The sequence below is a fragment of the Enterobacter sp. WPR_3_1 genome (assembly GCF_003635055.1).
GTDB classification, from domain to species: Bacteria; Pseudomonadota; Gammaproteobacteria; order Enterobacterales; family Enterobacteriaceae; genus Enterobacter; species Enterobacter ludwigii.
This window is the reverse complement of sequence record NZ_RBXU01000013.1, coordinates 1-57671: the sequence shown is the minus strand read 5'-3', so window position 1 is coordinate 57671 and position 57671 is coordinate 1. Positions and strand designations below refer to the sequence as shown.

The window sequence follows — 57671 nt, the reverse complement described above, 5'->3', positions numbered from 1 at the left end:
TCGTTGTTGAAATCGAGAAGCGACTGACCCGCAGGTTCCGTAAGGCTGCATAACCTTTTGCCCTCACCTTAACCCTCTCCCGCCGGGAGAGGGGATGCTGACCTCCCTTTCATTGGGCAGAGGGCCGGGGTGAGGGAAACACATCAGAGGTACATCCCCATGAAATTCCCGCTCCTGTTCGTCCTCCTCGCCCTCTTTCAACCCGCGTTTGCTGCTGCCATTCCGGTTCGCGTGGCGGTTGTGGAGCAAACGACCCACGCAGCTGAACGGCACGTGCCTGGCCGCATTGAAGCCATTCATACCGTCGAGATAAGAGCGCGCACGGAAGGCGTGATTACCCAGGTTCATTTCCGTGACGGACAATACGTGAAAAAAGGTGACGTGCTGTTTGAGCTGGACGATGCCGAGCCACGCGCCGCCGTGCGTCTGGCACAGGCTGAGGTAAAGAGCGCGGAAGCCACGCTGCGTCAGGCGCAGCAGCAGCTTTCACGCTTTGAAAGCCTGGGCAACAGCAATGCCATCAGCCGTCACGACGTGGATAACGCGCGCATGCAGCGCGATGTCGCCAGCGCTGCGCTGGAGCAGGCGAAAGCTCGCCTCGAAACCCGTAACGTGACGCTGGCGTACACGCGCATCACATCGCCGATTGATGGCCGCGTGGGGCACAGCCAGTTCCATGCCGGCAGCCTGGTGAACCCGTCAAGCGGCGTGCTGGTGGATGTCGTGCAGCTTGATCCGATCCGTATCGCCTTTGCGCTGGAAGAGGGGGCGTTTGCCACCAAAGCCGGACAACATGCGGATATCAGCGCCCTGAAGCGCGCCTGGCAGGCGCGGATTGACAGCAATGGTCAGCGCCTGAGCGGTGAACTGACCTCCGTGGACAATCGTATCGACCCGCGTACCGCCAGCGTGATGCTGCGCGCTGAATTTGCCAACCCGCGCCATCAGCTGCTGCCGGGCGGCAATGTGAATGTCTACCTGCGTCCGGCAAGCGCGCAGCCGGTGCTGACAGTGCCCGCTGCGGCGGTACAGCAAAACGGCGAGGGATTCTTTGCCTGGGTGGTTAACGCAGAAGGCAAAGCCGAAAAACGCCCGCTGAAGATTGCCGGACAGATTGGCCAGCAGTTTGAGATTTCATCCGGCTTACATCCCGGTGAGCGAGCGATCACCGACGGTGCCCAGCGCGTACAGCCTGGCGCAGCCGTCCAGATACTGAATTAAGGAGCCATCATGCTGACGTTTTTCATCAAACGCCCGCGCTTCGCGATGGTGATTGCGCTGGTGATAACCCTGCTGGGTGCCATCGCGCTGAAGATTATCCCGGTGGAGCAGTACCCGCAGATCACCCCACCGGTGGTGAATGTCTCCGCCAGCTGGCCCGGTGCCAGTTCGGCTGACGTGGCGGAAGCCATTGCCACGCCGCTGGAGACTCAGCTTAACGGCGTGGATCACATGCTCTATATGGAATCCACCAGTTCGGATGAAGGTGCCTACAGCCTGAACATCACATTTGCGGCAGGGACCGATCCGGATCTGGCCGCCATCGACGTGCAAAACCGCGTGGCGCAGGCTGTGGCGCAATTGCCCACCGAGGCGCAGCAAAACGGCGTGCAGGTGCGTAAACGCGCCACCAATCTGATGATGGGGGTAAGCCTTTACTCACCGGACAATAGCCACACGCCGCTTTTCGTCAGTAACTACGCCAGCACGCAGGTGCGTGAAGCGCTGGCGCGTTTGCCGGGCGTCGGGCAGGTGCAGATGTTTGGCGCGCGCGACTACAGCATGCGTATCTGGCTGCGTCCGGATCGCATGAACGCCCTGAACGTGACCACCGATGACGTGGCTCAGGCGTTACGCGAGCAGAACGTCCAGGGGGCGGCAGGCCAGGTCGGAACGCCGCCGGTGTTTAACGGCCAGCAGCAAACCCTGACGATTAACGGCCTGGGGCGTTTAAATCAGGCTGAGGACTTTGCAGACATCATTATCCGTGCGGGGGAGATGGGCCAGCTGGTGCGCCTGAAAGATGTCGCCACGATTGAACTGGGGTCGCGCAGCTACAGCTCCGGCGCCCAGCTGAACGGGCATGACTCGGCCTATCTTGGCATCTACCCTACGCCGTCCGCCAACGCCCTGCGCGTAGCCGATGCGGTTCGCGCGGAGCTGGCGCGACTTTCTGCACGCTTCCCGGACGATCTGACCTATGAAGTAAAATTCGATACCACCACCTTTGTCGCCGCGACCATCAAGGAGATTGGTGTCTCGCTGGCGCTGACCCTGCTCGCCGTCGTGGTGGTGGTTTCCTTATTTCTGCAGAGCTGGCGTGCGACGCTGATTGTGGCGCTCGCTATTCCAGTGTCGCTGGTCGGCACCTTTGCGGTGCTCTATACCCTCGGTTATTCGGCCAACACGCTCAGCCTGTTCGCCATTATTCTGGCACTCACCATGGTGGTGGATGACGCCATTGTGGTGGTGGAGAGCGTTGAAACGCTAATGGCGGAAGGGCAAAGCCGCACGGCGGCTACCGCACAGGCGCTGCGCCAGATTGCCGGGCCGGTGATTGCCACCACCCTGGTGCTGCTGGCGGTGTTTGTGCCAGTGGCGCTGCTGCCGGGGATCGTGGGGGAGTTGTATCGCCAGTTCGCGGTCACGCTCTCCACCGCCGTCACGCTCTCAAGCCTGGTGGCGCTGACCCTGACGCCAGCGCTCTGTGCGCTGTTGCTGCGCCCGCGCCCGAAGAAGCCAGCCGCGGTTTACCGCGTTTTCAACCGCGGACTGGATACCACGCGCACCGTTTATACCCGCATCGTTAACTGCATTAACCTTCGTCCGTGGCTGGTGCTGCTGGCAACGGCCGGCGCGGCGGGCGTGGTGGTGTTCAGCTTTATGTCGATGCCAAAGGGCTTCCTGCCGCAGGAAGATCAGGGCTACTTCTTCGCCAGCGTGCAGTTGCCGGAAGCGGCGTCGCTGGAGCGTACCGAAGCGGTGATGACCACCGCGCGGGAGCTTATCGCCAGACACCCTGCGGTCGAGGATGTGATTCAGGTCTCCGGTTTTAACATTCTCAACGGTACCAGCGCGTCTAACGGCGGGTTTATCTCCATCATGCTGAAGACATGGGGGGAGCGTCCGCCGCTTGATGAGGTGATGGGAACGCTGCAGCGTCAGCTGCTGGCGCTGCCGGAAGCGACCATCATGACCTTCGCCCCGCCGACGTTGCCGGGGTTGGGTAACGCCTCCGGCTTCGACCTGCGTATTCAGGCCCAGGCGGGGCAAAGCCCGGCGGAGCTGGAACGCGTTACCCGCAACGTTCTGATAAAAGCTAACCAGCATCCGCAGCTTAACCGGGTGTTTACCACCTGGAGCAGCAACGTGCCGCAGCTGACGCTGACCGTTGATCGCGAGCGCGCTGCCCGCCTCGACGTGCCGGTCTCGCGCATCTTCAGCAGCCTGCAAACCGCCTTTGGCGGCACGCGTGCCGGGGATTTTAGCGTTAACAACCGCGTCTACCACGTGGTGGTACAGAACGAAATGCAGTGGCGCGAGCGTGCCGGGCAAATCAGCGAATTGTTCGTGCGCAGCAATAACGGTGAGCGGGTGCGTCTGAGTAATCTTGTCACGATTACCCCGACCGTTGGTGCACCGTTCCTGCAGCAGTACAACCAGTTCCCGTCGGTGTCAGTGAGCGGGTCGGCGGCAGACGGCGTGAGCAGCAGCACGGCGATGGCCGTGATGAGCGAGCTTCTGGCGGAAAACCTGCCTGCCGGGTACGACTATGCCTGGAGCGGGATGTCTTATCAGGAGCAGCAGACCGGAAATCAGGCCATCTGGATTGTCCTGGCCGCGGTGGTTATGGCGTGGCTGTTCCTTGTTGCGCAGTATGAGAGCTGGACGCTGCCTGCGAGCGTGATGCTCTCAGTCCTGTTCGCCATCGGGGGCGCGCTGGTGTGGCTGTGGATCGCGGGATACGCCAACGATGTGTATGTGCAGATTGGCCTGGTGCTGTTAATCGCGCTGGCGGCCAAGAACGCGATCCTGATCGTCGAGTTTGCCCGCGCACGGCGCCATGAGGGGATGGCGATTGTCGATGCGGCCCGTGAAGGCGCCTCACGCCGCTTCCGGGCGGTGATGATGACGGCGGTGTCATTTATTATCGGTGTGCTACCGATGATGCTGGCGTCCGGGGCAGGGGCGCAGAGCCGCCGCATCATTGGCACCACGGTGTTCAGCGGGATGCTGGTGGCCACCGTGGTCGGCATTCTGTTTATCCCGGCGCTGTTTGTGCTGTTCCAGCGCCTGCGTGAGTGGGGGCATCGCCTTACGGACTCGTCGCCCACAGCTCGCAATGTTTCTGAACCAGAGAAATAAGCGAACCGCCGTCTGCGATAAAATCGCGCATGCGCTGCGCCTCGCTCTTGCCCTGTTTTAACATCAGGGCTATTTCCTTAATCGCGCTCGTCGCGCCGAGCTTCTCGGCCGACGGCGCAACCTGCTCCAGCAGCCACGCAATATCTTCCGCCACGGTTTTGTGCTCGCCAGTCTGCACGTCCGTCAGAATGCCCTCTAACCCGTAACGACACGCCTGAAAACGGTTAAAGCGGTAAAGCAGAAAATCCTTTTCCTGATGCTTATAGGGCCGCGAGGTCAGCAGCCAGTGAGACGTCGCCTGAATCAACCCGGCGATGTTGATCGCGTGGCCGAGCGTCAGCGGTGTATCCATCACCCGCACCTCGACCGTGCCAAAATGCGGGCTGGGGCGAATATCCCAGTGCAAATCTTTAATGCTGTCGATCATGCTGGTGGCGCTCAGACGACGAAACAGCCCTTCGAACTCCTGCCAGTTGTTCACCCACGGCATCTGTCCATTATCCGGAAATCCCGAGAAGATATTGAGTCGCGACGAGGCGAACTTTGTGTCCGTACCCTGCATATAGGGTGAGGACGCCGCCAGAGCAATAAAGTGGGGGACAAAGCGCGACAAACCATGCAGCAGATAAATAGCGTCGTCGCCGGTCCGACACCCGACATGCACGTGCTGGCCGAATACCGTCGCCTGCAAAATCAGATAGCCAAACCGTTCGAGCGTGACGTTATAGCGCTCGTCATCACACACCTCCTGACGCTGCCACTTCTGAAAAGGGTGCGTCCCACCGCCGCAGATCTGAATATGCTGCTCCGCAGCGGCGCGCAGAATACTTTGCTGCATCACCGAGATTTGTGCTGCGGCCTGATCAATGTTCTGACACACGCCGGTGGCGATTTCGAGCATGCTCTCGGTGATATCGTGCTTCACTTCCCCACCTTTGATGTCGTCTTTGACGGCAGCGATAAGGGCGGAGGAGTCCTGGCTCAGATCGTACCCCGGCGGGTTAACCACCTGCAGTTCAAGTTCAATACCAAGGGTATAAGGTTCAGAGGAATGGAAATCGGGTAATGGCATGGTGCACTCCGTTGTCGTAGATGAAATGAGTATAGACAACGGGTATGGCTCCCACTTCAGGCGGTGGTATAAAGGGACGTGTGGCGGCTATGCTGAACGCCACGGCACACTGATTAGGGCTTTAGCGACCAGGGGAGTTAACAATGTCTGACTATCCAACCATTGCGCTGATTGGACCCGGTGCAATCGGAACCACTATCGCTGCGGTGCTGCATGAGGCTGGCCGCACGCCGCAACTGTGCGGACGTACCGCACATCCGCAATTACGTTTGCGGCACGATGAGGGTGAAATCGTGGTACCCGGGCCGGTATTAACCGATCCGACGGTCATCGATCGTCCGTACGATCTGGTTTTTATCGCAGTGAAAACGACCCAGAACGCCGACAGCGCGGGATGGCTGAACGCGCTGTGCGATGAAAACACGGTGGTTTGCGCGCTGCAAAACGGCGTCGAGCAAAAGGCGCAACTGGCACCGTGGGTCAATGGCGCGACGGTACTGCCGTCGGTGGTCTGGTTCCCGGCGCAGCGTGAGCCGGATGCGTCCGTCTGGCTGCGGGCCAGTCCGCGGTTGACGCTGCCGGATGTGCCGCAGGCAAAACGGGTGGCTGATGCGCTGAACGGCACGCGCTGCACGGTAGACTTGTCGGCAGATTTTCTTACCGTCGCATGGCGCAAGCTGCTGCAAAATGCGGTTGCAGGCCTGATGGTGCTTGCGAATCGTCGTGCGGGGATGTTCTCCCGTGAGGATATCAGCGAGCTGGCGCTGGCGTATCTGCGCGAGGGGCTTGCCGTGGCCCGAGCAGAAGGGGCGGTGCTGCATGATGACGTTGCGCAGGAGATCCTGGCGAATTTCCAGCGCGCACCTGCCGATTTGGGCACGTCTATCCTCGCCGATCGTCAGGCCAACCGTCCCATGGAGTGGGATATCCGCAACGGCGTGATCCAGCGCTATGGTCGTGCTCACGGTATTCCCGTTCCGATTAGCGATGTGCTGGTTCCCCTGCTTGCTGCAGGCAGCGAAGGGCCGGGTTAACGGCCGCTGATTTTTCGTTCGGCAAAATAGTGCGCGGGCGTGGTGCCCATGGCTTTCCTGAACATGGTGATAAACGCATTCACGGATTCATACCCAAGCGTTGTCGCCACGTTCTGGACCGGGACACCGCTTGCCAGCTCCTGCAGGGCAATAATCAACTGCAGCTGCTGACGCCAGCGGCCAAAGCTCAGCCCGGTCTCGCGTGCCATCAAACGCGCAAAGGAGCGCTCGCTCAGCGCCAGCCGTTTCGCCCACGCTTTCAGGGTGCTTCTGTCGTCAGGATGGCTGACCAGCGCGTCGGCCATGGCGCGTATTTTGGGATGGGCTGAAACGGGCAGGCTCAGCTTCTGCTGCGGCATGCTGGCGAGCTCATCAAGCGTCACTCTGGTCAGCCGCGCGGCATGGCTCTCTGGCGGATAATCAACGCGTTCATGCGTCAAACGGTCAACCAGCGCTTTGATTAACGGGGAAATGGCCAGCGTGCAGCATTTCTCCGGCAGCGCGGCGGCACCGGGTTCAATAAACAGATAGTTGAGATGAGCATTCCAGGTCGCTTTGGCGCTGTGTGCTATCCCGCCAGGGATCCAGACGGCACAGTCTGGCGGCACGATCCAGATATCATTTTCCGCATGACAAATCACCGCGCCATACAAAGCAATAATCAGCTGCCCCTTACGGTGGGTGTGCACCGGCACTTCCGCGGCGTACTCCACGAAATCCAGATGTCGGGCTACGGCCGGGCATGCGGTGGCGTCAGGGTCGAAGAGCGTATTGGCAAGTTGAGGTTTCACGTTTCTGGCAACATTTAGGTATTTTTTGACAGAATAGAGTATTTAAGCGGGTTCGCAAGCCAGTAATAATTCTGGCATGAACACATTAAACGCTTTTCATTTTTATTCGTGGCGCGCCATGCGTGAGCGCTTATCTCCCGTGCTGCGTAACGATGCCAGTGCGTTGCTCTATTCCACGAGAAGTTTTGCAGCGGCGACGCTCGCTTACTCCATTGCGCTGTCGATAGGCCTCGAACGTCCATCGTGGGCCATTATTACCGTCTATATCGTTTCGCAGACCTCGGTGGGGGCCTCGCTGAGCAGAAGTCTCTATCGTCTGGCCGGCACCGTTGTGGGGGCCTGTGCCACCGTTGCGATCGTGCCTGCCTTCATCAATATGCCGATCCTCTGCAGCGTGATGCTGTCGGGCTGGATCACGTTCTGCCTCTATTTATCTCTGCTGGAGCGCACCCCGCGGGCGTATGCCTTTGTGCTGGCCGGGTACACTGCGAGCCTGATTGGTTTTCCTGCGGTATCCGACCCCGGCGGGATTTTTAATATCGCCATTATCCGTGTGCAGGAGATTGTCATTGGGATCTTCTGCGCGGCGCTGATACATCGCTATGTGTTACCCGCGCGTATCTCCGGCCTGTTCAACAGTAAGTTATCGCAAACCCTGCACGCCGCGCGTGAGCGGGTGGCTGACACCCTCGCAGGCAAACCCGCCGCGGTTTCAGACCCGCTGCATCTGGCGCTGGCGCTGCAGTTTCTGCAGGGTATAAGCCACCATATTCCGTATGATTTTGCCCTGTCTGCTCCGGTGCGGCAGGGCAGAAAGGCTATCCATGACCGACTGGCGCGGCTGGTCATCGTCAACTGTGAATTACGCGATCGCTTACCGGCGACGGTGCCTGCCGGGTTGCAGGTATTGCTCGACGACGTTCAAGCCTGGCTGGGGGATAAAAATGCTGCACGCCACAACACGGCAGATGCGTTAATGGCACGCAGTGAACAGCTCGCAGAGCGCTACGCTGCACAGGCCCGGACGATGGACGACGCGCTGCAGGCCAGTTTTGTCCGTTATCTGACGCAGGCCATTGCGCTGTTGCAGCAGTGCGAACGTCTTTCTGATGCCATCCACCATGCGAAGCCCGCCCACGGACTGACGGCGGGCAGGGCAGTTAAAGGGTATGTTTTTCATCGCGATCCTCTTACTGCCGCCCGCACCGCGCTGGGCGCGTTCGCCATCATCCTGAGCGGCTGCCTGGTCTGGATCTTCTCCGCCTGGCCCGATGGCAGCACGGCGGTCTCTATCCTTGGGGTCTGCTGCACGCTGTTTGGCAGTTTCGACACCCCGGCTCCGCACATAGTGAAATACATTATTGGCTCGTTCTGGGGCGTATTGATTAGCCTGCTGTACAGCTTTGCGCTGCTTCCGCAGGTGAGCGATTTCCCCGTGCTGGTGGCCGTGCTGGCGCCGGTATATCTGCTGGCCGGGTCGCTTCAGGCACGTCCTCCCACCACGTTTATGGCGATGGGGATCACCCTGACGCTGCCGGTATTGTGCGAGCTGGGTGCCCACTACAGCGGAGACTTTGCCTCGGCGGCCAATACCGCCATTGCGCTGTTTGCCGCAACCGGCTTTGCTGTTATCAGCATGAGCCTGCTGCAAACCGTGCAGGCCGACGCGGCCATCGCGCGTCTGCACACGCTGTGCCAGCGCGATATTCGTCGCAGCGTGAAGGGCAAGCTTCTGCTGGATGAGACGCACTGGACCAATCTGATGATTGACCGCGCTGCCCTGTTACTGCCGCGCCTGCAGCGCAGCGGACGTGCCTCAGAGCAGGTGCTTAACCCGCTGCTGCGCGCGCTGCGCATCGGCCTTTCGGTGATGCATTTACGCCGCTGCGGTATGCCCGCGAGCAGAGAGATTAGCGCGCGCCTGTATCACCTGAACGACACCGACGCCTTGCGTGAACACATCGCCGACCACATCCGCCTCTGTTTGCCTGCCGCAGATGCACAAACGCGCCAGTTTGTCGGCCATCTGGTGGATTTACATTGCGCATTACGGAGGGCAGACGATGGTCAATGATCTGAATATCGGGGGCGTTTTTATCCCGGGACTGCTTGTCACCGCGCTCGCGGCGCTGGCCTGCACGCTGGCACTCATCGCGTTTTTATCGCTCAGCAGGCTCTACCGTCGTTTGCCTTTTCGCCCGCTGCTGGACGTTTCAACTTATCTGGTCACCTTTTTCCTGCTGATGCAGGGCCTGACCGCGCTGGGGTTATTTAGATGAAATCACTACTTTCTCTGGTCAGTCGCTATGCGCTGACGTTATGTGCCGTCGCGGCGGCCACGCTTCTGGCTTTTATGATGTGGAAACATTATGCGCAAACGCCCTGGACCCGCGACGGCCGGGTGCGGGCGGATGTGGTACAGATTGCGCCGGACGTATCCGGGCCGGTAATCCGCGTGGCCGTCCGGGATAACCAGTGGGTTAACCGGGGCGATGTGCTCTACGCTATCGACCCGCACTGGCTCACGCTGGCGGTGGCCAGCGCGCAGGCTGAGGTGGAATCCAGACGGCATGAGATGGTGATGCGACAGGATGCCGCCAGACGACGCGCGCAGATTAAAGCCGCGATATCCAGCGAGGATTTGCAGCAAACGGGCAGCGCCGCGAACGTCGCGGTGGCGAATTATCACGGTGCGCTGGCCGCGCTGGAGCTGGCCGAGCTTAATTTGTCCCACGCCACCGTACGGGCTCCCGTCTCGGGTTATATCACCCATCTGCGGCTTCGTCCGGGGGACTATGCCACCGCGGGGGAGACTAAGGTCGCCATCGTCGATGCGCACAGTTTCTGGGTGGTGGGGTATTTCGAGGAGACCAAACTTCGCCATATTCGCGTTGGGGACACGGCGCATATCGTGTTGATGGGTTATGAACCGGTGATTGCCGGACATGTCGAGAGCATCGGCCATGGGATCGGTGATAACAACGATGAGACGGGCGGGCTTGGGCTTCCCGACGTCGAGCCGACGTTTAGCTGGGTGCGGCTGGCGCAACGCGTCCCGGTGCGCATACATATTGATGCATTGCCGAAGGGGATTGAGCTGGTAGCCGGGTTGTCGGCGAGCGTGGAGGTGGTGCCGGAATGAGGGGCGTCAGCGTACCGAAGGGAAATTCGATCGTGAGCGCTCTTGAGCAAAAAAAACCTTACCGCCCGGCAGAGAGGCGGTAAGGACAGGCAAAGTGGCATAAAAGAGAGGAAAAATACCTGAAATGAGGGTGATGAAACTGTCTGTCAACGTGCCTTACAGGACGTAGCGCACGCCGAATACAAATTCATTGTTCACCAGGCGTCCACGCAGGTTTTCATCCTGCAGACTGCGGGCGTTGACAAAGGTGTTACGGCCGCTTTCGATATTGCCCATATCGACATAACGATAAGTGGCGTACAGGGTCAGATCGTCGATAACTTCATAAGACGCACCAGCACCCACGGAGTAGGTAAAGTTGGTTTGCGTGTTGCCAGCAAACTCGCGGGTGTCATTACCCTGCCAGCCACCCACTTTCACTTTCGCCACACCGGCACCCGCCGTTGCATACAGGGCGAATTTATCGGAGATCATAAAGTCACGATAAACGTTGAGCATTGCACGTTCAGAATCAACTTTCATGTGGTTGAAACTGGTTGCAAACGTGGAAGAGCCGCTGGTGAATTCTGTTTTTTCTTTAAACACATATTCCGCTTCGGTACGCCAGTTATTGCCGAACTGATAGCCAGCGGCCACGGAACCGTTCAGCTTGTGCTCTTTTTCGTCCCCGGCCACAAATGAACCGATCCCCGGGCGTTCGCTCAGGTTCATGCTCTTGGCCTTCTGATGGGTGTCAATCAGGTTCAGGGCACCGTAATAGCCTTCTTTAACGTTTTCGGCAGCCAGTACCGGGCCGGAAGCGCACAGTGAAATCACAGAGGCGAATAAAACACGTGGCGTTACTTTCATAATAAGTTCCTTTTTTATCTTTCCGATAAATGACAGATGGCTTTACTTATTTCAGCTTTTTAATAGCGTCGAGTGCACAGGCTTCATCAATATCACCGCTCGGCGCGCCGCCAATACCAATGGCACCGATGGTGGCGTTATTTTCTTTAACCGGTACGCCGCCAGCCAGTAATAAGAAACCAGGGATATCGCCGAGGTTTTTCGCCGCCGGATACTTATTTGAGTTTTCCAGAAGCTGGCTGGTCGCCGCTCCGCTGGACGCAGAGGTAAACGCTTTCTGATAGCTTGCTGTCAGGGTGTGTGGCCCGGCGTTATCCATACGCTGTACCGCACGGGTGAGGCCTGCAGCATCGACAACCGTCACGCTGACGTTATAGCCTTTAGCGCTGCACGATTTAACGGCTTCGCTGGCGAGTACAGATGCCTGTTCCAGAGACAGGGTGGACTGCGTCAATGATTTAGCGTGCGCAGTCATGGTTAATGCTGTGAGCACAGGCAGAATAAGAAATGTTTTTTTCACAAGGAATACCTTTTAATTAATGAGGCGTAAATAATAAAAATAAAACGCCCGTGAGGTTGATCAGCAAGAGCATCAGAATAAGAAAACGCAGTTCTGTTGTAGTGGTCTCAAATAAATTATTTAACATGGCAACCTTCTTTATTTCAAAAACGTTGCCATGGTGACAACGGGGTCACTATATAAATTCCAGGTCAGTGAGATACATGAGGGCAGGATGATAGGCGTGTAAGGGAAGGACTATAGGCGTGTAGTCCTTGTCGGTGAAAAACAGGACAGGCCAGGCGCAGGCGCCCGCTCGACAGCGTGTGAGGAAAAGTAAACCTGAGGTTAGCGTGGTGTGGTGAAGGCTGTAATCGCCTGATTCAGCGCCGCGACGTCCCTGAGCAGGGCCTGGAGGCGGGGCACAATGTCAGACTCGACGGGCAACGTTGTCCCTTCGCATGCCTTTTCAAGACTGCGACACTGCTGCGCTATCGCAGTTGCGCCAATGATATCGGCGGCACCGGCCAGGCGATGTATATGATACGCCAGCGCTGCCCAGTCGCCCTGACGGGCCAGCGTGAGACAGGGTTGCATGTCGCGTTGGTTTTCATCCCGCGTGGCATTCAGCAGGGGGAACAATAAGGTATTGTCATCGCCGGTTAACGACCGAAGATTGTCCTCATGGATAAACTGGCCGAGGCCTTCCGGGTCAGCAAGTTTTGTGGTCGCCTCTTTTGGGGATACCCGCTGTAGACCCGCCTCCAGTTGCTTCAGATTGAGCGGTTTGAAAAGGCAGTCGTCCATACCTGCGGCAATACAGCGGCTACGCTCTTCGGGCTGAGCATTCGCGGTGAGACCAAGGATAATTAACGGTTTTTGCTGCCGTTCCCGTAACAGCCGGGTGAGGGTTAGCCCGTCCATTACCGGCATATTACAATCGGTGATGACCATATCAACCTGCTGTTCGCTCCAGCGCACAAGGGCTTGTTCGCCGTTTTCTGCCTCGACAACCTCATACCCCAGGCGGATCAATTGCTGCCTGAGCAGGAGCCGGCTTGCCGGGTGATCGTCTACAGTCAGTATGCGTAGCGGGCGCGCCGCCGAAGGGGATTCCGTCACATTTTTCCCTTTAAGACCCGGTGTTGGCTCATTCTATTTTGTTGCGCAGGGCAAAATCATAAATGTCTTTCGGGCTTTTAAGATCGAGCTTTTTCATCAGGCGGCGTTTATAGGTGCTGACCGTTTTATCACTGATCATCATTTCCCCGGCGATATCGACGATCCGGCTTCCTTTTGCCAGAAAATGCAGAACCTGCAGTTCCTTGTCCGACAGACTGGCAATATTCCCTTTGTCATCCAGTGGAATATCCTCTGCGGCAATCTGGCGGGCGCGGTTAATCGGGAAAAAACCATAGCCACTTTTGATTGCACGGATAGCGTCATGAAGTTCCGTCAGATTATTGCGCTTGCTAATAAACCCATCGGCACCCGCACCGGCACAACGCTTAATATAATGATCGTCATCCTTACCCGTCAGAACCAGGATCCCGCCTTTAAAATCATTCGCACGGAGTCGCTGAACAACGTTAATCCCATTGATTGTAGGAATATCGATATCGACAATAACCAAATCCGGAAGTAACTGACGTGCCTGTTGTAATGCCTTAAGGCCATCATCAGTCTCGCCGATCACCGTCATCCCGTCTTTTTCCAGCAACATTCTCACCGCCAGACGGGCAACCGGGTGGTCATCAACGATTAATACGCTATTCATTTTATCATCCTGGTTCAAAGGGCTTTGCCTGATGAACACAGGCATGAATATTATGCATAACTATACCATATCTGCAACGATATTACCCGCCGGTCAATAAGCGGAAAATAGCGCTATTTCAATGACATGAAAATTAGAGTGGTGGGTTTTTCTGGCATATTTGCTCGGCAGGAACGACAGGGTAATCCTTTTTATATTGGCCCAAAAGTACCGTTTTTCGTTCTTCAGGTGACTCCTGTCTTTTACGTCAACACGAAATAATGCCTCCCGAACACAACACAGAGGGAGTTCTTGTTATGAAAACGATTTTCCGTACCGCACTGTTGGTGAGCATGATGAGCGCATTTTCCAGCCAGGCCACCGCACAGGAGACAAATCAGGTGAATACAAAAACAATTCGCGCGATGTCAGGCGCTGTTGCTACGACGTCTTTATCCGCATCTGAAACCGCGTTAATCGTGGTGGATATTCAGAATGAATATTACGCAGGTCAGGACTTCCGTGGCCGGATGGTTATCCCGGATGGCGCGGATGTGCTGTTGAAAAACAAAAAGCTGGTCGAGTATGCACACCAAAAAGGGATGCCGGTCTACTTTGTGCGCCACATAACAAAAAATAGCCCGCAGCAAAACGGTACTCCGCTGTTCGCTGAGAATTCCGTATTTGCCCAGTTCCATAAGGATCTGCAGCCGATTGCGCAGGACACCATTATTACCAAGGAGACCCCGAGCGCTTTCGTGGGCACCGATCTGGATGCCCGCTTAAAGAAACAGGGAATTAAAAAGGTCATCGTGGCGGGCCTGATGACGCATATGTGTATCTCATCGACTGCACGTGATGCTGTACCGCTGGGTTATAGCGTGATTATTCCGGAAGATGCGACAGCCACGCGCGATCTGGATGACGGGAAGGGGGGCGTGGTGGATCACGACACGCTGCAGCGTGCAGCGCTGGCAGGCGTCGCGGATGTCTTTGCTGAAATCATGACCACGGATCAGGTGATGGCGCTGGCGGTGGAAAAATAAGACCGAACTGAAACCCCTGTGGCCAGCCAGCCCTCTATACTGGCTGGCTTACGGAGGCGGTCATGACATTGAAAATTGGTATCGTAGTCTTTGAAGGCATTATTCCTTTTCACCTTTCGGTGCCTTATGCCGTGTTTGAGAAAGCACTGACGCCGCAGGGTGACGCCCTGTGTCAGCTCGTGGTTTGTGCCACTACACCCGGCGCGCTTAAAACCAATGCCGGTTTTTCCATCGTGGTCGACCGAGGTCTGGATGCGTTAGCCGGGATGGATATGGTGATTGTGCCGGGCTGGGATGTGCCCGAGCATGCACCGGAGCCTGAACTGTTAACGGCGTTACAAAACGCGCATGCAGCCGGGTCCCGCATTGTTGGGTTGTGTATGGGCACGTTCGTGGTGGCCGCCGCAGGCCTGCTGGAAAACCGTCCGGCAACGACACACTGGCGATGGGCGGCGGACTTTCAGCGTCTTTATCCTTCAGTGCAGATGGATAAAGATGTGCTTTACATTGATGATGGCGATGTTGTGACGTCAGCAGGAACGGCAGCCAGTATCGACTGCTGTTTGCACCTGGTCCGACAGGCGTGGGGCGCGGATGTCGCCAACCGCGTGGCGCGCTTGCTGGTGGTGCCGCCTCATCGTCAGGGCGGGCAGCGGCAGTTTGTGGAGCTGCCGGTGCAGAATACGCGTCGTGGAGATAACTTCACCGACGCGCTGGCCTGGGCAACAGAGAATTTACAGCTGGCCATCACGCTGGACTGCGTGGCAGAGAAAGCCTGCATGAGCCGCCGGAGCTTTACCCGCCGCTTTCAGCAAACGACGGGGGAATGTTTTTCAAACTGGCTTTTGAACCAGCGCATTCTCGTTGCCCAGCGCTTTCTTGAAAAAACCGATCGGCCAGTGGAAGATATTGCCGAACGCGTCGGCTTCCCTTCCACGACCTCTTTACGGCGCCACTTTCAAAAGCAGCTTAATACCTCACCTTCCCGCTATCGTCGCGAGTTTCGTGGTCGTTAGTCATTTTCCCGGCGTCATTTCTGTTCAATAGAGATAATTACGTTTTGCCAGATCCACCAGTTCAGTCAATTTGGATATTTTAAATTTCAGCATGATGCGCTTTTTATAAGCGCTGACGCGTTTATTATTTATATTCATTATGCCGGCAATGACCTGATTGCTGTAGCCGGCAGAAATGTAGCGCAAGATACAGATGTCAGTATGGGATAGCGATAACAACAACGAGGCGTCTCGCGGGTATTTTGTCCGGTGCAGCCTCAGTTCATTGCCATAACAGAACTGGCCGGATGCGACTTTATTGACAGTCCGGACGAGGTTGTCCAGCGTACTGCTTTTATTCAGATAGCCGGCAGCCCCCGCCTTCCTGCTAAGCTGAATGTGAAAATCACTGGATGATGAGGATAAAATCATTACCTGTGTATCAGGGATATTTTTTATTAACTGAGCCAGAGAAGAAAACACGTCTGGCTGTTGTTGCAGATGCTCTATTATTATCAAGTCGGCGTTGAACAACGAATGTTTGTCCAGCAATTCTTCCATTGTGCCAAACTGCGCAACAATCTGATGACCATGTTCTGATAATAAGCCCTGGAGTCCAGCGCGAAGCAGTGGGCTGGCGTCCATGACAATGACTTTTTTGCCTGACATTCCTGGTTGTCCTGAATCGGGAAAGGAAAAATTTATTCTCTATCCCGTCAATGCAAATTTGGCTAAGACTTGTCTTTAACTGAGACTTTATTTTCCCCCTCAGCGCTGTCCTGCCTGGCCTGCCAGATAACGGACCAGTCCTTTTATTACATCTCCTTGCAACCTTAACCTGGTCGTTTGCGACAGGTCTTATTAAGACTCCGTCGCTCTGACAGGAAGATAGCGTCAGCCAGGGAAAGAATCCCGTATGGAAGTGCGTCTGGCGCGTTGCGCAGACACAGATCGATTATTTACACGAGAATTTAGCGAATGAATCTCAAGCCAGTAAATATTGCAGTCGTTGATAAAAATACGATTGTCAAAGCCGACGTTCTGCGCAGTGAAAAAATAGGCAGTGCCGTCAAAATTAAAGCCATCCCGAATGCAAAATACATTCTTGCTGAAGGGGAAAACGGCGTTGCGCCAGAAAACATTACCCTGAAACGTGTCGGTAAAGACCTGTTCATCATGCTGGAAGGCACTGATGAAGATCAGCCGCAGCTGATTATCGAAGACTACTTTGATAATCCGGGTGAACTGGTCGGTAAAGGGGAAGATGGTCAGTGGCATGAATACATCGCCACCGACGGTGATGATGACCACGAAGCTGCTTTCCTGCTGGACGGTGAATCCTCTGCGCAAGCGCTGGGCGCAGGCGCGATTGCCAGCCTTGACGGTCTGGCGGTTGCGGGTACCGCGTTTTCCCCTGCCTTGCTGGCACTGGGTGCATTAGCGGCGATTGGTGCGGCGATTGGCATCGGCTCCATTATTCGCCATAACCGTGGCGGTAACGACGGCGGTGATAACGGCGACGTTATTTCCCCTCCACCGACAGGTCCTGGCAAACCAACGATCGGCGAAGTTGAGGATGACGTTGGCCCGATCACTGGCCCTATCCACAACGGCGATGCCACTGACGACGCCCAGCCTGTTTTCCGTGGCGGTGGTGCGAATCCTGGCGATACCGTTGAGCTGATTGTCGACGATGAAGTCGTGGGCACCGCGATCGTGGGTGAAGACGGCAACTGGGAAGTGACGCCAGAAAAACCGCTGCCGGAAGGCGAACATGAAGCGGTGGTGGTCATCACCGATCCTGAGGGTAACGCCAGCGAACCGTCCGCTCCTATTGATTTCGTGGTCGATCTCACCCCGCCGGAAAAACCGGTGATTGGTGAGGTGGAAGATGACGTCGGTCCGGTGGTGGGCCCAATCAATGACGGTGACACCACTGATGACGCCCTGCCTGTATTCCGCGGTGAAAACGGCACGCCGGGCGACACCGTTGAGTTGATCATCGACGATAAAGTCGTGGGTACCGCGGTAGTGGGGGCAGACGGTAAATGGGCAGTGACGCCGGAAAACCCACTGGCTGAAGGCCAGCACGAGGCGGTGGTGGTGATCACCGATCCGGCAGGCAACGCCAGCGAGCCGTCCGATCCGATTGGCTTTATCGTTGACCTGACTGCGCCAGCGAAACCGGTGATTGGTGAGGTGGAAGATGACGTCGGTCCGATCACTGGCCCGATTAACAATGGCGATATTACCGATGATACCCAGCCGGTATTCAGCGGCGGCGGTGCCGTACCTGGCGAAACCGTTGAGCTGATTATCGACGATGAAGTCGTGGGCACTGCGATCGTGGGTGAAGACGGCAACTGGGAAGTGACGCCAGAAAAACCGCTGCCGGAAGGCGAACATGAAGCGGTGGTGGTCATTACCGATCCGGCAGGCAACGCCAGCGAACCGTCCGATCCTATTGATTTTGTCGTCGATCTCACCCCGCCGGAAAAACCGGTGATTGGTGAGGTGGAAGATGACGTCGGTCCGGTGGTTGGCCCAATCAATGACGGTGACACCACTGACGACACGCTGCCTGTATTCCGCGGTGAAAACGGCACGCCGGGCGACACCGTTGAGCTGATCATCGACGATAAAGTCGTGGGTACCGCGGTGGTGGGTGCAGACGGTAAATGGGCAGTGACGCCGGAAAATCCACTGGCTGAAGGCCAGCACAACGCGGTGGTGGTGATCACCGATCCGGCAGGCAACGCCAGCGAGCCGTCCGATCCGATCGGCTTTATCGTCGACCTGACTGCGCCGGAAAAACCGGTGATCGGTGACGTGGAAGACGACGTCGGTCCGGTGGTTGGCCCAATCAATGACGGTGACACCACTGACGACACGCTGCCGGTATTCCGTGGTGAAAACGGCACGCCGGGCGACACCGTTGAGCTGATCATCGACGATAAAGTCGTGGGTACCGCGGTGGTGGGGGCAGACGGTAAATGGGCAGTGACGCCGGAAAACCCACTGGCTGAAGGCCAGCACAACGCGGTGGTGGTGATCACCGATCCGGCAGGCAACGCCAGCGAGCCGTCCGATCCGATCGGCTTTATCGTCGACCTGACTGCGCCGGAAAAACCGGTGATCGGTGACGTGGAAGATGACGTCGGCCCAATCACTGGCCCGATTAACGATGGCGATGTCACCGATGATACCCAGCCGGTATTCAGCGGCGGCGGTGCCGTGCCTGGCGAAACCGTTGAGCTGATTATCGACGATGAAGTGGTGGGCACTGCGATTGTGGGTGAAGACGGCAACTGGGAAGTGACGCCAGAAATCCCGCTGCCGGATGGCGAACATGAAGCGGTGGTGGTCATTACCGATCCGGCAGGCAATGCCAGCGAACCGTCGGATCCAATCGGCTTTATCGTTGACACCACGCCACCGGCACAACCGACCATCGATACCGTTTTCGATAACGTTGGCGACAGAACCGGCAACCTGGCGGCAGGTGAAACCACCGATGACAACACGCCAACCTTCAGCGGTACGGCTGAAGAAAATAGCCTCGTTTACATCATCGTCAACGAGAAAGTGGTGGATTCCGTGCGCGCCACTGAAACCGGCTCCTGGACCTGGGAACCGTCTCCGGGGTTGGCTAACGGTCCGTATAACGTCCGCGTTGTTGCGGAGGATCAGGCTGGCCTGCGCTCTGAGTCGTCTGAGGACTTTAACTTTAACGTGCAGGTTGGCGGTGTCCCTACAGCGCCGGCAATTACCGATGTGATTGACGATGTTGAGTCTCACACCGGCACCGTACAGCAAAACGGTACCACCAACGACGACCGCCCAACTCTCGTGGGGACCGGTCAGGACGGTACCACCGTTTACCTGTACGACGGCGCGAACCCGGACCCGATCGGCAGTGCAGTGGTAACGGGTGGACAGTGGAAAATTGAATTTAGTACGCCGCTGGCGCAGGGCGAGCACCGCTTCCGTGCGGTAGCGGAAGATGCCACCGGCAACCGTAGCCCGGAAACGGGCGAGTGGGTCATCAACATTGATTCCGTCGCACCGGGCGAGGCGACAGACGTTGAACTGTGGGACGACTTCGGCACGCCGGGGATTATTGCCGACAACGGTACGACCGATGACAACACCCCGACCTACCGGGGTAAAGGTGAAGCGGGCGGTACGGCGATTATCGACCTGGGCGATGGCACCACCGTGCGTGTACCGGTTGATGGCAGCGGCAACTGGAGCTACACCCCGGCACCTGCACTGGCTGACGGCGACTACACCTGGCAAGTCTCAATTGAAGACAAGGCCGGCAACGTCGGACCTGCATCCGACCCTATCCACTTCATCGTGGATACCAGCGGAAACGGGATTTCGATTAGCCACGTTGTGGATGATGAAGGTGGCATTCAGGGCAACCTGGCCAGCGGCAGCCACACTGATGACACGACGCCAACCGTTGTGGGCCGCGCTACGCCTGGTGCCATTGTGAAAGTCTACGTTGACGGAAACCTGGTTGACAGCGTGGTGGCCGATCCGACAACGGGTCAATGGCAGTACACCATCAGCCCGGCGCTGTCGGCGGATCGCACATATCAGATCACTGCCAGTGAAAATACCGGCACCGGTGACGGTCCACAAACCGCACCGTTTGAACTGACGCTCGATACCCGCATTCCGACCGGCACCCTGGACGGTATAGCGGATGATGTCGGCCTGGTTCAGGGCGACCTGGCGAACCCGTCTGTAACCGACGATACCACCCCGACCCTGCGCGGTACCGGTGTGGCGGGCGACGTCGTGTTTATTTACGACGGCACGACTCTGATTGACTCCGTCACCGTTGGCCCTGACGGCAGCTGGAACTACACGTTACCGCCGCAGAATAACGGTACAGAGCTGGATATGAACGTGGTGTTCCAGAGCCCAACGGGCGTAAGAAGCGCGCCGAGCGATTCGTGGAAAATCACCATTGATACCGAAGCGCCAACGGCCAGTGCGGTGGCTGACGGCCTGAGCAAAGACTCCGGCGTGAGCGATGCGGACTTCATCACCAATAACAGCGGCCCTGGCAGCCTGGTCACCGGCCATCTCTCGGCTGCGCTGGACGCGGGCGACAAAGTCCTTGTCTCCGTTGATGGCGGTGCGACCTGGCAGGAAGCGCTGGTCGACGGTGATAAGTGGGCCTATGTGGACACGCAGGGCCACAGCGCTGACTGGACCATTTTGACCCGTGTTGTTGATGCGGCAGGTAACTACACCGAGTCGTCACAGAACGTGGTGGTGGATCAGGTTGCACCGGACGCCCCGACCGACGTGGTGCGGAGCGGTAACGATGTCACCGTCACGCTGCCGGGCAGCAACGTGACGGCGGGTGATTCGGTTCTGGTGAAGGTCGGAGATGTCTCTGTCACGCATACGCTGACGGCGGCGGATATCGCGAACGGTAATGTGACGCTGAGCCTGCCACCGGGCGGTTATACCGATATTCCGGTCGGGGCAGCCATTGTGGACGCGGCGGGTAACAGCTCGGACTACCGTACCAGCGACTTCACCAGCACCAACAACTTTGAATCTGCTGATGAGTTTACGGCGATCAATGCGGGCCAGTGGGTGCACGGAATGCGTTTCTCACACACGACGGATACCAGTACGGCTGACTACGAATTCGACAGACAGCCCATCGGGGTGGGAAGCACAAACAGCCTGTATCTGTTCAGTTCATCAGCAGATGGCGGGATGGAAGCCAGCATGTTTGTCGACTTCCAGTATGGCGCCAAAACCGTCGATTTCGATTTCAACCCGAGATTTGCGGGTCCGTCTACGGTGGTGACGTTCTATGACATCAACGGCAATGTGATTGGTTCTCAGCCTGTGAACGCGCCGATCAGCAACCGTAACGTCCATGTGTCGTTCACAGGCCAGGAGGATACGCCGGTTTACCGGATGGAAATTCACCATCAGGAGCAGCCGGGCAGCACCGGGTTTGGTTTCAGTATCGATAACCTGGTGGTGAGCGGCACGGCGAAAACCGTCACGCCGGGTGAATTCCTGGCGGATAACCAGGGCGATGTCTGGTATGGCGACGCGGCGGACAACCTCTATCAGGTGAGTGACGTGGCCAGCCTGACCGACGCGGTGATCCAGGGGGGAGAAGGGACGGACACGCTGAAGCTGTTGGGTGCGGATCAGCATCTCGATATGAGCGCGCTGACCAACAAAATCCAGTCAATGGAAGTGTTCGATATTACGGGAACAGGTAACAACACCCTGACGCTGAGCGCGGGCGATGTGCTGGAGAACGCCACACAGAACCTGTTCCACGATAACGACTTCAACCAGTTGATGGTGAAGGGCGATACAGGCGATCGGGTCAATCTCAGCGACCTGTTGCCAAACGATATAGACCCGGGCAACTGGACAGACGGTGGCACGGTTAACGTTGGCGGAGTGGAGTATCAGTCCTTCCAGATGGAAAGCCTGAATACCGAAATCCTCGTTCAGATGGGAGTGACGGTCACGCTGCAAAACCACTAATTGATATCAGGAAACGGAGGCGCCTTTAAGGCGCCTCCGGAAAGTAAAAACGTTTAGCCGTTTTTTTAATCCAGGGATTTTCCCGAACATAAACAGAATATAGTTGGAAATAGAGTATGAAAAAGACCATCGCTTCTAACAACAATACTGAGCCAAACATCGCTGCTGTAGCGACACTGCCGCCGCTGCCGACCAACGTTTTACTGTGGAACGATTACCAGTTCCCGCGTGAAATTAACAATAACGATATCAGCGAAGATAACACCCCGACCATTAGCGGTAAGGGTGAGCCGGGCATGACGGCTGTGATCGACCTCGGTGACGGGCAGAGCGTTCGCGTACCCGTCAATGCAGAAGGTAACTGGAGCTGGACGCCTGCCCCTGCGCTGGCGGACGGAACCTATAGCTGGTCTGTGGCGCTGGAAGATGCTGCGGGTAACCGTGGTGAAGCCACCGCGCCAGTGACCTTTATCGTCGACACCGTGGGTAATGCGGTATCCATCAGCCACGCGGAAGATAATACCGGCACGTTGACCAACCCGCTGGCCAGCGGCAGCAGCACGGATGACCTTAAACCGGTTATCGTGGGGACGGCAACGCCTGGCTCTCTGGTGACGCTGTATGTTGACGGGGAAGCGGTGGGTACGATGACTGCCGACCCAACGACCGGTGCGTGGGCCATTGAGATCAACCCTGCGCTGGAGTCGGGTAAAACCTATGAAATTACCGCAGGTGAATTCAGCGGTCCTGGTGAAATTCCACCTCCGACACGTCCATTCCTGCTGACCATCGATACCGTTGTTCCGACCGGGACGTTCGATCGCGTATCGGATGACGTTGGTCGCTATCAGGGTGACCTGCCGAATCCGGCGGTGACGGATGACACCACGCCAACCCTGCACGGTACGGGCCGTCCAGGTGACATTGTTTTCGTACGTAATGGCAGCGACATTATTAGCTCTGTAACCGTGGGCGCTGATGGCCGCTGGGAATATACCCTGCCTGAACAAACGAACGGTGCCGCACTGGATGTGAGTGTGGTATTCCGTGGCCCAACGGGCGTTGAAAGCGCGCCAACCGATCCCTGGAAGCTGGTGATTGACACCGAAGCGCCAGTGAAACCGATCATTGGTGATGTTGAAGACGATCAGGGTCCGGTTATCGGCCCAATTAATAACGGCGATGTGACCGATGATACCCAGCCGGTATTCAGCGGCGAAGGCGCTGTGCCAGGTGAAACCGTAGAACTGATCATCGACGATGAAGTGGTGGGTACCGCGATCGTGGGTGAAGACGGTAAATGGGAAGTCACACCAGAAAACCCACTGGCAGAAGGCGAGCATGAAGCCGTGGTGGTCATCACCGATCCCGCGGGTAACACCAGCGAACCGTCCGATCCGATCGGCTTTATCGTTGACACCACGCCGCCGACCAAACCGACCATCGACACCGTCTTTGACGACGCGGGTCAGCAAACAGGTTATCTGCAAAACGGCGATATCACTGACGACAGCACCCCGACCTTTGCGGGTTCTGCCGAAGAGAACAGCCTGGTGTACATCATCGTCAATGGCCGTGAAGTTGCTTCCGTTCGCGCCACCGATGAAGGTACCTGGACCTGGACACCGCCGCTGGGGCTGGCGAACGGTCATTATGACGTGAAAGTGGTCGCCGAAGACAAAGCGGGTCTGCGTTCGGATCCTTCTGATGCGTTCTCCTTTGACCTGCTGGCGGGCGGTATTCCAACGGCACCGGCAATCACCGATGTGATTGACGATGTCGAATCACACGTCGGCACGGTACAGAACGGTGGCATCACGAATGACGATCGTCCGGTTATTACCGGTACCGCGCAGGATGGCACCACCGTCTATCTGTACGACGGCGCGAACCCGAACCCAATCGGCAGCGCGGTGGTCACCGGTGGACGCTGGACCATTGAGTTTAATTCGGCGCTGGCGCAGGGCGAGCACCGCTTCCGCGCGGTCGCAGAAGATGTGACCGGCAACCGCAGCCCGGAAACCGGTGAGTGGGTCATTATTGTGGACTCCGTCGCACCAGGCGAAGCGGCTGACGTGGAACTGTGGGACGACTTCGGTACGCCAGGTCTGATTGGTAACAACGACACCACCGATGACAACACCCCGACCTACCGTGGTAAAGGTGAAGCGGGCGGTACCGCTATTATCGATCTCGGTAATGGCACTACCGTGCGCGTTCCTGTCGATGGCAGCGGTAACTGGAGCTACACCCCGGCACCTGCGCTTGCGGACGGCGACTACACCTGGAGAGTCTCGATTGAAGACAAAGCGGGTAACGTCGGCCCTGCGTCCGACCCGATCCACTTCATCGTGGACACCAGCGGTAACGGCGTATCCATCAGCCACGTCGTGGATGATGAAGGTGCCATTACCGGCAATCTGGGCAGCGGCAGCCACACCGATGACACGACCCCAACGGTTGTGGGCCGCGCGACGCCGGGCGCACTGGTGAAGGTGTACGTTGACGGCAATTATATCGATAGCGTGCGTGCGGATGCGGTAACCGGTAGCTGGCAGCTGACCATCACCCCTGCGCTGAGCGCGGATGGGACATATCAGATCACCGCGACGGAAGATCCGGGGACGGGTGACAGTGCGCCTACCGCACCGTTTGAGCTGACGCTGGACACCAGCATTCCGACAGGGACGCTGGATCGCATCGCTGACGATGTAGGTCTGGTGCAGGGCGACCTGGCGAACCCGGCGGTGACCGATGACACCACGCCAACGCTGCACGGTACTGGCCGTGCGGGCGACACCGTGTTCATTTACGACGGCACCACGCTTGTTAATTCTGTGACCGTAGGCAATGACGGCACCTGGAACTACACGCTGCCACCGCAGAACAATGGCACCGAGCTGTCTCTGAGCGCGGTCTTCCAGAGCCCGACCGGTGTGAAAAGCGCACCAACCGCGCCGTGGGATCTGACGATTGATACCGATGCGCCAACGGCACCGACCATTACCGGCATGTATGACGATACGGGTACGCTGATTGCGGATGGTGGCCGTTCACGCGACACCACGCCAGAACTGCGCGGTACGGCTGAGAAAAACAGCCTGGTGAAAATCTATGGCCCGGACAGCAAAACGCCAATCGCTTCGGTGTATGCCGATGCGGACGGTAACTGGACGTGGACATCGCCTGCGCTGGCAGATGCGAAACATGACTTCTACGTGACGTCACAGGATGCGGCGGGCAACGTCTCTGGCGAATCCAACCACTACGGTCTGGAAGTGGATACCCGCGCTGCAGCTCCGATCATTCTGGGGGCGTACGATGACGTGGAAGGCGGCATCTATAACGGCCTGGTGCCAGACGGTGGGCTGAGCAACGACGGCAATATGCAGCTGCGCGGAACCGCGGAGCCAAACAGCGTCGTGTATATCTACAACGCGTATAACAACGCGGTGCTGGATACGGTGAAAACTGATGCGAAAGGTAACTGGACCTGGGATCGTGCGGTTGCTGACACGGCTGCCGGTCGTCCGCATATGTTCTACACCATTGCGAAAGACGATCTGGGTAACGTGTCGGGTAAATCTGAGACCTATTCGATCAACGTGGATACCGTTAATGCGACACCAGTTATTACAGGTGCTTATGACAACGTAGAAGGTGGTATTTATAACGGTCTGGTGGGCAACGGTGGCGTGACGAACGACCGCACGCCTGAGTTACGCGGTACGGCGGAGGCAGGTAGCGTTGTGTATTTCGTCAACATGGCGAATGGTGCGACAGTGGCTTCCACAACGGCGGGAGCTGATGGTAAATGGTCTTATCAGGCGACAACTAACTATAACCAGACATATTCCTGGCAGGTTTACTCAATCGATAATGCTGGGAACCGTTCAGCGAACTCATCAACCTTCTCACTCACGGTTGATACGGTGAATAACGCACCTGTTATCACCGGCTCTTACGATGATGTTCAGGGGGGCGTGTATAACGGTCTGGTGGGCAACGGTGGCGTAACCAACGACCGTGGCCTGGATTTACGCGGGACAGCGGAAGCGGGCAGCGTGGTGTATATCATCGACCCGGCAACCGGTGGGACTTATGGCTCGGCGGTTGCGGCTGCGAATGGCGCATGGGCATACCCAGTGACGACCAACTACAACAAGCTGTATGAATTCCAGGCTTATTCAATCGACAGGGCCGGAAACCGTTCGGCTACCTCGTCGAAATTTGGGATCACTGTGGATACGGTGAATAACGCGCCCGTTATCACCGGCTCTTACGATGATGTTCAGGGTGGTGTGTATAACGGTCTGGTAGGCAACGGTGGCGTAACCAACGACCGTGGCCTGGATTTACGCGGGACAGCGGAAGCGGGCAGCGTGGTGTATATCATCGACCCGGCAACCGGTGGAACTTATGGCTCAGCGGTTGCGGCTGCGAATGGCGCATGGTCATACCCAGTGACGACCAACTACAACAAGCTGTATGAATTCCAGGCTTATTCAATCGACAGGGCCGGAAACCGTTCGGCTACCTCGTCGAAATTTGGGATCACTGTAGATACCGTCAACGCCGCGCCGGTGATTACCAGCGTAACGGATAACGTCGGTCCGGTAACGGGCAACGTGGCCAACGCGGGTTCAACGGATGACAACACGCCGACGCTGAACGGTACCGCTGAAGCAGGTAGCACAGTGTACATCGCGGTGAACGGTTCTACGTACAGTGTCACCGCCGCCGCTAACGGCAGCTGGAGCTTAACGCCGTCTGCACTGCCGTTGGGGAACCACACGTTTAGCGTGTTCTCTATCGATAAAGCAGGGAACCAGAGTGCGGGTGTTTCACGCAGCCTGACAGTGGTTTCTCCGAAATCGAGCGGGTTCGAAGATTTTAACACTGTACCGTTCCAGAACTTTGGAAAGGGTCTGGTCACACTGCCAAGTGGTCTGAAATTTACGTTAAACGATAAATATTACCCTGGTTATGGTGCGGCGATTTATCAGTGGGGCGTTTCATCCAGCAGTCGTGTATTAGCAATGACCGGCGACATCACCATGCATTTTGACGGGGTAAATGCTGTCAGCATGAAACTTTCTGGTGCGAACGATTCCGTCCAGTCTAGCGTTGTGAAGTCAACATACACCGTTTACGACACGGCAGGGAAAGTGATCTCTTCAGGATATCTGCCAGTTGGTGAGTCAACCTTCTCTGTTAATGCCCCGTCGGGACGTGAGATTGGAAATATCGTGTTCAGTATGGGGCGTGGTGCAAGCAGTGGTTTGTCGGGTGGCGGTAACACCATCAATACCGATCAGTACTGGATTGATGATGTCCGCTGGACAGTGAACACACCGCGCTCAGCATCCAGAAGCATGATGATGAACGCCGAAGAGCAGCATGACGATAACGCCAGTGTTGTCAGCACCCTGAACGATCGTGAGATTAACCTGGATAATCTCCAGCACAAGACGATTGATATTACCAACAGCAAGCAGGACAAGCTGAATATCAGTCTGCACGACGTGCTGACCCACGCTGAAAAAGACCTGTTTATCACCGATGGCAATAAACAGCTGATGGTGCAGGGTAATAAAGGCGACGTGGTAAACCTGAGCGATCTGCTGCCTGACAACAGCGACCCGGGCAACTGGACCAACGCCGGTAATGTGAAGGTATCGGGCGTCGAGTACCAGGTGTACCACATGGAAAGCCAGGATGTAGAACTGCTGGTACAAGCTGGCGTAACCGTCAACGTGAATAATCACTAACTTAAACTTTTCCAGGCCTCCTTTCGGGGAGGCCTCTGGAGGATTTATGACTTTTTTCAAGACCTCTTTATTTGCGGCGCTGTTTACCTCCTCCGCATTTTTCATGCATTCCGCGACTGCTGCGGAGAATTTTGGCAAGGTGTATCAGCCTGTTGCACCCGTCGCTCAGACTCAGGCGCAAATTGTTTACTACCGTGACGCCAGTAACAGCACCGGCGGGGCGGCACATATTTATGTGGATAATGAATTCCACGATGCACTGCTGCCTGGCGGTTATACCGTGTTCTGTCTGGCGCCGGGTAAGCATAATCTCGGCGCATACCAGAACGATGCGCCGCAGTATCGTGGTAAAGAACAGGGTTATAACGTCGAAATGAACGGCGGGCAAACCTATTTCGTGCGCGTCAGCCACACGATGAATGCCGTGCCGGAAGCCCGTACGCGCGAGCAGGCGGAGAAGGATTTATCGGGGCTGCGCGAGCAGACCCATGTGCTTTCTCGCGCATCCAGCGTGGAAGCCTGTAAGACTCTGGCCGCGCCTCAGTACAAAGATTACACCCTGTCCGGCGATATTATGTTCCGCTTTGGACAGTCCGGTGAAAAGGGCGTTTCCGCTCAGGGCCGCCAGGCGGTGAAAGACCTGGTGGCGACAATAAAACGTGAAAACGTCGAGCTGAAACAAATCCAGGTGATTGGCCATACGGATGCTATCGGCAGCGATCGTAGCAACTACGCGCTGGGGCTGAAGCGTGCGCAGACGGTACGTACGATGCTGGCAGAAAATGGCCTTCCGGCGCGTTTGATGGTGGCGTCCAGCGTCGGCAGTAACGAGCCGGTTGTTAATGACTGTGCCGCGTCCGGCAAGCGTGAGTTGGTTTCTTGCTATGCGCCAAACCGCCGCGTTGTTGTGCGTGTAAGCGGCGATCAGAACGTGACTGCACCTGAGCAAAAATAATCTTGCGTCCTGCCTTCCCGCAATGGGAGGGCATTCTCTTTTCCCTCGTGTATCCCTCATCAAACCTGTTTCGTGACAAAAAATAACCCGTTCCATTGAGACAGGTCTCATTAATTTAAGACTGTTCCGCGTGACAGAATATTCTTAATTTAAACCAATAAATCAATTTAATTCATTGATTTAAATATAAATAATCAATCAGGAAAAACGCGAAATATGGAATCCTCAACTGCAAATTTTCAGGAGGAACAGCTGCTTGCCGCCGCTCGCGATAACCGACAAAGTGATGATTCCCTGCTCAGAAGTATTGCCTGGGTGTGTGAGCATTATGGTCTCGGTAAAAGCGATGATGTTTTGCTGGCGGGTCTGCCTGTCGAACAACTCCTCACTCCCTCTTTAGCGCTTGATGCGCTCAAAAATGCCGGTGTGACCGGAGGGCTCATCAAGCGTAATAGCGCAGAACTGCCGGAGCAGATCTTCCCGATGATTTTGCTGCGTAAGGGTGCTGGCGGGATGGTGCTGCTGGGACGCGAGCGTCGTAAAAATGCCGAAGACAAATGGGATCTGTTCTATTCCCTGGTCATGCCGGATGTCTCTGACGAGCCGGTTGAACTGAATCATGAAGCGCTTAACGAGCTGTATGTTGGCTACGCGATCGCGGCTAAACCGACTGCGCGTATTGACAGTCGGGTTAGCGATATCGCGCCGCCGCAGCCGAAAGGCCACTGGCTGTTCAGTACGCTGTGGCGCTACCGTCGTTACTATCGTAGCGCCGCGCTGGCGTCGGTGCTGGTGAACGTGCTCGCGCTGGCCACCGTGTTCTTTACCATGAACGTTTATGACCGCGTGATCCCTAACCAGGCGTTTACCACGCTCTGGTCGCTGGCGATTGGCGTGCTGGTGGCAATGATTTTTGAAGCCGTAACCCGTAGCGTGCGTGCTCACCTGCTGGATACCGCAGGAAAAAAAGCGGATCTGATTGTCGGCAGCGTGCTGTTTCGTCAGGCGCTGGCGGTGAAAATGGAGCATAAACCCGCCTCCTCAGGCTCTTTTGCCAACCAGCTGCGCGAATTCGAATCCGTGCGTGATTTTGTCTCATCCGCGACGCTTGCAACCATTGCCGACCTGCCGTTCGTTCTGCTGTTTATTGGCATTATCTTCGCCATCGGCGGCCCGCTGGCGATTGTCCCGCTGCTGATGCTGCCAATGATCCTGCTGGTCAGTATGGCCATTCAGTGGCCGCTGGCCAAAGTGATGAAAGCCAGCCTGCAGGAAGCATCGCTGAAGCAGGGCGTCCTGATTGAATCCATCGAAGGGATGGAAACGCTGAAATCCGTGGGGGGCGAGTCCTGGATGCAGAGCCGCTGGCAAAAGTTCAGCGCCATGCAATCGTCCAGCTCGGCGGCGTCTAAGCACTACTCTACGCTGGCGATGAACTCGGTGAGTTTCCTGCAACAGCTGCAGACGGTCATGCTGATTGTCACCGGCGTGTACCTGATTGATGCCGGCACCCTGACGCAGGGCGCGTTAATCGGTACGGTCATGCTGGCCGGCCGTGTGACCGCGCCGTTAAGCCAGGTCGTCGGTTTAGCCGTGCGTTATCAGCAGGCCAAAGCTGCGCTGACTTCGCTGAACAAGCTGATGGAGAACCCAACCGATCGCAGCAGTGAGATTGACTACATCAAACAGCCTGAGTTGAACGGTGATATCGAGCTTAAAGGCATTACCTTCTCTTATCCGGCGCCGCCCATGCAGCCGAACCCGGATATCCTCAAAGGCGTGAATCTGACGATAAAACCGGGCGAGCGTGTGGCGATCGTCGGGAAAATCGGCAGCGGTAAATCCACGCTGCTGCGCATCATTGCCCGCCTTTACACGCCGGTGAAAGGGCAGATTTTCAGTAGCGGTCTGGACGTGAATCAAATTGAGCCGTCTGACTGGCGAAACAACGTAGGGTTTGTGGGGCAGGATGCGCGTCTGTTTTACGGCACATTGCGCGAAAACATCATGATTGGCCGTCAGAATGCGTCGTCTGATGAGTTTCTTAAGGTACTGCGTTTAACCGGGCTGGACCACATTGCCGCGCGCCACCCGCGTGGCATTCATATGCCCGTTGGCGAGCAGGGCAACAGTTTGTCCGGCGGCCAGCGTCAGCTGGTTTCCCTGGCGCGAACGCTGTTGGCGCGTCCTAACCTGCTGCTGCTGGATGAACCGACCAGCGCGATGGATGCGCAGACCGAAGCCCTGTTCCTGCAACACCTGAAAATCGCGACTGCCGGACACACGCTGGTTGTTGTTACCCATCGCCCGTCGTTGCTGGCGCTGGTGGACAGAATGGTGATTATTGAGGACGGCAAAATCGTCGCGGATGGTCCAAAACAGCAGATTCTGGCTGCGCTCAACGGCACGCCGGCAGCGCAACCTGAGCAGACGCCCGCTAACGACAGTACGCCAGCGCAAGCTGTGCCAGTAAAAGAGCAGGCGGAGGCCAGCGCATGAAATTTCTAAAACAGAAGAAAAATAAACCGCTCTCAGCGCGTGATGCCGCCTGGATGAGCGATATCCAGGAGGCGCTGTTCTCCCAGACCACGCCAAAATCGCGACTGGTGTTATGGCTCATCCTGGCGGTGTTCATCGGCTTCTTAACCTGGGCGCATTTCGCCAAAGTGGAAGAGATCACCAAGGGTGATGCGAAGATCGTCTCAAAAAGTCGCGAACAGATTATCCAGAGCCTCGAGGGCGGGATACTCGAAGAGTTGAACGTCCGTGAGGGCGATATCGTTGAACCGGGGCAGGTACTGCTGAAAATCGACCCGACGCGTGCGCAATCGAGTTATCAGGAGACGCTGCGCAAGGTGGTGGCACTGGAAGCGACCGTTAACCGCCTGCGTGCAGAAGCGTATGGTCTGCCGCTGACCTTTAGCGACCGCGTGAAAAAGTATCCTTCTGAGGTCGAGCTGGAAACCCGCGCTTACAACAGCCGTAAGCAAGCGCTGGAAGAGGGCGTGGCTTCGCTTGAGAAGAGCTATCGTCTGGCGCAAAACGAAATTGCCATGTCTGAGCCGCTGGCGGCGCGCGGCCTGCTTTCCGAAGTAGAGTTGCTGCGCATGCGTCGTCAGGCAAACGACCTGCAATCGCAGATTGTTGAGCGCCGCAACCGCTATCAGGCGGATGCCAACGCCGACCTGATCCGTCAGGAGCTGGATCTGGTGCAGGCTGAAGAGAGTCTGACCGGTCGCGAAGACATTGTGAACCGCACAACCATTACCGCACTGGTAAAAGGCACGGTCAAAAATGTGCGGGTTACCACTATTGGCGGGGTTATTCAGCCTGGTGAACACATCATGGAGATCGTGCCGCTGGAAGATCAGCTGCTGGTGGAAGGGAAGATCAAACCGTCTGACGTGGCCTTCCTGCATGCAGGTTTGCCTGCCATGGTGAAAATCACCGCTTACGATTTTGCAATCTATGGCGGCCTGAAGGGGCAAGTGTCTCTCGTCAGTCCGGATACGTTAAAAGATGACGCTAAAGCTGCGGCGGGCCGTCCTGATGATACGTATTACCGGGTGATGGTCTTAACCGACAGCAGCACCCTCAAAGCAGGGGATAAAGCCCTGCCGATTATTCCCGGCATGATTGCGACCGTGGAAATTCGTACGGGCGAAAAAACCATTCTCGATTACCTGCTGAAACCTATTTTCAAAGCGAAAGAAGCCTTCCGGGAGCGTTAATTTACGATGAAAAAGTATTCTCCAGTACAGCGTCGCCTGGCGGCGACGCTGACGGTACTCTCTTGCCTGATTTCAGGGAAAAGTGTCGCCAGTAGCGAGGGCTTATTAGCCTTTCAACCTGTCGCTCCGCAGGCAAAATCCGGCATGGTGATGGCCTCCACCCCGCCTGCACCTCTCGCGCCACGGGTGGCGCAGAAAAGCGCGGTGGATAACCATGCTACTAGCACAACCCACGCCGCGTTTGCGAAAAGCAACGCGACAAACGTTGACCGGCAGACCGCCCGTGCGCCTGGCGAGAATGAAATCCGTCTGCTCTTTAATGATGCGGTCAATACTGCCCTGGGTATGAGCCCTGAGGTTCGTGGCGCGCAGTTCAATACCGAGGCGGCACAGGCCAACGTTGATGAAGCGAAAGGGCAACGCTGGCCGCAGGTGGATGTCGGGACGCGTTCAAAAAGCGTCCAGTTCGGTGGCGGAGAACGGGGCTACAGCGACAGTCGTCCGGCGGTGACCGTGAATGTCGCAACCACATTGCTCGATTTTGGTCGTACCAGCAACACCATTAAAAGCCGTGAAGCGCTGCATCTGGCCGCGAAAGAGAATACGGGCGCACAGGCGGAAAACATTGCCTGGCAGGTCAGTAGTGCACTCATTGAGTTGAGTAAGCAGCGCCAGATCATTGTTCTCAGCCAAAAGTACGTGGCGCGTATGAATGAACTGGTCGAAATGCTGGACGGTATTGTGAAGGTTGACCAGGGGCGTCGCAGTGAACTGACGCAGGCCAGAGGGCGTTTTTTACAGGCGCAATCTTCTTTAGATACGGCCATATCGCGTGCGCGCGATACGGAAATCATCCTCAACCGCCTGCTGGGGGATACGCCCGTTCCTCTGCCAACAGCACCGGTGTGGAACCTGAAGCCAGGGGAGCTGAACAAGCAGTTATCCGCCATTGAAAGCCATCCCACCATTCGACAGGCGCAGGCAGAGACCGCATCAGCACTGGCGGATGCGGAAGCGGCGCGTTCTGCCGCCTACCCAACGGTGACGTGGAACGTTGGCAAAAGTACCGGGCGCGATGAACTGGGGCGTGAACAGGCGTGGGAAACCAATGTAAACTTAAGCTGGCCGATTTTCCGGGGCGGTTCACAGCGTGCCGCTGAGCTTTCTGCCGCACGCCGTGCAGATGCCAGCAGAGAGGCCATTGAACAGCAATCCCGCGATCTGGATAACCGGGTACGTGCTGCCGATCAGGATGCCCATAGCATGCTGGAGCGCGCGGAGTTGTATCATAACTTATCGATTGAATCCGATCGTATTCGTCATGATTTCTTCGATCAGTGGTATCACCTCGGTCGACGTACTCTGTTAGATGTGTTGAGTGCAGAAAGTGATTTTTACGGCAACCAGGTCGCGGAAGTGACTAACCGTTTTGATGGCTATTCCGCTATTTTTCGTAGCTATGCCAGTTCCGGTACTTTATTGTTATGGTTACGGAATAATAATTAAGTCTTTTTAAAGATGGCTCACACTGCAGGCATAAAAGAGAATATGTATGAACCCGTTTTCAGGTAAAAAAATATACGTCGCTTTACTCGACGATCACCCGATTGTCCGTAAGGGGATGGAAATTATATTTAGCCAGGAACCTGATTTCGAACTAAAAGGCAGCTTTGCCACTCGTATCGAACTCATGAATTTTTTACGCAACAACCGTGTTGATGTGTTGGTTCTTGACTATTTGCTTGGTGATGAAGAGATCGACGGTTTACCGATGATCAAACAGCTCATGAGCAACTTCCCGTGGCTGAAAATTCTGCTTTCCTCCACGCTGGAAAACACGGCGATTGTGCGCATGGCGTTAAAAATCGGCGTGCGTGGGCATGTCGGTAAAAGCCGTGATTTATCGGAAGTGGTGAATGCGGCGCGCCAGGTCGCGGCGGGGCGTATCTCCCTCTCAGAAAGCATGGAGAAAGAGTTCTACCTGATTTCCGAGCCTTGTGCAGACACGAAATCGGGTTCAGAGGGTGACAACGCGCCGCAGGTGATTGAGGGCATTGGCCGCCTGGATCAGCTGTCTCCCAAGGAGCTTGAGGTGCTGCGACTCTTTACCGGTGGAATGTCTGTCCTGCAGATTTCAGAGAAATTCAATCGTAGTCGTAAGACGGTCAGCGGACAGAAGAAATCGGCCATGAAAAAGCTGGGCGTGAAAACGGACTCTGAACTGTTTCTTTGGCACGACCAACTGCTTTAAACCCATTACAACCGATTCATCCGAGACATTATCAGGAGCCTTTTACAGGCTCCTTTTTTATTTCAGTCAGACGGTATCGTCCGATGCTTTGTGCTCAATGGGATGAATATTTCGCAGTGCAGCCGCGAGATGATTGATTGAGCAGGGCTTAAACAGGCAATCATTCATACCAGCCTGTAAACAACGCGCCGTGATCTCATGCATGGCATTGGCGGTAAAGCCGATAATCCAGGCCGTGGCCCTGTGCTGTTCCTGCTCGCGCGTGCGGATTATGTCAGTAAGCTGATAACCATTCATGCCGGGCATGTTGCAGTCGGTAATGATCACGTCGAAATCTGTTTTTTCCCAGATAGCCAGTGCCTCATTTCCCTCTGACGCAAGATACGCATGCTGTCCTAACCAGGCCAACTGTTTAGCTAGCAGGATCCGGTTGGCAGGGTTATCGTCCACGACCAGGATCTTCAGGGCCGGAATTTTGTCTTCGTCTTCGTGCTGCTGGACATCCACGGCCGCCGCCGTTTTTACTTTCGGCAGTGTAAAGGTTGCTCTCACCGTGGTGCCCACGTTTTTCTCACTGGTCAGCATAAGCGTGCCGCCCATGCTTTCGCAGATGGTCCGGCTGATATAGAGGCCCAGCCCCGTTCCTGCGCGGCGGTTGTCTGCCTGACTAAAGGGCCTGAACAAGGCTGCCTGCTGGCTGGCATCGATCCCCACGCCGCTGTCCTTGACGTCAATGATGTAGTGAACGCTGTCATTTACCGGGTCTTCAGCCTGCTGCAGCGTCAGTGATACGCCGCCGACGTCGGTAAACTTAATGGCATTACTTAACAGGTTCGACAGAACCTGCTTGATGCGTAAGGGGTCGGCACAGACATCGATTATCGGTTCCGTCGGGAACGCGCGAGTGAGTTCGATATTTTTCTCAATGGCCACGCCCTGGAAAACCCGCATCATATTGTTAATCAGCGTACCGAGGTTCGTGGCTTCAGGATTGAAATCGAGATGCCCCCCCTCAATACGGGAAATATCCAGAATATCGCCAATTAATCCCACCAGTCCTTCTGCCGATTCATATGCCACCTCGAGCGCCTGAATATCTTGCTCACCACGGCGTCCTTTTTTCAGCACGATATCCAGCATGCCAATAATGGCATTCATCGGCGTGCGGATTTCATGACTCATGGTCGACAGGAAGACGGATTTTGCGCGGTTAGAATCCTCGGCCCTGTCTTTGGCTTCCTTAAGTTCAACCAGCAGCGCTTCACGCTCGGTGATGACCTCACGTAATTGCACAAGCTGGGTGTTCATCTGACGACGAAGTGCCGCTTTACGCGCGATTTGTCGACGCAGGTAGAGTGCCCAACCCAGGGCCAGAATAATTAAGACAGCGCTAAAGACGGCGGTGGCAATCAACACTTCCCGATAGCGATACCAGAAGCTGTCGACAACCACCAGTTCGTTTGGCCGCCAGCGGTTGGCCAGATTTTCCAGCTCAACAGGGGGAATGCTCAGCAATATTTTATCTAAAATCCCCTGAAGTTCCGGATTGGACAGCCCGACCCCGAAAGAGATCCAGACAGGGGCGTCACCCACAATCGACACCACTTTAAGTTTGTCCTGAAAGTTGGTGAAGATTTGATAGTCACTCATGATCAGAATACCCACCGCGGCATCCGCTTTCCCCTCAAGTACGGTGGAAAGCAGCTGTGATTCATTGCCCACGTGAACAATTTCAATTTCCGGGTAACGCTGGCGCACCATACTTTCCACACCAATGTTTTTTACCATCGCCAGCCGTTTTCCACGCAGGTCTGCCAGCATATGAATGTCGTTACGATTTGTCGCTGTTGCCAGGGAAAAGGCGCTCCGCAGATAGGGGCGGGTGAAAAGAATTTTATTTTTACGCGCTTCACTGGGGGTGATTGAGGCGAGCATATCCGCGCTTGACTCGTTCACCTGTTGAATCAGTTCCTCGGTGGTGCTGCCCGTTTCAAAACGAAACTGTAAACCGGTTCTGAGCGACACAACGGAAAACAGATCGGCGGCAATACCGCGCAGCACACCTTTATTATCAATAAATGAGACCGGGGCTGCATTGTCCTGGCTGTAGATCAGAACGTTAACGATGGGATGTTTCTTGATCCACGCTTTCTCTTGCTCGGTAAAGAGCAGGGATTTTGACCCCTGTGCGAGATCAATGCGATCGGGCTGCCAGAGACGATAAAGCTCCTGCTTTTCATCTTCTGGCACGGCCTTGATTGCGGCATTAATCAGTGTGAGCAGTTGTGGTTTTTTTTGGCTGACGGCAAACCCCACTTCACGGCTGGTCAGGCGTGAGAATCGCTCAACATGAATATTGTTCAGGTAGTTGCGGCTGAGCGAGTAACTGTTGCCCAGGTAAACCCGCGACTGACCAAACGCCACCGCGCTCAACGCTTCCTGATAACTGTCGAACAGGCGAAAACGGGCGTTAGGGTAGGCGGCCTGAGCCTGTGACAGGGGCAAATAGTCCCTCGGCATTGCGACGTCGGTATCACGCAGATCCTCTGCCAGAGGGGCGGTATCGCTATCGTTGAGCCCCAGCACCGGTTTATCGCTGGCATAAGGTAAGGAAAAGGCAAAGGCATCGTTATCCGGGAAGGCGGCCACGGACGGGATCAGGTCAATATCGCCACGTGCCAGCGCCTGCCACGCCTCTTCAGAGGAGCTAAACACTTTTATCTTAACCGGGAGGTTAAGTTGCCAGGCGACCAGTCCCGTATAATCCGCGCTCAAACCTTCATACTCATTGCGAATGTTACGCATGCCAAACGGTGGGGCATCATAATGGGTCACGCCCACGTTCAGTTGTCGTTGTTGTTTAATAAACGCGGCTTGATCGGCGCTAAGAGATAAACGCTGTAATCCCTGGACCGGTGTTCTCATCAGGATCTTATATTCATCGCCTATCGCTGAAGGCATTGAAAGCGAGAGTGAAACCAGCAGCACAAAAAGGCGAAAATAGTGACGCATATCTCTTTAACTGACTCCTGAAGACGAAGTGAGCCTGGGAATATCTTCCCCGGACATCGGGTGTGCTGTGAATGAAACATCATAAACAACCTGTACGGGCTAGCCCATAACTTACTGTATAGCCGATGAAAAGACATCCTTCATGCCTGACCTCAGCAATACCGGGGTCGAATTATACCGATGTCATCTTCATTTATGTGTGCGCAGTATGATGAAACAGACGATAAAGGGTTATAAGACCTGACTTGGTTATTTTTTTTAATGAAATAACATCTCATTATAAACGGTAATGGTATTAATTAAGTCGCTGTAAAATACTCAGCTTAAGTGAAATTGAATAAGAGGCGGATATCGCTTTTTACCTGCCTGTGCCGGGGCTGTACTCTCTTCAGGGAATATCAAGACGGGTCTTATCGTGAGCCACCCGTAACAATGAAAAAATCGGCTTAATTTTTCTGATTAAATAATTGAGCGGATTTTTATGCGCCCGGTACCTCAACGTCGACCTGTTAACCACGCCGCAATAAGCCAGCAGTTACATTCCCTGGCGGAGATTTATCGCCAGTCTATGGCTGACGGGGATTACGCCAGCGCCTCGCGCTGCTGTGAAAAAGCCCTGGCCGTATTGCCCAAAAATATGTCAGTGCAAAGTGACTATGCGCTAAGCCTGATGCGTCAGGGAAAGTACGATCAGGCGTATAAAGTGTATCGTAAAATATACCAGTCGCCGCAGCGTCATGAAGCCTCTGAAACCTGGCTGGATGGTTTTGCAGAACTGTGTGGGCACATGGGCAAAACCCAGGAGATGCGCACCTATGGCCTTGAGTCGCTGACGCTGTCGGATCAACGTTTTGGTCACGGCAAATGCTGGCCGCTTCCCTCAACGCCGCCGCGTCCTTTTGATGCCACGCGGCGCGAAAAAAATATTATCGCCTTCAGCCTGTTCGGCGATCGGCCGCGCTATTGCGAAACGCTGATTAAAAACATTGAAGCCGCAAACTCGCTGTTTCCTGGCTGGTGCTGCCGTGTGTATCTGGATAATTCTGTGCCGCAGCACGTCTGGCAACGTCTGCAGGCGGGCGGTGCTCAACTGGTCGATATGAGCCACGAAAAAACCATCTATCCCACATTATGGCGTTTTCTGGTGATGGACGACCCGACGGTTGAGCGGTTTTTGGTTCGTGATGCCGACTCGTTGCTCTCCGAACGCGAGCAGGTTTGTGTCGAGGCGTGGCTACGTTCGCCCTGGTACTTTCACCATATGCGTGACTATTTCACGCATACCGAGTTGTTACTCGCCGGGATGTGGGCTGGATGTGGCGGCATCTTCCCGAACGTTGCAAGAATGATGCGTGAGTTTGTCGTGCAGTACCGGGGCAATGCGCGCTTCACTGACCAGTATTTCCTGAAGACGGTGCTGTGGTCCACCGTGCGGCAAAGTCTGCTTAGCCATGATGCTATTTTTGGTTTTCATCACGCTGAACCCTGGCCGGCGCATCCTCCTGTTCGCTGGAAGGCAGAACACTTCCACGTCGGGAGCAATGCCGGGTTTACGATCATGGCCGGGCCAAGCCATAAACAAGACGGGGAAAAGCAGGCTGTGCTGCTGAAAATGGACGGTAATGCCTGGCGGTATACGGCACCCGTGCAGCAGGGGCAGTGGAAACTGCCGATGCCTTTTTTTCTTGCCGAGGGGTTTCGTCAGGGAGACGTTAAGGTCGAGATAGTGAACGACGACGATCGTCAGGGGAGCTGAGAAAGATTGCGGGACTCCCGGAAACGCAGCGTCCCGCGTGTCGTGAGGACCGCAGGACGCCTGCATTTACATATTATTGAGGGCGACCTGCATACCAACCTGAACCAGCAGTTCCGTTTCCATACCTGAATGCTGATATACGGCATATTGCACGCCATCGACAGTTACTGAGCCCCGGGCTTTCGTCCATTCACCCATTTCCGCGCCTTCGGGAAGAAGGTCCGAGAGGTTAATTTCATCCCCTGCATCACCTTTTATCATCAGTTGCTGGCTGGTATCGTCGGCAAAAAGACGCGCTTCATTCTGAATTAAAACGTCGTCGAGCGTTATTTCCAGCACCACCGGAAATGGCGTATCGCGGTCCCCATCCGTGAGGGCCTCTGGCGCGATATCGCGATTATCAATATTGTTGTTCATCACGGATTAACCTGTTCAAACGTAAAAAAGTACTTTCCTGGTAAAGTGGAGGAGAAATTTTTACCGGGACGGAACAGGCGCGACAATAAGTCCGGTCTTATACTGTCGGGATCTTGTCTGCCACTGAGGTATCTGCGCAGAACAAGACAAAGCTTACTCAGGGTAAGCCGGGTCATCGATATAATTTTATTTTCCAGCATGTTTTATTCAGGGAACGACTCGTACGATGCGTTTTTTATCAGCCCGGCTATTGAGCCTGCTTCTTACCGTGTGTTGTGTAGGGCAACTGCACGCCCAGCCACTGGAACTGCAGCGTCGCGTTCAGGTTAACGCGCCGCATGTCCAGTTCAGTGAGGCGGCGCAACGCTGGCTGGACAGCCATTCCACGCTGCATGTTGGGGTTTGGGGGCAGGAGCAACCGCCGTTAAGCGAAGGGATGGGACATGGCGTCTTTGGCGGCATTGCCGCTGATTACCTGGCAATGCTGGAAGACAGCCTTAAGGTAAAAATTAAGCTGCATTACTACGAAAACAGCAGTGAAGCGTTACTCGCGCTGAAGCGCCAGGAAATACAGATGGTGGCTATCTGGAATCCGGAACTGTGGCCAAGCCCGGACCTGCAAGCCTCACCGCCCTGGCTGCTGGATAAAGCGGTTCTGATGACCCCAAAATCACAGGGTGAAACGCCTGTCGATCTGCGAAATAAAGTGATTGGCGTCGTCTCAGGAAGCCAGGCCAGTGAAGCGCTTCGCCGCCAGTATCCGGACAGCACCCTGCGCTTTCAGTCGTGGTATAACACCGCCGTCAGCGCGCTGGCCTTTAAGCAAATCGATGCGCTGTGGATTAACCGGGCCAGTGCGGAATATCTTACGCAATACCATCAGGTCAGAGACCTGAGCTGGACGTTCAGCCCGACGATACCTAATCTGAACATGAGTTTTGGTATCGACCGACAGCTACCGCTGCTGGCGGAATCCATCGATACCGTATTTAAACATATCTCGTTAGCCAGCCGTTTACGCATTGCGACCAGCTGGGGCCTGAACCGGAGCTTTGTGATCACCGCCAATCCACTGGGGTTAGATCCCGAGGAGGAAAGCTGGCTACGCGAGCACGGGCAAATTCAGGTCATTATTGACCGCCGTCAAAGGCCTGTCACGTTTGTCAGCGAAGGTGAACCTCAGGGGCTGGTGGTCGATCTGCTTAACCAGTTTAACGACCAGTACGGCATTCGCTTTTCCTTCCTCAGCGTTGAAAGCGATGCAGAACTTCTGGCAATGAAGCGCGCTCACCCTGACGCACTGTTTGTTGAACAGGTTATCGATACGCCGCAGCAGACCAAAAGCGGTGCAGCGAAAACGCCTCCGTTGCTTACCACGCCCGCCGTGGTGGTGATGGATCAGGGCATCAAGCGCCCCAGTGATTTCTCACAGTTGAAAGGCGAGAAAATTGCCATTCAGGCGAACGACCCGCTGTTGCCCTGGCTGGACACCTGGTATCCCACCATTAAGCTGGTGAAAGTTCCGCATATGGACGACGCCCTGGAACGCTTAAAACGTGGCGAAGTCCGAGGGGTGATTGCACCGCAGTTTATTGCCAGTTATCTCGTGACTCTCCACCATCCAACCCGTTTTCATCTGGCGGTGACCCTTCCTGTGACGCCCGTCGATCTGGTGTTGTCAGCGCAAACGGACAGCAGCCAGCCGATCAATATCCTGAACAAAGCGCTGGCCGATATGCAGCCACGGGCGCTGATGCAAATGGCGGGTGACTGGCGTCAGGCGGCGATCGAAAACAGTGAAACCTGGAATAAAAGCACGTTCGTGAACTCGCTGCTGTGGGGCATATTGCTCTTTCTGGTCGTGGTGGGCTGCTGGCTGTGGATCCAGTATTTGCGCCGTGCATTACGCCGCGGCAACGTCTGGCAGCAGAAGCTGGCTGAGCAGCTGAAATTTACCCAATCACTGATAGACGCCTCTCCTGTTGCGCTCTATGTCCGCGATCGTCAGGGGAATTTACTGCGTTATAACCAGGCCTGGAGCGATACTATTGGCCTGTCAGGGCAGGATCTGAAAGGTCTGCCGATCACCGCCATCAATACGGTTGAGCCTTCAGAGCTGGCGGCGATCGAAGCCCGCTATCGCCAGGCATTGCAGGATGGTCAACCGCAGAAATGGTCCGCCAGGTTTCAGGTGGGTGAGCAGCCACGATACTTGCAGGGGTGGGTCGTGCCGTGGCATGACGGGCAGGGCGAGATTGGCGGGTTAATTGGCGGCTGGCTGGATATCACCGAAAAAGAGCTGTTGATTGCTCAACTCTCTGAAACAAAAAGTAATCTTGAGCAGGCGATTGCCAGTAAAAATGCCTTTATGCTGAGCATGGGGCATGAGGTTCGCACACCGCTTAACGTGATTACGGGTCTGCTGGAACTGGAACTTCAGGCGCTGGACGAGCGCCATGAACGCAACGAGAATCTGAACCTCATCTGGGAGTCCTCCCTTAATCTGCTTTCGTTAATTGGCGACATGTTCGATGTTTTCCGTGCCGATAACCCGCAACTGCTTGGCTTAACGCGCAGCACGAACCTGCCGCAGCTGATTGACAGCACGGTCGCCCTCTATCGTCAGCAGGCAGAAGCGAAAGGCATGAGCCTGAACGTGCTGATCGAGCTTTCAGCGCAACGCTACGATACCGATCCGCTGTTAATTATCCGCATTCTGTCGAGCCTCCTGCGCAATGCCATCAAGCATGCTGACGGCGATGCCATTGATATCGAGGTGTATGAGGGAACCCGTGACCCACAGATTGAAAGCGTCCGGCTGGTGATTGAGGTGTGCGATGGGGGGCCGGGGATTTCCCAAGGAACCCAGGCACAAATCATCGAACGCGCGAACAACGTGACGCTTAAATCGGAGTGGACCGATACCGGCTTTAGTTTACCCGCCTGTCTGCATATGGCGCGCGCTGCCGGGGCGGAGGTGCGCATTGAGAGCGAGCCGCACGAAGGATGTGTGGTGAGTTTCCTCTTTAATGCGACACCCTCAGCGAAAATAGCCCTGCATCATCCGGCACCGGACAGCGTAGCCAGCCTGCATATTCTGGTGGTGGATGATTATCCTCCCGCGCGTCAGACCTTGCAGCAGCGACTCGAATCATGGGGACACCGCGTCTCTTTGGCCACGCAAGGAGAAGAGGCGCTGGCAATGTGGAAAGCGCAGCCAGCGCGTTATGCCGCCATTATTACTGACTGCACTATGCCGGTGATGGATGGTTACGAACTGACCCGGCAGATCCGTGAGCATGAACGGCGGGAAGGACGTGAGGCGATCCCCATTTTTGGCCTGACGGCCATGAGCGGCACAGAAGCTGCCGCAAGCTGTATTGATGCCGGGATGGATGAATATCTGGAAAAACCGCTAACGCCGCAAAAATTGCAGGAGATGCTGGAGCGGTATTTCGCCAGTGCCGGAAAGACGGACGCCACCGTTGACGATAAAACACGCCAGCTTCAGCTCGAAATGATCGCCGTGAATCATGACGACGCCGAACACCTTAAACAGCGACTTGAACAGCGAGAACGCGACAAGGTTGGCCGCATGGCGCACCGGATTAACGGCGGTGCGCGGTTGATGAATTTTACCTCGCTGAAAGAGGCCTGTGAGGCGCTGGAACTCGCCTGCAACAACGAACAAGGCTGGGAATCCATTGAACCGTTGGTCAGTCGTGTGCTGGAAGAGATGGAACGGTTTAACGCGTGGCTGGAACGCCAGGCGTGAGACGTCAGCAAGAGGGAATGTTGCGGCATAACGGCGATACCAGGGCAAATATCCTGCACCCTGACGCTGATTGGATATACTTCATGTGGCAGGTTGTGCTGTTTCCGGATTTTTCAGCCAGAGCGGAGACACCGCATCGTACATCCTGCAACGGGATCCAATGAAAATGTTCACCATGAAACAGTTATGGAGGTGTGGAAGATGGGATTATTAAGTTTTGTGAAAGAAGCGGGCGAGAAAATCTGGGATGCTGTATCCGGCGGTAGCAAGGAAGATCAGGCCGACAAGCTGAAAAAACATATTGATAGTCTTAACCTGCCTGGTGCCGAAAAGGTCAACATTAATGTCGCGGACGACGGTACGGCGACGGTGACCGGCGACGTGGGCTCCCAGGAAGATAAAGAAAAAATTCTGGTGGCGGTAGGTAACGTCACTGGGATTGGTCAGGTCAATGATAGCGTGACCGTCACCCAAAGCGGGGTGGAAAGCCGCTATTACACGGTGAAATCCGGCGATACCCTGAGCGCCATCTCAAAAGCGATGTATGGCTCTGCCAATGAGTATCAGCGTATTTTTGAAGCCAATAAACCGATGCTGACGCATCCCGACAAAATCTACCCGGGTCAGGTACTGATTATCCCGGCTAAGTAAGCCGTCAATCAGGACGTGTTAGCGATGTTTGTAGGGAGTCTGTGATGGGATTATTAGATCAAATCGGCAGCCTGGCCGGCGGGCAGGGCGGTAAGACGGAGCAACTCCAGGCGATCATGACCTGGATTGAGCAGCAGGGCGGCATTCAGGGGATCCTCGAAAAATTCCGCAATGGCGGCCTGGGCGGCGTTGTCGAGTCGTGGCTTAGCCAGCAGAGTAATCAGCCGGTGAACAGCGAACAGATCACATCGGTGTTTGGATCGCCTGCGCTGCAGGATCTCGGCGCAAAACTGGGCGTGGATTCTCAAACCGCGTCGACGCTGATTGCTGAATACCTGCCTAAAATCGTCGATGGCCTTTCACCACAGGGCGAAGCCCCGGCCCAGGGCGACCTGATGTCTGCGGGACTTAATCTGCTCAAAGGTAAGTTCCTGAGTTAGTGCAATCCGCAGCGTCATGACGCCGTGTACATACCAGGCCTGTATTCAGGCCTGGTATGTAGTATCAGGCTTAATGGGAAGAGACAAATATCGACGCCTGCTGCACAGGCGGAACGGCGAAATTACGCTGCATGCGTTTTATTTCCTCTGCGGGTGGCAAACCAAACAGCCGTTTGAATTCACGATTAAACTGCGACGGACTTTCATAACCGACGGCGTAGCTCGCGGCGGCGGCGGTAATATGCTGACGCACCATCAACATCCTTGCCTGGTGCAGGCGCACCGATTTCACATACTGCATCGGCGGCATACCGGTTATCGCTTTGAAATGGGTGTGAAACGTCGGCACACTCATTCCGGCCTCCATCGCCAGTTGATTAAGCGTTAACGGCTCAGCGTAGGCGGCATGGATGTGCTGCAGCACTTTGCCAATTTTGCCGAACTGCCCCTGTAAGGCCAGCGCGGCGCGCATGGCCTTGCCCTGGGCCCCCGTCAGGACGCGGAAATAGAGCTCTCGCACCCGTGCCGGGCCGAGGATCGCCGCCTCAAACGGATTGTTCAGTACTTCAAGCAGGCGCAGCACGGCCGTTTTTACCGCGTCGTCCATCAGGCTCGACATCATGCTTTGCGGCGCAGCGGGAGGATGTGGGGCGTGATGCTGCTCAATCTGCAACATCAGTTCAGCGGCAAGCTGAAAATCCAGATGCAGATATATCGCCAGTAAGGGGTGTTCTGCCGACGCGTCGGTTTCCATCACAAACGGCACCGGAACCGACACGGCCAGATAGTGCTGTTCATCATACAGATAGGTCTGCTGACCGAAAAAGCCGCGTTTGCTGCCCTGGCAGACAATCACAATCCCCGGATCGTAAAGCACGGGCGTTCGCGCAAGCGGGCGGTCGGCACGCAAAATTCGCACATCAGGCAACGCCGTCAGGTTGTACCCCTCCTGCACCGCCAGTGCTTTTACTAAGGTAATCATCCCGGACATCACTGCACCTCATAAAATCAGGCAATAAAAAGAGAAAATACGGCCTAAAAATACGGCAAAGCAGAGAATACCATGCAACCTTCACTGTTCATGGGAGTTATTTATGGCATCTGCAAAAACAATCTTAATCACCGGCGTCAGCAGCGGCTTTGGTCGTGCTCTGGCGGAGGAAGCCCTCGCCGCAGGCCATCGGGTCGTGGGGACCGTGCGCACCCCCGAAGCAAAGCAGGCATTCGAGGCACTCGATACGCAGCGGGCATTCGGCTGCCTGCTTGATGTCACGGACTATGCGCACATTGATGAAGTGGTTACGCAGAGTGTGTCTGCCGTCGGCCCGATTGATGTCCTTGTGAACAATGCCGGTTATGGTCACGAAGGCATACTGGAAGAGTCCTCGCTCGCAGACATGCGCCGCCAGTTTGAGGTGAATGTGTTTGGCGCCGTTGCGATGATCAAAGCCGTGCTGCCGGGCATGCGCCAGCGTCGTCACGGCCATATTATTAATATCACCTCGATGGGCGGTTTCATCACTCTGCCCGGTATCAGCTATTACTGTGGCAGTAAATTTGCGCTCGAAGGCATATCAGATACGCTGAGCAAAGAGCTTGCTCCATTCAACATACATGTCACTGCGGTGGCTCCGGGCTCGTTTCGCACCGACTGGGCAGGACGCTCGATGGTACGCAGCGCGCGCAGCATCCCGGACTATGACGCGTTATTCGATCCTGTCCGCCAGGCTCGTCAGGAAAAAAGTGGTCAGCAACTCGGCGACCCCGTAAAAGCGGCGCGCGCCATGCTGGCTATCATTGAGAGCCAGAACCCGCCGACGCATTTATTGCTTGGCAGTGATGCTTTGAGTTTAGTGCGGGAAAAGCTCGCGCGTTTAGGTGAGGAAATCGATCGCTGGGAAGCGTTAACACGTTCAACGGACGGCTGAGCGGTGAACACGGGAACATGATTACAGGCCGGTTTGCCACCGGCCAGTACCGGTCGCGGCGAAAGCCGCGACACTAGGTTGATTGCTGGCGTTCAGGGCAGACGGTACTGCGACGCCATGCCCCGGGGGCCTGGCCATACTGACGCTTAAAGCTGCGGTTGAAGGACTGCTGGGAGTCAAAGCCCAGCGCGATCGCCACGTTCAGGATCGGTTCATCGCTGTGGGTTAAGCGCTCGACCGATTTTTGCAGCTTTTGTGCACGAATATACTCGGCCAGCGGATAACCGGTATGTTCCTTGAAGATCCGCTGGAGATGCCATTTCGAGTAGCCGGCGCGCCTGGAAACGGTGTTAATGTCCAGGCGGCTTTCAAGGTTGTTGTCGATCCAGTCGAGTAGATCATGAATAAATGCGTCAGTGTTCATGGTTTCCCCCACGCCGCGTTTTAAAAAGCATTTTTGTCTGTTGCATTTAAAGATGACTCGCTCTGACATTAAATGCAAGTTTTATTGTTGCATTTAATTCCTTGCCGAAAACGCGCCTTTTGTCCCTGAGCCAAATAGCACATAAAGTGTATTAATTATTCTTGCACTAAATCTGACGCCTTCCTACAATCGCCGCGATAGTGTATTCGCAACTGTTACAGTTTTGTGGCGATGAACGACACAAATAGTCTCAAGCCAGTCCGGACAAAGGAAGTGGCGCCGCGTCTCCCGCAGCGTCTTGCCCGGCGGCTACCATTACCGGAATAAAAATAATGAGCCTGCAAAAACCCTGGGTTAACGTTCATCTGACGGCGCTGGGAGCGATGTTCCTCTCCATGCTGCTTGTCGGATGCGATGACGGCGTGGCACAAAATGCCGTCCCACAAGCGCCCGCTGTGAGCGCCGCTGACGTGGTAGTGAAATCCATCAGTCAGTGGGATAGCTTTAACGGCCGGATTGAAGCGGTGGAAAGCGTTCAGCTGCGCCCCCGCGTCTCCGGCTACATTGATAAAGTGAATTACACCGACGGCCAGGAAGTGAAAAAAGGCGAGGTGCTGTTCACTATCGATGACAGAACCTATCGCGCTGCGCTGGAACAGGCGCAGGCCACCTTAACGAGAGCCAAAACGCAGGCCAGCCTGGCGCGCAGTGAGGCTAACCGTACCGATAAACTCGTCAATACCAACGTCGTCTCCCGTGAAGAGTGGGAGCAGCGCCGTTCGGCCGCCGCTCAGGCGCAGGCCGACATTCGCGCCGCGCAGGCAGCAGTTGACGCGGCACAACTTAACCTCGATTTCACCAAAGTGACCGCGCCTATTGATGGCCGCGCCAGCCGCGCGCTGATCACCAGCGGTAATCTGGTCACAGCGGGTGACAGTGCCAGCGTCCTCACCACGCTGGTCTCACTGAAAACGGTCTACGTCTATTTTGACGTGGATGAAGCAACCTACCTTCACTATCAAAATCTCGCTCGCAGCGGGCAGGGCGCGTCCAGTAACCACCTGGCACTCCCGGTTGAGATTGGCCTGGTGGGGGAGGAGGGTTATCCCCATCAGGGCAAGGTGGATTTTCTTGATAATCAGTTAACGCCGAGCACCGGCACCATCCGTATGCGCGCGCTGCTGGATAATGCGCAGCGTCAGTTCACGCCAGGACTGTTTGCCCGCGTACGCCTGCCGGGCAGCGCTGAATTCAAAGCCACGCTTGTCGACGATAAAGCGGTGCTGACCGATCAGGATCGCAAGTACGTTTATATCGTTGATAAAGAAGGTAAAGCGCAGCGCCGCGATATCACGCCGGGGCGTCTGGCCGCCGGTTTACGTATCGTGCAGCAGGGGCTGAACCCTGGCGATAAAGTCATCGTCGACGGTTTACAAAAAGTGTTTATGCCGGGTATGCCGGTTAACGCGAAAACCGTTCCGATGACCGCCAGCGCCGCGCTTAACTGATCCCTTACCCGAGAATCCGACATATGGACTTTTCCCGCTTTTTTATCGACAGGCCGATTTTCGCCGCAGTACTGTCGATTCTGATTTTCATCACAGGATTAATCGCTATCCCGCTGTTGCCGGTGAGCGAATATCCTGACGTCGTACCGCCAAGCGTGCAGGTGCGCGCGGAGTATCCGGGTGCCAACCCGAAAGTGATTGCAGAAACCGTGGCGACGCCGCTGGAAGAAGCCATCAACGGCGTTGAAAACATGATGTACATGAAATCCGTTGCAGGCTCTGACGGCGTACTGGTAACCACCGTGACGTTCCGCCCGGGTACCGACCCGGATCAGGCGCAGGTTCAGGTGCAAAACCGCGTGTCACAGGCCGAGGCGCGTCTGCCGGAAGATGTACGACGTCTGGGTATTACCACCCAGAAACAATCACCGACGCTGACGCTGGTGGTGCATCTGTTTTCGCCGGGCGGCAAGTACGATTCACTGTATATGCGTAACTACGCCACGCTTAAAGTGAAGGACGAACTGGCGCGTCTGCCGGGCGTGGGTCAGATTCAGATTTTTGGCTCTGGCGAATACGCGATGCGCATCTGGCTGGATCCCGACAAGGTGGCAGCCCGCGGGTTGACGGCCTCGGATGTCGTGACGGCGATGCAGGAGCAAAACGTTCAGGTTTCCGCCGGGCAGCTTGGCGCCGAGCCGCTGCCGAAAGAGAGCGATTTCCTGATCTCCATTAACGCCCAGGGGCGTCTGCACACGGAAGAAGAGTTTGGCAATATTATTCTGAAAACGGCGCAAGACGGCTCGCTGGTACGCCTGCGCGACGTGGCGCGTATTGAAATGGGCTCTGGCAGCTATGCGCTGCGTTCCCAGCTGAACAACAAAGACGCGGTCGGGATTGGTATCTTCCAGTCCCCGGGCGCGAACGCCATCGATTTGTCTAACGCCGTGCGCGCGAAAATGAACGAACTGGCCACGCGTTTCCCGGAAGATATGAAATGGGCAGCACCGTACGACCCGACGGTTTTCGTTCGCGATTCCATTCGCGCGGTTGTGCAGACCCTGCTGGAAGCGGTGGTGCTGGTAGTACTGGTGGTGATCCTGTTCCTGCAGACCTGGCGCGCGTCAATTATTCCGCTGATCGCGGTGCCGGTATCGGTTGTGGGGACGTTCAGCATTCTCTACCTGCTTGGCTTCTCACTGAATACCCTGAGTTTGTTCGGGCTGGTGCTGGCTATCGGTATCGTCGTGGATGACGCCATCGTGGTGGTGGAAAACGTCGAGCGAAATATCGAAGAGGGGCTTTCTCCGCTTCAGGCGGCGCATCAGGCGATGCGTGAAGTTTCGGGGCCGATTATCGCGATTGCGCTGGTGCTGTGCGCGGTGTTTGTACCGATGGCGTTCCTCTCCGGAGTAACCGGCCAGTTCTACAAACAGTTCGCGGTGACTATCGCGATTTCGACGGTGATTTCCGCCATCAACTCGCTGACGCTCTCGCCGGCACTGGCAGCGCTGCTGTTAAAACCGCACGGTGCCCCGAAAGACTTCCCGACCCGGCTTATCGATCGTCTGTTCGGCTGGCTGTTCCGTCCGTTTAACCGCTTTTTCCACCGTAGCTCAAACGGTTATCAGGGGCTGGTGGGGAAAACGCTCGGACGCCGTGGCGCGGTGTTTGTTGTATATGTGCTGCTGCTGTGCGCGGCTGGCGTCATGTTTAAAGCGGTCCCCGGCGGGTTTATACCTACCCAGGATAAGCTGTATTTAATTGGCGGTGTGAAAATGCCGGAAGGGTCTTCACTGGCCCGCACCGATGCGGTGATCCGCAAAATGAGCGAAATCGGGATGAATACCGAAGGCGTGGATTATGCGGTCGCTTTTCCTGGGCTTAACGCGCTGCAGTTCACCAACACGCCGAATACCGGGACGGTCTTCTTTGGTCTGAAACCGTTCGATCAGCGTAAACACACGGCGGCGGAAATTAACGCTGAGATCAATGCCAAAATCGCTCAAATTCAGCAGGGCTTTGGTTTCTCCATTTTGCCACCGCCGATTTTAGGGCTGGGGCAGGGGTCGGGTTATTCGCTGTACATCCAGGATCGCGGCGGTCTGGGCTATGGTGCGCTGCAAAACGCGGTGAACACCATGTCCGGTGCGATTATGCAGACGCCGGGGATGCATTTCCCGATCTCAACCTACCAGGCTAACGTTCCGCAGCTGGATGTGCAGGTTGATCGAGATAAGGCGAAAGCGCAGGGCGTGTCGCTGACCGATCTGTTCGGTACGCTGCAAACCTATCTGGGATCGTCTTATGTGAACGATTTTAACCAGTTCGGGCGTACCTGGCGCGTGATGGCGCAGGCCGACGGGCCGTTCCGCGACAGCGTGGAAGACATTGCGAATTTGCGCACCCGTAATAATCAGGGCGAAATGGTGCCGATCGGCAGTATGGTGAATATCAGCACCACCTACGGGCCGGATCCGGTGATCCGTTATAACGGTTATCCGGCGGCGGATCTGATTGGCGATGCCGATCCGCGCATTCTCTCTTCGGCACAGGCGATGACGCAACTGGACGGAATGTCTAAGCAGATCCTGCCGAACGGGATGAATATTGAATGGACGGACCTGAGCTTCCAGCAGGCCACTCAGGGCAACACGGCGCTGATCGTCTTCCCGGTCGCGGTGCTGCTGGCTTTCCTGGTGCTGGCCGCACTGTATGAAAGCTGGACCCTGCCGCTGGCGGTGATCCTGATCGTTCCGATGACGATGCTGTCCGCGCTGTTTGGCGTCTGGCTGACCGGGGGCGATAACAACGTCTTCGTGCAGGTGGGGCTGGTGGTACTCATGGGGCTGGCATGTAAAAACGCGATTCTTATCGTTGAGTTTGCGCGCGAGCTGGAGCTTCAGGGGAAAGGGATTATGGAAGCGGCGCTGGAAGCGTGCCGCCTGCGTTTACGCCCGATTGTGATGACCTCCATCGCCTTTATTGCCGGGACGATTCCGCTGATCCTCGGTCACGGCGCAGGCGCAGAAGTGCGCGGTGTCACCGGGATCACGGTGTTCTCCGGGATGCTGGGCGTGACGCTGTTTGGTCTGTTCCTGACGCCGGTGTTTTACGTGACGCTGCGTAAATTCGTTACGCGCGGCAAACCGGTCAACGACGTTTTACCTGCCTAGGTTTTTACAGGGCACAAAAAAACCGCCTTCTCGTTAAGGCGGTTTTTTTTCGTATCAGGAAGGGCATGGCTACGCTTTTTTATGCAGGCCTTCAATTTCAGGCACCGGATCGCACCCGCTGGTATCGGCTTTTTTGACCTTTTCCAGCGCGCTGGCCACGGTATGTTGAGCCAGAACCTCTAACGAAGCCTGCTCCGCTTCATCGGCGATAGATTTAAAGTACCAGCACGCGTTGGCGCTGACGACGCAGCGAGCCGGTACGTCAGGACGCGACGCCCACAGCTTTTTATCTTCTATGACAGAAACATAGATATCACGCAGGGTGATCTTATCCGCCGGACGACCAAGATGAATAGAACCGTTACGGCCAAGGGTTGAGACGATAATGCCGTCACGCGTAAGCGGAACCATTAACTTGCGGATAAAACTCGGATTTGCTTCCAGTCCGTAGGCCAGAATCGCACTCGTCGAACGTTCACCCGATTGCTCCGCCATCGCTACGCTGAGAACCATCTGCAAAGCTGTCGGGAAGCGGTAATCTAACATTTCATTGTCCTGGGTTGCGGTGAATCTTGTTCTTTTTGGCACCGCAGAGGTGAATAATCAATAAGTAACAATATAACAAATACGGCAATTTTTTTGAAGCAGACAACGCCTGACCTGGCCCGTAAAAAAGCGTTTACGCTTCGCGTCGAATGGCAACAAAAGACCCATCCATACGCTTTACCGATTGTATAAGCATCGTCTATTTCATCATGGCGACTGATAAAAATATTATGAAAAAATGCTGATCGAATCGCCGCTGGTTTTTTGAGCACATAAAGGGAATGACATTATCCTCGCCAGAAGAAACAGGAGTCAGACCTATCCTGTCATTCATACATTAAAAAGCGGGAACGGGTCTGGTTTCTGTTTGAGTTGCCCGGCAATCTCGTTGAGTTTCAAGAGTGCTTGCTTTAACTGGCTGAACTCCGTTCCGCCAATACATAACCTGACGCCGTACTGATCCGACTGTTGACCCACTTCAGTCGAGGCCGGTGCTGTCACTTTGATGCCTGTCGCCAGCGCTGCATTGTAGAACGAGTGCGCGTCATCGCGTGAAAACGGTAACCAGAGATGAAAGCTGGGCAGCCCCGAGCGATAAACGTGCTCCCCTAAAATGTCGATAGCGAGTTGGTAACGACGCCGGGTTTCGTGTTCAATTGCGAGGGTGACGGTTTCTGCTGTGCCATCAATCAGCCATTGCTCCATGATGGAGCTGCTTAGCGGAGAGACCATCATCGCTGTTGCCCTCAGCATGGATTCTGCTCGTGAATACAGCGCCTCCGGTACCAGCAGCCCGCCAATCCGCAATGCTGGATTAAGGATCTTAGATAAGCTATTCACATATAAGGTGATATCGGGGGCTATTTTGGCAATCTGTGGCAATTCTGTCGTGCTCATCAGCCGATAAACATCATCCTCAATAATCTTTATGCCCCTTTCCCGACAAACCCGAACCAGTTCCTGGCGGCGGGCCAGGCTCATAATGCGTGTGGACGGACTTTGTAAGAGCGGCGTGACATAGACAGCACCGCCTTTTTCCGCATTTTCATCGAGGATCTTTTCCAGAACAGAGACATCCATGCCTTCGTCATCCATCGGGATCCCCACTAATGTGAGCTTCAGTAAATGCGACAGCTGAATCAGCCCTGAATAGGTTTGAGCCTCAACGTACAGTCGGCCAAAAGGTTCACAGACCGTAGACAACGCTACAGAGAGCGCATGCTGAGCACCGTTCGTTAAGATGAGATGCTGGTAATCGGCCGGGACACCCAGACGACTGAACCACTGCGCAAGAAGCCGCCGGTGTTCATCATGGCCCGTTGCCGGGGCGTAAGTGTTAAACATATCCATGTCAGGACGCCGGGCGAGGGTGGTGAGTGTCTTACTCAGTGACCGGGAGGTCAGTGCTGCTGGCGGGGTGTTTTGCGACAGGTCGATAAAGGTTCGGCTTCTGGAATTGGCCAGCGCGACAAACATTCCGCTGCCCTTAACGCTTCGAACCAGACCCCGTCTCTCCAGGATCCCATAGGCTTTCGTTACAGTACCCACCGCGATACCGAGCGTATCTGCCAGTTCACGATGCGCCGGAAGGCGCGCGCCGAGCCTCAGCAGGCCTGAAAGAATATCGTCTGACAACGCCTGCACCAGCCGATCGGTAGGGGATGAATTGCCTTCTGCAAGATGGGGTTGCCACGGAGAACGTTCGCGCATGAGATTACCATAAGTGTAATGTGACACTATTTATATTTACTGATAGTGTCACATCTTTTATTCTGGCGCCAGTATTTGAAATAGACGAAATGAGCGAAACGCATGAGTGAACAACGTGTGGATGTCAGTTCTGCCAGACCATTACTGGATAAGAGTGAAACGAAGAAAAAAGAAATCCTTCGTGGCCTGAAAGATGGGTTACCCGTATTACTGGGCGTGATCCCGTTTGCGCTGGTGTTGGGTGCGCAGGCAAGCCATAAGGGGCTCACGCCTCTCGACGTTCCCTTGATGACAGGATTAAATTTTGCCGGCGGGTCTGAATTTGCCGCCATACAAATCTGGACGTCGCCGCCACCTTTTTTACTTATTATGGCCGTAACATTACTGGTAAACAGTCGTCATATTTTAATGGGGGCGACGCTGGTTCCCTTACTTTCTCGTTTTCCAAAACGAAAAGTCTTACCTGCGCTTTTTTTTATGACGGATGAGAGTTGGGCACTCAGTTATAATGACGCGCATTCCAGAAATAACAAAACGGCGCCGCTGTTCAGCATGCCATATTATATGGCGGTCTCTTTATCTTTCTATACGATGTGGGTTTTCTGTACCGCACTCGGTGCGTTAATTGGCCCGGTGCTGGGCGATGTTCACCAGTATGGTTTTGATATGGCCTTTCCGGCGGTCTTTCTTGTGCTGGTCAGGGGAATGTGGAATGGCATTCGTAAAGCCGTGCCCTGGATAATCAGTCTGGTTGTCTCCGTGGCGGTATGTCACTTTATTGCCGGCCTGTGGTACGTCATTGCTGGCCCTTTAGCAGGATTAGCCGTTGCCGCATTTTTAGGGGGAGAGGATGCCTGATTATCAGACCTTCATCGCCATCGTATTAATGGCACTCACCACGTATGCAACGCGTGTGACCGCTTATCTTATATTACGAAACCGGGTGCTTACGCCCAGGGCGATGACGGTACTTAAATCGTCTCCCGGTTGTGTCATGCTGGCTTTCATTGCGCCTTTTTTTGCCTCCGGAAATCCCGCAGATCTGATCGCGTTAGGGTTAACGTTGGTTGTTGCAATGCGCTTTTCAATGCCGGTGACGGTGATCTGCGGCGTGATGTTTGCCTTTATACTTCGCTATTATTTAGGGTAAGTTTCCAGACCTGCCGCGCAACCAGAAACAGAACCGACTTCCCACGTTTCATTCCCCGCCGCTGTGCGCGACGTGGTAATGTTGGCATCGAACAGGTTCTGCGTTGAGGATCCCGCTATGACCACGTTTTATCAACTGACAGCCACCCGTCTGGATGGAGAGCCTGTCGCTATGCTCGACTTCGCTGGCAAGGTGGTGCTGGTCGTGAATACCGCCAGCCAATGTGGCTTCACGCCACAATACGGCGGCCTTGAGGCGCTTTATAAGAAATACGCCGCCCAGGGGCTGGTGGTGCTTGGGTTCCCCTGCAACCAGTTCGGTAAACAGGAGCCCGGCGATGCCGACGACATCGCCAGGACCTGTCACATTCATTACGGTGTGAGCTTCCCGATATTTGAGAAAATCGAGGTCAACGGAGCCGCAGCGCATCCGGTGTTTCGCTATCTGAAAAACGAATTGCCCGGCGTGCTGGGGGGACGAATCAAGTGGAACTTCACCAAGTTCCTGATCGGACGCGACGGTAAACCGCTCAAGCGTTTTGCGCCGATCACCACCCCCGAGAAAATGGAAGCCGCAATCCTTACTGCGCTTGAACGCTAAGTATTGTGGTCATGATGGCCTGAACTTTGAAGAGTATTCATTGCAGGGGGCGTTTATCGCGCATCGCAGACGCCATGACCGCATCTAAAATAGCACTCACGGAAAGATGTCACTCCCTCTCCTCATGCTATATCTCCATAAACATACCCATTAATGAAAGGACGTATGGAGATGCTGAGAGGCAAAAGAGCGGTTATTACGGGTGGGGGCAGGGGATTTGGTCAGGCGCTGTGCGTATGGCTGGCGCGGGAAGGCGTTGAGGTAGAATTTTGCGCGCGGCGGGCTGATGATATTCAAAAAACCTGCAGCATCATCACTGCTGAAGGCGGTATGGCAAAAGGGTATATCTGTGATTTAACCCGGCCTGAATCCCTTTCTGCGTTTTCTTCACAGCTATTAACTTCAGACAAGCCCATCGATATTTTAATTCTCAATGCTGCCCAGTGGTTGTCAGGAACGTTAGACGACCAGCCTGATACCGACATTATTAATACCGTCAGTTCCGGCCTGACAGCGTCGATTCTTCTGACGCAGGCTCTGATGCCTGGATTAAGACGTTCAGACAGTGCTGATATCGTCTCAATTATCTCTTCCTGCGGGATCCCGAATTTCACGGATTCAATTGCGCACCCCGCTTTTTTCGCCAGCAAACATGGGCTCAGCGGATTTACAACAAAACTCGCACAGCAATTGTCCGAAGAAAATATACGGGTTACCGGACTGTACCCTCCTGATTTCGAACTTACAGGGTTAGATTCGAGTGTCGATAGTCAATGCAGAATGGGAGAGCGGCTCTTGAACGGGCGATCGGTCTGGGAAGCGATTCGTTTTGTGTTGGCTCAACCGCGCAGTTGTCATATAAGTAGCCTCTACTTTCAAGGTCCAACCCGCGAAGACCTGAGTGATAGGGTCTAAATCGGGGGGATGTTAAACAGAACAGTCTTCGCACGGAGCAGCATGTTGATACCAGATGAAACAGGCTGCTCTGTGCCCTAAGTGGATGCGTTGAGTCAATATGGGGGTTATGGCAAATCAGGGATTACGACAATTCAGGGATACCGACAGGATACCCGGAAGATGACATTAAAGCGGTGAAATTGCCTCAACAACATGCTGGAAAACGTAAGGGTCAGAAAGTAGCTTAAATTCTTCATCATCCGGGTAAGTGACCGCCACATGATAGTTTTCTCCAGCAAATGCCTTCACTGACTGCAGATCCTGCCAGTAAGTTGCCAGAAAGAAATGCTCCCAACTTCCCTGCGTTTCTCTGCGAACGAACGCGCCTTTGTTCCCCGATATGCTCCTGGAATGCTCTACCCCTGTTTTTTCAAGGTGTTTTGCAAAACCTTCCGCATGTTCAAGCGGAACACATCCATGCCAGGTCCTTACAATCATTAGTGTTCTCTCTTTAGGGACGGTGAGGGTATAACCATATCATCAGAAAGCACCTCATGGTGTGATTAACGAAGAACGCTATCTCGCACATCGATTTATCGGACATTCTTCACCTTGCTTCAGACTGAATCTCATGACCATGATAAATTTAGGTCACTTCCGTTTTTTGCTCGTAGCTGATCGTACGGCTTTTATGTCGGTCCGCTTTGTGCAAGAAGCGGACCTCCGTTACTATTCTGAAGAGGAAGCACAGAAATATTTAGGTCTGTTGGGTAATAATTACGGTATATAATAAAAACTCCTCCATTTCAGAATCCAAGAGTATGGGCATACGCAAGGATGCAATTATGAAATCCAAGAGTGCGTTAGTTTTAGAAGAA

General features: G+C 55.3%; 41 protein-coding genes (1 of these 41 running past the window's edge). 27 read left to right on the top strand and 14 right to left on the bottom strand.

Going from position 1 to position 57671, the window contains the following annotated elements:
* The 3 genes from BJ887_RS18390 to BJ887_RS18380 form a co-directional block, all read left to right on the top strand.
* On the top strand, positions 1-53 hold the end of the coding sequence (locus tag BJ887_RS18390; RefSeq protein WP_078774932.1) for a cation-transporting P-type ATPase. 2656 nt of this gene lie to the left of the window's left edge; only the last 53 of its 2709 coding nucleotides appear in the window; the start codon falls outside the window, past its left edge; it ends in the stop codon at positions 51-53.
* A 106-nt stretch (positions 54-159) separates the two neighbouring features.
* Positions 160-1221: an efflux RND transporter periplasmic adaptor subunit gene (locus BJ887_RS18385; protein WP_032681515.1), complete on the top strand. Its 1062-nt coding sequence runs from the start codon at positions 160-162 to the stop codon at positions 1219-1221.
* A 9-nt stretch (positions 1222-1230) separates the two neighbouring features.
* Complete coding sequence (locus tag BJ887_RS18380; protein ID WP_104440480.1) at positions 1231-4365, top strand: efflux RND transporter permease subunit; 3135 nt, start codon at positions 1231-1233, stop codon at positions 4363-4365.
* Here BJ887_RS18380 and BJ887_RS18375 read toward each other — a convergent pair.
* On the bottom strand, positions 4316-5437 hold the full coding sequence (locus BJ887_RS18375; RefSeq protein ID WP_059306698.1) for a YbdK family carboxylate-amine ligase: 1122 nt from the start codon (positions 5435-5437) through the stop codon (positions 4316-4318). The genes BJ887_RS18380 and BJ887_RS18375 overlap by 50 nt on opposite strands.
* 143 nt (positions 5438-5580) lie before the next feature.
* On the opposite strand from BJ887_RS18375, the gene BJ887_RS18370 reads away from it, so the two are divergent.
* Positions 5581-6471: an oxidoreductase gene (locus BJ887_RS18370; protein WP_121340256.1), complete on the top strand. Its 891-nt coding sequence runs from the start codon at positions 5581-5583 to the stop codon at positions 6469-6471.
* Here BJ887_RS18370 and BJ887_RS18365 read toward each other — a convergent pair.
* Positions 6468-7262, bottom strand: coding sequence for a helix-turn-helix domain-containing protein (locus BJ887_RS18365; RefSeq protein WP_121340255.1), 795 nt, complete (start codon positions 7260-7262; stop codon positions 6468-6470). The genes BJ887_RS18370 and BJ887_RS18365 overlap by 4 nt on opposite strands.
* A 118-nt stretch (positions 7263-7380) precedes the next feature.
* On the opposite strand from BJ887_RS18365, the gene BJ887_RS18360 reads away from it, so the two are divergent.
* The 3 genes from BJ887_RS18360 to BJ887_RS18350 are packed head-to-tail and all read left to right on the top strand — an operon-like array spanning position 7381 to position 10404.
* On the top strand, positions 7381-9336 hold the full coding sequence (locus BJ887_RS18360; RefSeq protein ID WP_121340254.1) for an FUSC family protein: 1956 nt from the start codon (positions 7381-7383) through the stop codon (positions 9334-9336).
* Positions 9326-9541, top strand: a complete 216-nt coding sequence (locus BJ887_RS18355) for a DUF1656 domain-containing protein (protein ID WP_014168981.1) — start codon at positions 9326-9328, stop codon at positions 9539-9541. The genes BJ887_RS18360 and BJ887_RS18355 overlap by 11 nt, the downstream gene beginning before the upstream one ends.
* Positions 9538-10404 carry an HlyD family secretion protein gene (locus tag BJ887_RS18350; RefSeq protein ID WP_121340253.1) on the top strand — a complete coding sequence of 289 codons (867 nt, stop codon included), beginning with the start codon at positions 9538-9540 and terminating at the stop codon, positions 10402-10404. The genes BJ887_RS18355 and BJ887_RS18350 overlap by 4 nt, the downstream gene beginning before the upstream one ends.
* Before the next feature lie 156 nt (positions 10405-10560).
* On the opposite strand, the gene BJ887_RS18345 is transcribed toward BJ887_RS18350, so the two are convergent.
* The 4 genes from BJ887_RS18345 to BJ887_RS18330 form a co-directional block, all read right to left on the bottom strand.
* Positions 10561-11253: an outer membrane protein gene (locus BJ887_RS18345; RefSeq protein ID WP_121340252.1), complete on the bottom strand. Its 693-nt coding sequence runs from the start codon at positions 11251-11253 to the stop codon at positions 10561-10563.
* Between the two features lie 46 nt (positions 11254-11299).
* Positions 11300-11773: a heme-binding protein gene (locus BJ887_RS18340; protein ID WP_020885120.1), complete on the bottom strand. Its 474-nt coding sequence runs from the start codon at positions 11771-11773 to the stop codon at positions 11300-11302.
* Between the two features lie 327 nt (positions 11774-12100).
* Positions 12101-12874 (bottom strand): response regulator, encoded by a 774-nt coding sequence (locus BJ887_RS18335; protein WP_121340251.1) that lies wholly within the window; start codon positions 12872-12874, stop codon positions 12101-12103.
* Positions 12875-12902: 28 nt separating this feature from the next.
* On the bottom strand, positions 12903-13529 hold the full coding sequence (locus tag BJ887_RS18330) for a response regulator (RefSeq protein WP_020885118.1): 627 nt from the start codon (positions 13527-13529) through the stop codon (positions 12903-12905).
* Between the two features lie 296 nt (positions 13530-13825).
* On the opposite strand from BJ887_RS18330, the gene BJ887_RS18325 reads away from it, so the two are divergent.
* Positions 13826-14554, top strand: coding sequence for a cysteine hydrolase family protein (locus tag BJ887_RS18325; protein ID WP_032681505.1), 729 nt, complete (start codon positions 13826-13828; stop codon positions 14552-14554).
* 62 nt (positions 14555-14616) lie between these two features.
* Positions 14617-15570 carry a GlxA family transcriptional regulator gene (locus BJ887_RS18320; RefSeq protein WP_032681504.1) on the top strand — a complete coding sequence of 318 codons (954 nt, stop codon included), beginning with the start codon at positions 14617-14619 and terminating at the stop codon, positions 15568-15570.
* A 24-nt stretch (positions 15571-15594) separates the two neighbouring features.
* On the opposite strand, the gene BJ887_RS18315 is transcribed toward BJ887_RS18320, so the two are convergent.
* Entirely contained in the window at positions 15595-16218 is a 624-nt protein-coding gene (locus BJ887_RS18315; protein WP_121340250.1) for a response regulator transcription factor, read from the bottom strand.
* Positions 16219-16527: 309 nt separating this feature from the next.
* On the opposite strand from BJ887_RS18315, the gene BJ887_RS18310 reads away from it, so the two are divergent.
* The 7 genes from BJ887_RS18310 to BJ887_RS18280 all read left to right on the top strand — a co-directional run bounded on the left by BJ887_RS18310 (position 16528) and on the right by BJ887_RS18280 (position 34803).
* Complete coding sequence (locus BJ887_RS18310) at positions 16528-22095, top strand: Ig-like domain-containing protein (protein ID WP_121340249.1); 5568 nt, start codon at positions 16528-16530, stop codon at positions 22093-22095.
* A gap of 116 nt (positions 22096-22211) precedes the next feature.
* Entirely contained in the window at positions 22212-27866 is a 5655-nt protein-coding gene (locus BJ887_RS18305) for an Ig-like domain-containing protein (RefSeq protein WP_121340248.1), read from the top strand.
* A gap of 46 nt (positions 27867-27912) precedes the next feature.
* The gene (locus tag BJ887_RS18300) at positions 27913-28821 is read left to right on the top strand and encodes an OmpA family protein (RefSeq protein ID WP_121340247.1); all 909 of its coding nucleotides are present in this window, start codon (positions 27913-27915) and stop codon (positions 28819-28821) included.
* 216 nt (positions 28822-29037) lie between these two features.
* Positions 29038-31320 (top strand): type I secretion system permease/ATPase, encoded by a 2283-nt coding sequence (locus tag BJ887_RS18295; RefSeq protein ID WP_106503798.1) that lies wholly within the window; start codon positions 29038-29040, stop codon positions 31318-31320.
* Positions 31317-32552, top strand: coding sequence for an HlyD family type I secretion periplasmic adaptor subunit (locus tag BJ887_RS18290; protein ID WP_020885110.1), 1236 nt, complete (start codon positions 31317-31319; stop codon positions 32550-32552). Before BJ887_RS18295 ends, BJ887_RS18290 begins: the two co-directional genes overlap by 4 nt.
* A 6-nt stretch (positions 32553-32558) precedes the next feature.
* Entirely contained in the window at positions 32559-34058 is a 1500-nt protein-coding gene (locus BJ887_RS18285) for a TolC family protein (RefSeq protein ID WP_121340246.1), read from the top strand.
* A 46-nt stretch (positions 34059-34104) separates the two neighbouring features.
* A complete protein-coding gene (locus BJ887_RS18280; RefSeq protein WP_025204758.1) occupies positions 34105-34803 on the top strand; it encodes a response regulator transcription factor in 699 nt (232 codons plus the stop codon).
* A gap of 66 nt (positions 34804-34869) precedes the next feature.
* On the opposite strand, the gene BJ887_RS18275 is transcribed toward BJ887_RS18280, so the two are convergent.
* A complete protein-coding gene (locus tag BJ887_RS18275; protein ID WP_121340245.1) occupies positions 34870-37815 on the bottom strand; it encodes a transporter substrate-binding domain-containing protein in 2946 nt (981 codons plus the stop codon).
* A gap of 481 nt (positions 37816-38296) precedes the next feature.
* Between BJ887_RS18275 and BJ887_RS18270 the strand changes: the two genes are divergently transcribed.
* A complete protein-coding gene (locus BJ887_RS18270; protein ID WP_121340244.1) occupies positions 38297-39571 on the top strand; it encodes a tetratricopeptide repeat protein in 1275 nt (424 codons plus the stop codon).
* A 66-nt stretch (positions 39572-39637) separates the two neighbouring features.
* Here the strand turns inward: BJ887_RS18270 and BJ887_RS18265 are convergent, their stop codons facing one another.
* The gene (locus BJ887_RS18265; RefSeq protein ID WP_040016854.1) at positions 39638-39988 is read right to left on the bottom strand and encodes a hypothetical protein; all 351 of its coding nucleotides are present in this window, start codon (positions 39986-39988) and stop codon (positions 39638-39640) included.
* Positions 39989-40214: 226 nt separating this feature from the next.
* Between BJ887_RS18265 and BJ887_RS18260 the strand changes: the two genes are divergently transcribed.
* The 3 genes from BJ887_RS18260 (at position 40215) to BJ887_RS18250 (ending at position 44854) form a co-directional block, all read left to right on the top strand.
* Positions 40215-43763, top strand: coding sequence for a response regulator (locus tag BJ887_RS18260; RefSeq protein WP_121340243.1), 3549 nt, complete (start codon positions 40215-40217; stop codon positions 43761-43763).
* 201 nt (positions 43764-43964) lie between these two features.
* Complete coding sequence (gene lysM, locus BJ887_RS18255) at positions 43965-44414, top strand: peptidoglycan-binding protein LysM (RefSeq protein ID WP_020885103.1); 450 nt, start codon at positions 43965-43967, stop codon at positions 44412-44414.
* A gap of 44 nt (positions 44415-44458) precedes the next feature.
* Positions 44459-44854 (top strand): YidB family protein, encoded by a 396-nt coding sequence (locus BJ887_RS18250; RefSeq protein WP_079231322.1) that lies wholly within the window; start codon positions 44459-44461, stop codon positions 44852-44854.
* Positions 44855-44924: 70 nt separating this feature from the next.
* Here the strand turns inward: BJ887_RS18250 and BJ887_RS18245 are convergent, their stop codons facing one another.
* Positions 44925-45845: an AraC family transcriptional regulator gene (locus tag BJ887_RS18245; RefSeq protein ID WP_121340242.1), complete on the bottom strand. Its 921-nt coding sequence runs from the start codon at positions 45843-45845 to the stop codon at positions 44925-44927.
* A gap of 103 nt (positions 45846-45948) precedes the next feature.
* Here BJ887_RS18245 and BJ887_RS18240 point away from each other — a divergent pair, with 103 nt between their 5' ends.
* Positions 45949-46782 carry an oxidoreductase gene (locus BJ887_RS18240; protein WP_063214836.1) on the top strand — a complete coding sequence of 278 codons (834 nt, stop codon included), beginning with the start codon at positions 45949-45951 and terminating at the stop codon, positions 46780-46782.
* Between the two features lie 73 nt (positions 46783-46855).
* Here BJ887_RS18240 and BJ887_RS18235 read toward each other — a convergent pair whose 3' ends face one another.
* The gene (locus BJ887_RS18235) at positions 46856-47206 is read right to left on the bottom strand and encodes a helix-turn-helix domain-containing protein (RefSeq protein ID WP_032670748.1); all 351 of its coding nucleotides are present in this window, start codon (positions 47204-47206) and stop codon (positions 46856-46858) included.
* A 332-nt stretch (positions 47207-47538) separates the two neighbouring features.
* Between BJ887_RS18235 and BJ887_RS18230 the strand changes: the two genes are divergently transcribed.
* Together BJ887_RS18230 and oqxB are read left to right on the top strand one after the other, a co-directional pair.
* Positions 47539-48714 (top strand): efflux RND transporter periplasmic adaptor subunit, encoded by a 1176-nt coding sequence (locus BJ887_RS18230; protein ID WP_014168988.1) that lies wholly within the window; start codon positions 47539-47541, stop codon positions 48712-48714.
* 23 nt (positions 48715-48737) lie between these two features.
* Complete coding sequence (oqxB, locus tag BJ887_RS18225; RefSeq protein ID WP_020885098.1) at positions 48738-51890, top strand: multidrug efflux RND transporter permease subunit OqxB; 3153 nt, start codon at positions 48738-48740, stop codon at positions 51888-51890.
* 69 nt (positions 51891-51959) lie between these two features.
* On the opposite strand, the gene BJ887_RS18220 is transcribed toward oqxB, so the two are convergent.
* Both BJ887_RS18220 and BJ887_RS18215 read right to left on the bottom strand, forming a co-directional pair.
* Entirely contained in the window at positions 51960-52436 is a 477-nt protein-coding gene (locus tag BJ887_RS18220) for an Rrf2 family transcriptional regulator (RefSeq protein ID WP_020885097.1), read from the bottom strand.
* Between the two features lie 330 nt (positions 52437-52766).
* Positions 52767-54146, bottom strand: a complete 1380-nt coding sequence (locus tag BJ887_RS18215) for a PLP-dependent aminotransferase family protein (RefSeq protein ID WP_020885096.1) — start codon at positions 54144-54146, stop codon at positions 52767-52769.
* A 102-nt stretch (positions 54147-54248) separates the two neighbouring features.
* Here BJ887_RS18215 and BJ887_RS18210 point away from each other — a divergent pair, with 102 nt between their 5' ends.
* The 4 genes from BJ887_RS18210 to BJ887_RS18195 all read left to right on the top strand — a co-directional run bounded on the left by BJ887_RS18210 (position 54249) and on the right by BJ887_RS18195 (position 56811).
* Positions 54249-55004: an AzlC family ABC transporter permease gene (locus BJ887_RS18210; protein ID WP_032677597.1), complete on the top strand. Its 756-nt coding sequence runs from the start codon at positions 54249-54251 to the stop codon at positions 55002-55004.
* On the top strand, positions 54997-55296 hold the full coding sequence (locus BJ887_RS18205) for an AzlD family protein (protein WP_032677598.1): 300 nt from the start codon (positions 54997-54999) through the stop codon (positions 55294-55296). The genes BJ887_RS18210 and BJ887_RS18205 overlap by 8 nt, the downstream gene beginning before the upstream one ends.
* Before the next feature lie 117 nt (positions 55297-55413).
* Positions 55414-55896, top strand: coding sequence for a glutathione peroxidase (locus BJ887_RS18200; protein WP_020885093.1), 483 nt, complete (start codon positions 55414-55416; stop codon positions 55894-55896).
* Between the two features lie 171 nt (positions 55897-56067).
* Positions 56068-56811: an SDR family oxidoreductase gene (locus BJ887_RS18195; RefSeq protein WP_121340312.1), complete on the top strand. Its 744-nt coding sequence runs from the start codon at positions 56068-56070 to the stop codon at positions 56809-56811.
* Between the two features lie 168 nt (positions 56812-56979).
* On the opposite strand, the gene BJ887_RS18190 is transcribed toward BJ887_RS18195, so the two are convergent.
* Positions 56980-57291, bottom strand: coding sequence for a hypothetical protein (locus BJ887_RS18190; protein WP_025204747.1), 312 nt, complete (start codon positions 57289-57291; stop codon positions 56980-56982).
* Between the last annotated feature and the right edge of the window lie 380 nt (positions 57292-57671).

Bases quoted from the DNA above. Each gene is read 5' to 3' on its own strand.
- BJ887_RS18305 (WP_121340248.1), top strand. From the start codon at position 22,212: ATGAAAAAGACCATCGCTTCTAACAACAATACTGAGCCAAACATCGCT.
- BJ887_RS18280 (WP_025204758.1), top strand. From the start codon at position 34,105: ATGAACCCGTTTTCAGGTAAAAAAATATACGTCGCTTTACTCGACGAT.
- BJ887_RS18260 (WP_121340243.1), top strand. From the start codon at position 40,215: ATGCGTTTTTTATCAGCCCGGCTATTGAGCCTGCTTCTTACCGTGTGT.
- BJ887_RS18205 (WP_032677598.1), top strand. From the start codon at position 54,997: ATGCCTGATTATCAGACCTTCATCGCCATCGTATTAATGGCACTCACC.
- BJ887_RS18245 (WP_121340242.1), bottom strand. From the start codon at position 45,845: ATGTCCGGGATGATTACCTTAGTAAAAGCACTGGCGGTGCAGGAGGGG.
- BJ887_RS18270 (WP_121340244.1), top strand. From the start codon at position 38,297: ATGCGCCCGGTACCTCAACGTCGACCTGTTAACCACGCCGCAATAAGC.
- BJ887_RS18230 (WP_014168988.1), top strand. From the start codon at position 47,539: ATGAGCCTGCAAAAACCCTGGGTTAACGTTCATCTGACGGCGCTGGGA.
- BJ887_RS18345 (WP_121340252.1), bottom strand. From the start codon at position 11,253: ATGAAAGTAACGCCACGTGTTTTATTCGCCTCTGTGATTTCACTGTGC.
- BJ887_RS18290 (WP_020885110.1), top strand. From the start codon at position 31,317: ATGAAATTTCTAAAACAGAAGAAAAATAAACCGCTCTCAGCGCGTGAT.
- BJ887_RS18320 (WP_032681504.1), top strand. From the start codon at position 14,617: ATGACATTGAAAATTGGTATCGTAGTCTTTGAAGGCATTATTCCTTTT.
- lysM (WP_020885103.1), top strand. From the start codon at position 43,965: ATGGGATTATTAAGTTTTGTGAAAGAAGCGGGCGAGAAAATCTGGGAT.
- BJ887_RS18300 (WP_121340247.1), top strand. From the start codon at position 27,913: ATGACTTTTTTCAAGACCTCTTTATTTGCGGCGCTGTTTACCTCCTCC.
- BJ887_RS18250 (WP_079231322.1), top strand. From the start codon at position 44,459: ATGGGATTATTAGATCAAATCGGCAGCCTGGCCGGCGGGCAGGGCGGT.
- BJ887_RS18375 (WP_059306698.1), bottom strand. From the start codon at position 5,437: ATGCCATTACCCGATTTCCATTCCTCTGAACCTTATACCCTTGGTATT.
- BJ887_RS18330 (WP_020885118.1), bottom strand. From the start codon at position 13,529: ATGAATAGCGTATTAATCGTTGATGACCACCCGGTTGCCCGTCTGGCG.
- BJ887_RS18295 (WP_106503798.1), top strand. From the start codon at position 29,038: ATGGAATCCTCAACTGCAAATTTTCAGGAGGAACAGCTGCTTGCCGCC.
- BJ887_RS18240 (WP_063214836.1), top strand. From the start codon at position 45,949: ATGGCATCTGCAAAAACAATCTTAATCACCGGCGTCAGCAGCGGCTTT.
- BJ887_RS18325 (WP_032681505.1), top strand. From the start codon at position 13,826: ATGAAAACGATTTTCCGTACCGCACTGTTGGTGAGCATGATGAGCGCA.
- BJ887_RS18215 (WP_020885096.1), bottom strand. From the start codon at position 54,146: ATGCGCGAACGTTCTCCGTGGCAACCCCATCTTGCAGAAGGCAATTCA.
- BJ887_RS18350 (WP_121340253.1), top strand. From the start codon at position 9,538: ATGAAATCACTACTTTCTCTGGTCAGTCGCTATGCGCTGACGTTATGT.
- BJ887_RS18370 (WP_121340256.1), top strand. From the start codon at position 5,581: ATGTCTGACTATCCAACCATTGCGCTGATTGGACCCGGTGCAATCGGA.
- BJ887_RS18200 (WP_020885093.1), top strand. From the start codon at position 55,414: ATGACCACGTTTTATCAACTGACAGCCACCCGTCTGGATGGAGAGCCT.
- BJ887_RS18315 (WP_121340250.1), bottom strand. From the start codon at position 16,218: ATGTCAGGCAAAAAAGTCATTGTCATGGACGCCAGCCCACTGCTTCGC.
- BJ887_RS18235 (WP_032670748.1), bottom strand. From the start codon at position 47,206: ATGAACACTGACGCATTTATTCATGATCTACTCGACTGGATCGACAAC.
- BJ887_RS18275 (WP_121340245.1), bottom strand. From the start codon at position 37,815: ATGCGTCACTATTTTCGCCTTTTTGTGCTGCTGGTTTCACTCTCGCTT.
- BJ887_RS18265 (WP_040016854.1), bottom strand. From the start codon at position 39,988: ATGAACAACAATATTGATAATCGCGATATCGCGCCAGAGGCCCTCACG.
- BJ887_RS18210 (WP_032677597.1), top strand. From the start codon at position 54,249: ATGAGTGAACAACGTGTGGATGTCAGTTCTGCCAGACCATTACTGGAT.
- BJ887_RS18285 (WP_121340246.1), top strand. From the start codon at position 32,559: ATGAAAAAGTATTCTCCAGTACAGCGTCGCCTGGCGGCGACGCTGACG.
- BJ887_RS18310 (WP_121340249.1), top strand. From the start codon at position 16,528: ATGAATCTCAAGCCAGTAAATATTGCAGTCGTTGATAAAAATACGATT.
- BJ887_RS18360 (WP_121340254.1), top strand. From the start codon at position 7,381: ATGCGTGAGCGCTTATCTCCCGTGCTGCGTAACGATGCCAGTGCGTTG.
- BJ887_RS18190 (WP_025204747.1), bottom strand. From the start codon at position 57,291: ATGATTGTAAGGACCTGGCATGGATGTGTTCCGCTTGAACATGCGGAA.
- BJ887_RS18380 (WP_104440480.1), top strand. From the start codon at position 1,231: ATGCTGACGTTTTTCATCAAACGCCCGCGCTTCGCGATGGTGATTGCG.
- BJ887_RS18385 (WP_032681515.1), top strand. From the start codon at position 160: ATGAAATTCCCGCTCCTGTTCGTCCTCCTCGCCCTCTTTCAACCCGCG.
- oqxB (WP_020885098.1), top strand. From the start codon at position 48,738: ATGGACTTTTCCCGCTTTTTTATCGACAGGCCGATTTTCGCCGCAGTA.
- BJ887_RS18220 (WP_020885097.1), bottom strand. From the start codon at position 52,436: ATGTTAGATTACCGCTTCCCGACAGCTTTGCAGATGGTTCTCAGCGTA.
- BJ887_RS18195 (WP_121340312.1), top strand. From the start codon at position 56,068: ATGCTGAGAGGCAAAAGAGCGGTTATTACGGGTGGGGGCAGGGGATTT.
- BJ887_RS18355 (WP_014168981.1), top strand. From the start codon at position 9,326: ATGGTCAATGATCTGAATATCGGGGGCGTTTTTATCCCGGGACTGCTT.